60 protein-coding genes, 5 tRNA genes and 1 riboswitch (2 of these 66 running past the window's edge) are annotated in these 53,477 nt (G+C 66.4%); of the genes, 48 read left to right on the forward strand and 17 right to left on the reverse strand.

What is annotated here, in order from left to right:
* The 5 genes from PEM_RS20230 to PEM_RS05565 form a co-directional block, all read left to right on the forward strand.
* A tRNA-OTHER gene (locus tag PEM_RS20230) sits at nt 1-50 on the forward strand (it extends 81 nt beyond the left edge of the window).
* A gap of 360 nt (nt 51-410) precedes the next feature.
* Complete coding sequence (locus PEM_RS05550) at nt 411-1,874, forward strand: TolC family protein (protein WP_111127123.1); 1,464 nt, start codon at nt 411-413, stop codon at nt 1,872-1,874.
* Nucleotides 1,871-3,010: an ABC transporter permease gene (locus PEM_RS05555; protein ID WP_005415989.1), complete on the forward strand. Its 1,140-nt coding sequence runs from the start codon at nt 1,871-1,873 to the stop codon at nt 3,008-3,010. The genes PEM_RS05550 and PEM_RS05555 overlap by 4 nt, the downstream gene beginning before the upstream one ends.
* A 10-nt stretch (nt 3,011-3,020) precedes the next feature.
* The gene (locus PEM_RS05560) at nt 3,021-3,749 is read left to right on the forward strand and encodes an ABC transporter ATP-binding protein (protein ID WP_095378782.1); all 729 of its coding nucleotides are present in this window, start codon (nt 3,021-3,023) and stop codon (nt 3,747-3,749) included.
* Nucleotides 3,746-4,666, forward strand: a complete 921-nt coding sequence (locus PEM_RS05565; protein WP_049431501.1) for a biotin/lipoyl-binding protein — start codon at nt 3,746-3,748, stop codon at nt 4,664-4,666. The genes PEM_RS05560 and PEM_RS05565 overlap by 4 nt, the downstream gene beginning before the upstream one ends.
* Before the next feature lie 4 nt (nt 4,667-4,670).
* On the opposite strand, the gene PEM_RS05570 is transcribed toward PEM_RS05565, so the two are convergent.
* On the reverse strand, nt 4,671-5,120 hold the full coding sequence (locus PEM_RS05570; RefSeq protein WP_111127125.1) for a hypothetical protein: 450 nt from the start codon (nt 5,118-5,120) through the stop codon (nt 4,671-4,673).
* A gap of 133 nt (nt 5,121-5,253) precedes the next feature.
* Here PEM_RS05570 and PEM_RS05575 point away from each other — a divergent pair.
* From PEM_RS05575 to PEM_RS05595, 5 genes are all read left to right on the forward strand, one after another.
* Nucleotides 5,254-5,329: transfer RNA gene (locus PEM_RS05575), tRNA-Gly, on the forward strand.
* A gap of 142 nt (nt 5,330-5,471) precedes the next feature.
* Nucleotides 5,472-5,547 (forward strand) — tRNA-Gly (locus tag PEM_RS05580).
* A 66-nt stretch (nt 5,548-5,613) separates the two neighbouring features.
* Nucleotides 5,614-5,687 (forward strand) — tRNA-Cys (locus tag PEM_RS05585).
* A gap of 117 nt (nt 5,688-5,804) precedes the next feature.
* A complete protein-coding gene (locus PEM_RS05590; RefSeq protein WP_111127127.1) occupies nt 5,805-6,719 on the forward strand; it encodes an ADP-ribosylglycohydrolase family protein in 915 nt (304 codons plus the stop codon).
* A 218-nt stretch (nt 6,720-6,937) separates the two neighbouring features.
* Nucleotides 6,938-7,207 (forward strand): hypothetical protein, encoded by a 270-nt coding sequence (locus PEM_RS05595; protein WP_005415995.1) that lies wholly within the window; start codon nt 6,938-6,940, stop codon nt 7,205-7,207.
* A gap of 22 nt (nt 7,208-7,229) precedes the next feature.
* Here PEM_RS05595 and PEM_RS05600 read toward each other — a convergent pair whose 3' ends face one another.
* Nucleotides 7,230-8,306, reverse strand: coding sequence for a hypothetical protein (locus PEM_RS05600; RefSeq protein ID WP_065195793.1), 1,077 nt, complete (start codon nt 8,304-8,306; stop codon nt 7,230-7,232).
* Nucleotides 8,307-8,495: 189 nt separating this feature from the next.
* Between PEM_RS05600 and PEM_RS05605 the strand changes: the two genes are divergently transcribed.
* Nucleotides 8,496-9,329, forward strand: a complete 834-nt coding sequence (locus PEM_RS05605; RefSeq protein ID WP_095377482.1) for an AraC family transcriptional regulator — start codon at nt 8,496-8,498, stop codon at nt 9,327-9,329.
* Nucleotides 9,330-9,332: 3 nt separating this feature from the next.
* Here the strand turns inward: PEM_RS05605 and crcB are convergent, their stop codons facing one another.
* Both crcB and PEM_RS05615 read right to left on the reverse strand, forming a co-directional pair.
* Complete coding sequence (crcB, locus tag PEM_RS05610; protein ID WP_053500374.1) at nt 9,333-9,725, reverse strand: fluoride efflux transporter CrcB; 393 nt, start codon at nt 9,723-9,725, stop codon at nt 9,333-9,335.
* An 81-nt stretch (nt 9,726-9,806) separates the two neighbouring features.
* A riboswitch (Fluoride riboswitch) is annotated at nt 9,807-9,870 on the reverse strand.
* Between the two features lie 22 nt (nt 9,871-9,892).
* On the reverse strand, nt 9,893-10,294 hold the full coding sequence (locus PEM_RS05615) for a helix-turn-helix transcriptional regulator (protein WP_061478466.1): 402 nt from the start codon (nt 10,292-10,294) through the stop codon (nt 9,893-9,895).
* Between the two features lie 111 nt (nt 10,295-10,405).
* Between PEM_RS05615 and PEM_RS05620 the strand changes: the two genes are divergently transcribed.
* Both PEM_RS05620 and PEM_RS05625 read left to right on the forward strand, forming a co-directional pair.
* A complete protein-coding gene (locus PEM_RS05620) occupies nt 10,406-10,609 on the forward strand; it encodes a hypothetical protein (protein WP_005416000.1) in 204 nt (67 codons plus the stop codon).
* Nucleotides 10,610-10,968: 359 nt separating this feature from the next.
* Nucleotides 10,969-11,205 (forward strand): hypothetical protein, encoded by a 237-nt coding sequence (locus PEM_RS05625; RefSeq protein WP_005416001.1) that lies wholly within the window; start codon nt 10,969-10,971, stop codon nt 11,203-11,205.
* A gap of 9 nt (nt 11,206-11,214) precedes the next feature.
* Here PEM_RS05625 and PEM_RS05630 read toward each other — a convergent pair whose 3' ends face one another.
* The gene (locus PEM_RS05630; protein ID WP_111127129.1) at nt 11,215-12,264 is read right to left on the reverse strand and encodes a 4Fe-4S dicluster domain-containing protein; all 1,050 of its coding nucleotides are present in this window, start codon (nt 12,262-12,264) and stop codon (nt 11,215-11,217) included.
* Nucleotides 12,261-12,548 (reverse strand): hypothetical protein, encoded by a 288-nt coding sequence (locus tag PEM_RS05635; RefSeq protein WP_014036651.1) that lies wholly within the window; start codon nt 12,546-12,548, stop codon nt 12,261-12,263. Before PEM_RS05635 ends, PEM_RS05630 begins: the two co-directional genes overlap by 4 nt.
* A gap of 179 nt (nt 12,549-12,727) precedes the next feature.
* Between PEM_RS05635 and PEM_RS05640 the strand changes: the two genes are divergently transcribed.
* Both PEM_RS05640 and hemN read left to right on the forward strand, forming a co-directional pair.
* Entirely contained in the window at nt 12,728-13,123 is a 396-nt protein-coding gene (locus PEM_RS05640; protein WP_111127131.1) for a group III truncated hemoglobin, read from the forward strand.
* An 89-nt stretch (nt 13,124-13,212) separates the two neighbouring features.
* Nucleotides 13,213-14,622: an oxygen-independent coproporphyrinogen III oxidase gene (gene hemN, locus PEM_RS05645; RefSeq protein ID WP_032954102.1), complete on the forward strand. Its 1,410-nt coding sequence runs from the start codon at nt 13,213-13,215 to the stop codon at nt 14,620-14,622.
* Nucleotides 14,623-14,643: 21 nt separating this feature from the next.
* Here hemN and PEM_RS05650 read toward each other — a convergent pair.
* A tRNA-Leu gene (locus PEM_RS05650) sits at nt 14,644-14,730 on the reverse strand.
* 130 nt (nt 14,731-14,860) lie between these two features.
* Between PEM_RS05650 and PEM_RS05655 the strand changes: the two genes are divergently transcribed.
* From PEM_RS05655 to PEM_RS05670, 4 genes are all read left to right on the forward strand, one after another.
* Nucleotides 14,861-15,295 (forward strand): BLUF domain-containing protein, encoded by a 435-nt coding sequence (locus PEM_RS05655; protein ID WP_005416006.1) that lies wholly within the window; start codon nt 14,861-14,863, stop codon nt 15,293-15,295.
* 143 nt (nt 15,296-15,438) lie between these two features.
* Nucleotides 15,439-16,725, forward strand: coding sequence for a nucleotide sugar dehydrogenase (locus tag PEM_RS05660; RefSeq protein WP_005416007.1), 1,287 nt, complete (start codon nt 15,439-15,441; stop codon nt 16,723-16,725).
* 55 nt (nt 16,726-16,780) lie between these two features.
* Nucleotides 16,781-18,403 (forward strand): FMN-binding glutamate synthase family protein, encoded by a 1,623-nt coding sequence (locus PEM_RS05665; protein WP_111127133.1) that lies wholly within the window; start codon nt 16,781-16,783, stop codon nt 18,401-18,403.
* 137 nt (nt 18,404-18,540) lie between these two features.
* Nucleotides 18,541-19,002, forward strand: coding sequence for a GNAT family N-acetyltransferase (locus tag PEM_RS05670; RefSeq protein ID WP_053500365.1), 462 nt, complete (start codon nt 18,541-18,543; stop codon nt 19,000-19,002).
* Nucleotides 19,003-19,041: 39 nt separating this feature from the next.
* Here the strand turns inward: PEM_RS05670 and PEM_RS05675 are convergent, their stop codons facing one another.
* Together PEM_RS05675 and PEM_RS05680 are read right to left on the reverse strand one after the other, a co-directional pair.
* On the reverse strand, nt 19,042-20,289 hold the full coding sequence (locus PEM_RS05675; RefSeq protein WP_111127135.1) for a TIGR03862 family flavoprotein: 1,248 nt from the start codon (nt 20,287-20,289) through the stop codon (nt 19,042-19,044).
* Nucleotides 20,276-20,710: an FKBP-type peptidyl-prolyl cis-trans isomerase gene (locus PEM_RS05680; RefSeq protein WP_065179310.1), complete on the reverse strand. Its 435-nt coding sequence runs from the start codon at nt 20,708-20,710 to the stop codon at nt 20,276-20,278. Before PEM_RS05680 ends, PEM_RS05675 begins: the two co-directional genes overlap by 14 nt.
* Nucleotides 20,711-20,780: 70 nt before the next feature.
* Here PEM_RS05680 and PEM_RS05685 point away from each other — a divergent pair, with 70 nt between their 5' ends.
* From PEM_RS05685 to PEM_RS05700, 4 genes are all read left to right on the forward strand, one after another.
* Nucleotides 20,781-21,146, forward strand: coding sequence for a DUF6164 family protein (locus tag PEM_RS05685; protein ID WP_065179309.1), 366 nt, complete (start codon nt 20,781-20,783; stop codon nt 21,144-21,146).
* 436 nt (nt 21,147-21,582) lie between these two features.
* A complete protein-coding gene (locus PEM_RS05690; protein WP_111127137.1) occupies nt 21,583-22,350 on the forward strand; it encodes a sulfurtransferase in 768 nt (255 codons plus the stop codon).
* A 191-nt stretch (nt 22,351-22,541) separates the two neighbouring features.
* Nucleotides 22,542-23,537 carry an LLM class flavin-dependent oxidoreductase gene (locus PEM_RS05695; RefSeq protein ID WP_111127140.1) on the forward strand — a complete coding sequence of 332 codons (996 nt, stop codon included), beginning with the start codon at nt 22,542-22,544 and terminating at the stop codon, nt 23,535-23,537.
* A 70-nt stretch (nt 23,538-23,607) separates the two neighbouring features.
* On the forward strand, nt 23,608-24,105 hold the full coding sequence (locus tag PEM_RS05700) for a pyridoxamine 5'-phosphate oxidase family protein (RefSeq protein ID WP_065179307.1): 498 nt from the start codon (nt 23,608-23,610) through the stop codon (nt 24,103-24,105).
* Nucleotides 24,106-24,217: 112 nt separating this feature from the next.
* Here PEM_RS05700 and PEM_RS05705 read toward each other — a convergent pair whose 3' ends face one another.
* Both PEM_RS05705 and PEM_RS05710 read right to left on the reverse strand, forming a co-directional pair.
* Entirely contained in the window at nt 24,218-24,877 is a 660-nt protein-coding gene (locus tag PEM_RS05705) for an exopolysaccharide biosynthesis protein (protein ID WP_005416016.1), read from the reverse strand.
* Nucleotides 24,861-26,165, reverse strand: coding sequence for a hemolysin family protein (locus tag PEM_RS05710; RefSeq protein ID WP_005416017.1), 1,305 nt, complete (start codon nt 26,163-26,165; stop codon nt 24,861-24,863). The genes PEM_RS05705 and PEM_RS05710 overlap by 17 nt, the downstream gene beginning before the upstream one ends.
* A 292-nt stretch (nt 26,166-26,457) precedes the next feature.
* Between PEM_RS05710 and PEM_RS05715 the strand changes: the two genes are divergently transcribed.
* Together PEM_RS05715 and PEM_RS05720 are read left to right on the forward strand one after the other, a co-directional pair.
* Nucleotides 26,458-27,084, forward strand: a complete 627-nt coding sequence (locus PEM_RS05715) for a DUF47 family protein (protein ID WP_004152833.1) — start codon at nt 26,458-26,460, stop codon at nt 27,082-27,084.
* Between the two features lie 13 nt (nt 27,085-27,097).
* The gene (locus PEM_RS05720; protein WP_005416018.1) at nt 27,098-28,219 is read left to right on the forward strand and encodes an inorganic phosphate transporter; all 1,122 of its coding nucleotides are present in this window, start codon (nt 27,098-27,100) and stop codon (nt 28,217-28,219) included.
* A gap of 374 nt (nt 28,220-28,593) precedes the next feature.
* Here the strand turns inward: PEM_RS05720 and PEM_RS05725 are convergent, their stop codons facing one another.
* The 3 genes from PEM_RS05725 to parE form a co-directional block, all read right to left on the reverse strand.
* Nucleotides 28,594-30,090, reverse strand: a complete 1,497-nt coding sequence (locus PEM_RS05725) for a S10 family peptidase (RefSeq protein WP_032954081.1) — start codon at nt 30,088-30,090, stop codon at nt 28,594-28,596.
* A 110-nt stretch (nt 30,091-30,200) separates the two neighbouring features.
* Nucleotides 30,201-30,779: a GNAT family protein gene (locus PEM_RS05730; protein ID WP_065179306.1), complete on the reverse strand. Its 579-nt coding sequence runs from the start codon at nt 30,777-30,779 to the stop codon at nt 30,201-30,203.
* Nucleotides 30,780-30,904: 125 nt separating this feature from the next.
* Nucleotides 30,905-32,794, reverse strand: coding sequence for a DNA topoisomerase IV subunit B (parE, locus tag PEM_RS05735; protein WP_005416021.1), 1,890 nt, complete (start codon nt 32,792-32,794; stop codon nt 30,905-30,907).
* Between the two features lie 171 nt (nt 32,795-32,965).
* On the opposite strand from parE, the gene PEM_RS05740 reads away from it, so the two are divergent.
* The 10 genes from PEM_RS05740 to truD all read left to right on the forward strand — a co-directional run bounded on the left by PEM_RS05740 (nt 32,966) and on the right by truD (nt 40,859).
* Nucleotides 32,966-33,199 (forward strand): hypothetical protein, encoded by a 234-nt coding sequence (locus tag PEM_RS05740; RefSeq protein WP_005416022.1) that lies wholly within the window; start codon nt 32,966-32,968, stop codon nt 33,197-33,199.
* Between the two features lie 400 nt (nt 33,200-33,599).
* A complete protein-coding gene (locus tag PEM_RS05745; RefSeq protein WP_111127142.1) occupies nt 33,600-35,264 on the forward strand; it encodes a CTP synthase in 1,665 nt (554 codons plus the stop codon).
* A gap of 89 nt (nt 35,265-35,353) precedes the next feature.
* The gene (kdsA, locus tag PEM_RS05750) at nt 35,354-36,184 is read left to right on the forward strand and encodes a 3-deoxy-8-phosphooctulonate synthase (RefSeq protein ID WP_010485995.1); all 831 of its coding nucleotides are present in this window, start codon (nt 35,354-35,356) and stop codon (nt 36,182-36,184) included.
* Nucleotides 36,181-36,528, forward strand: coding sequence for a hypothetical protein (locus PEM_RS05755; RefSeq protein ID WP_111127144.1), 348 nt, complete (start codon nt 36,181-36,183; stop codon nt 36,526-36,528). The genes kdsA and PEM_RS05755 overlap by 4 nt, the downstream gene beginning before the upstream one ends.
* Complete coding sequence (locus PEM_RS05760) at nt 36,528-36,857, forward strand: hypothetical protein (protein ID WP_111127146.1); 330 nt, start codon at nt 36,528-36,530, stop codon at nt 36,855-36,857. The genes PEM_RS05755 and PEM_RS05760 overlap by 1 nt, the downstream gene beginning before the upstream one ends.
* A gap of 96 nt (nt 36,858-36,953) precedes the next feature.
* Complete coding sequence (gene eno / locus PEM_RS05765) at nt 36,954-38,246, forward strand: phosphopyruvate hydratase (RefSeq protein ID WP_053500065.1); 1,293 nt, start codon at nt 36,954-36,956, stop codon at nt 38,244-38,246.
* Between the two features lie 4 nt (nt 38,247-38,250).
* Complete coding sequence (gene ftsB / locus PEM_RS05770; protein WP_005416028.1) at nt 38,251-38,604, forward strand: cell division protein FtsB; 354 nt, start codon at nt 38,251-38,253, stop codon at nt 38,602-38,604.
* The gene (ispD, locus tag PEM_RS05775; protein WP_005416029.1) at nt 38,601-39,299 is read left to right on the forward strand and encodes a 2-C-methyl-D-erythritol 4-phosphate cytidylyltransferase; all 699 of its coding nucleotides are present in this window, start codon (nt 38,601-38,603) and stop codon (nt 39,297-39,299) included. The genes ftsB and ispD overlap by 4 nt, the downstream gene beginning before the upstream one ends.
* Before the next feature lie 34 nt (nt 39,300-39,333).
* Nucleotides 39,334-39,831 (forward strand): 2-C-methyl-D-erythritol 2,4-cyclodiphosphate synthase, encoded by a 498-nt coding sequence (ispF, locus tag PEM_RS05780; protein ID WP_005409005.1) that lies wholly within the window; start codon nt 39,334-39,336, stop codon nt 39,829-39,831.
* Entirely contained in the window at nt 39,828-40,859 is a 1,032-nt protein-coding gene (truD, locus tag PEM_RS05785) for a tRNA pseudouridine(13) synthase TruD (RefSeq protein WP_111127149.1), read from the forward strand. Before ispF ends, truD begins: the two co-directional genes overlap by 4 nt.
* A 71-nt stretch (nt 40,860-40,930) precedes the next feature.
* On the opposite strand, the gene PEM_RS05790 is transcribed toward truD, so the two are convergent.
* Nucleotides 40,931-41,470 (reverse strand): Smr/MutS family protein, encoded by a 540-nt coding sequence (locus PEM_RS05790; RefSeq protein WP_005409007.1) that lies wholly within the window; start codon nt 41,468-41,470, stop codon nt 40,931-40,933.
* A gap of 209 nt (nt 41,471-41,679) precedes the next feature.
* Here PEM_RS05790 and surE point away from each other — a divergent pair, with 209 nt between their 5' ends.
* The 5 genes from surE to PEM_RS05815 all read left to right on the forward strand — a co-directional run bounded on the left by surE (nt 41,680) and on the right by PEM_RS05815 (nt 45,205).
* The gene (gene surE, locus PEM_RS05795; protein WP_005416031.1) at nt 41,680-42,459 is read left to right on the forward strand and encodes a 5'/3'-nucleotidase SurE; all 780 of its coding nucleotides are present in this window, start codon (nt 41,680-41,682) and stop codon (nt 42,457-42,459) included.
* A complete protein-coding gene (locus PEM_RS05800) occupies nt 42,456-43,133 on the forward strand; it encodes a protein-L-isoaspartate(D-aspartate) O-methyltransferase (RefSeq protein ID WP_005416032.1) in 678 nt (225 codons plus the stop codon). Before surE ends, PEM_RS05800 begins: the two co-directional genes overlap by 4 nt.
* Nucleotides 43,134-43,151: 18 nt before the next feature.
* Entirely contained in the window at nt 43,152-43,766 is a 615-nt protein-coding gene (locus PEM_RS05805; protein WP_111127151.1) for a YqaA family protein, read from the forward strand.
* Nucleotides 43,763-44,545 carry a peptidoglycan DD-metalloendopeptidase family protein gene (locus PEM_RS05810; protein WP_005416034.1) on the forward strand — a complete coding sequence of 261 codons (783 nt, stop codon included), beginning with the start codon at nt 43,763-43,765 and terminating at the stop codon, nt 44,543-44,545. Before PEM_RS05805 ends, PEM_RS05810 begins: the two co-directional genes overlap by 4 nt.
* A gap of 171 nt (nt 44,546-44,716) precedes the next feature.
* Nucleotides 44,717-45,205, forward strand: a complete 489-nt coding sequence (locus PEM_RS05815) for a hypothetical protein (RefSeq protein ID WP_005416035.1) — start codon at nt 44,717-44,719, stop codon at nt 45,203-45,205.
* A 28-nt stretch (nt 45,206-45,233) separates the two neighbouring features.
* Here PEM_RS05815 and PEM_RS05820 read toward each other — a convergent pair whose 3' ends face one another.
* Entirely contained in the window at nt 45,234-45,608 is a 375-nt protein-coding gene (locus tag PEM_RS05820; RefSeq protein WP_005416036.1) for an Mth938-like domain-containing protein, read from the reverse strand.
* A 13-nt stretch (nt 45,609-45,621) separates the two neighbouring features.
* Nucleotides 45,622-45,927 carry a ribosome assembly RNA-binding protein YhbY gene (gene yhbY, locus PEM_RS05825; protein ID WP_005416037.1) on the reverse strand — a complete coding sequence of 102 codons (306 nt, stop codon included), beginning with the start codon at nt 45,925-45,927 and terminating at the stop codon, nt 45,622-45,624.
* Nucleotides 45,928-45,992: 65 nt separating this feature from the next.
* Here yhbY and rlmE point away from each other — a divergent pair, with 65 nt between their 5' ends.
* From rlmE to PEM_RS05875, 8 genes are all read left to right on the forward strand, one after another.
* Complete coding sequence (rlmE, locus tag PEM_RS05830; protein ID WP_005409014.1) at nt 45,993-46,625, forward strand: 23S rRNA (uridine(2552)-2'-O)-methyltransferase RlmE; 633 nt, start codon at nt 45,993-45,995, stop codon at nt 46,623-46,625.
* Nucleotides 46,626-46,694: 69 nt separating this feature from the next.
* Nucleotides 46,695-48,629 (forward strand): ATP-dependent zinc metalloprotease FtsH, encoded by a 1,935-nt coding sequence (ftsH, locus tag PEM_RS05835; RefSeq protein ID WP_005416038.1) that lies wholly within the window; start codon nt 46,695-46,697, stop codon nt 48,627-48,629.
* Nucleotides 48,630-48,731: 102 nt separating this feature from the next.
* On the forward strand, nt 48,732-48,917 hold the full coding sequence (locus tag PEM_RS05840; protein ID WP_005416039.1) for a hypothetical protein: 186 nt from the start codon (nt 48,732-48,734) through the stop codon (nt 48,915-48,917).
* Nucleotides 48,918-49,522: 605 nt separating this feature from the next.
* Nucleotides 49,523-50,419, forward strand: coding sequence for a dihydropteroate synthase (gene folP, locus PEM_RS05855; protein WP_111128159.1), 897 nt, complete (start codon nt 49,523-49,525; stop codon nt 50,417-50,419).
* On the forward strand, nt 50,419-51,372 hold the full coding sequence (miaA, locus tag PEM_RS05860) for a tRNA (adenosine(37)-N6)-dimethylallyltransferase MiaA (RefSeq protein WP_111128161.1): 954 nt from the start codon (nt 50,419-50,421) through the stop codon (nt 51,370-51,372). Before folP ends, miaA begins: the two co-directional genes overlap by 1 nt.
* A gap of 96 nt (nt 51,373-51,468) precedes the next feature.
* A complete protein-coding gene (gene hfq / locus PEM_RS05865) occupies nt 51,469-51,744 on the forward strand; it encodes an RNA chaperone Hfq (protein WP_004152891.1) in 276 nt (91 codons plus the stop codon).
* Nucleotides 51,745-51,758: 14 nt separating this feature from the next.
* Entirely contained in the window at nt 51,759-53,069 is a 1,311-nt protein-coding gene (gene hflX / locus PEM_RS05870) for a ribosome rescue GTPase HflX (protein WP_005416042.1), read from the forward strand.
* A gap of 125 nt (nt 53,070-53,194) precedes the next feature.
* A protein-coding gene (locus PEM_RS05875) for a nicotinamide-nucleotide amidohydrolase family protein (RefSeq protein ID WP_005416043.1) crosses the window boundary here: on the forward strand, nt 53,195-53,477 show its 5' portion. It continues 212 nt past the right edge of the window; 283 of the gene's 495 nt are visible here — the first part of the coding sequence; it begins with the start codon at nt 53,195-53,197; its stop codon lies beyond the right edge, outside the window.

Raw genomic sequence — 53,477 nt, forward strand, 5'->3', positions numbered from 1 at the left:
CAACCTTGCCAAGGTTGAGGTCGCGAGTTCGAGTCTCGTTTCCCGCTCCAGATTCAAGAAGAACGCTCCCGGAAGGGGGCGTTTTTCGTTTGTCGGACCGGATGCGCCCATGGGTCGCCAGCGAGCGTTCGAGGCCCGCGGAGTGGTCAGCGCGACCACGATGCACCGACAGCCACCGCCGTGATCGAAGCGATTGGCTGCCAGCGGCGAGGATGTTCACGCGTGTGGCACGTCGAGGCGGGGAGACGTCCCAATGTGCAATGCGCCGTGAAAAGCATCCAGTGTTCTGTCCCGGGAACACGTTGAAAGCGCAGTGAAAGGCTGGGTCGGCGTTGCCTGAACCGCACGCGTGTTGTGACCGTTTTCGGACCAATTCTCCATGTTCGCTCCACAATCGCACGGTAGCCTTCATGCTCCTTCTACACGTTGGCGGGCTGGTGGTCAGGCGTATCACTCCAGTGGCAGTGCCCAGGACCGGGCGCGGACTCTCCCTGCAGGCAGTGCTGCGCCCGGGCGCGCTGCTGACCAGCCTGGCGCTGGCGGGTTGCATGTCGGTGCCGGCTCCGGACCTGCCTGATCGCACACCCAGCACCTGGACCCAGGTGCCGCAGGGCCAGGGCGTGGCGGTGGATGCCAGGCAGTGGTGGAAGGTGCTGGCCGACCCGGCGCTGGACGGCCTGGTCGATCAAGCCATCGCCGGCAACCTTGATCTGCAGCAGGCCACGTTGCGCCTGCAAGCAGTGCGGATCGTCGCCGGCACCTCGGATTCGCGCTTCCTGCCGGAGATCTCGGCCAGCGCCAAGCAGGTACAGGACGCCGCCGCGGTCGACACCTATTTCCATGCAGGCATCGAAGCGATCTGGGACCTGGGCCTGTTCGGCGCCGCCGAGAGTGCCCATCTCAGCGCGCAGGCCTCGGCCGGCAATGCCGAGGCGTTGCGCAATGCCGCACAAGTGGCGGTGATTGCCGACGTGGTGCGCAGCTATCTGGACCTGACCGTAGCGCAGGCCCAGCAGGATCTGCTGGTCAGACAGCAGGCCGTGGATGATCGCGGCGAACAACTGGCACGGGTTCGCCTGCGCCTGCGCCTGGATGAGCCGGGCGAGCTGGAACGCCTGCGCGCGCGCCAGGCGGCGACCCGGGCAGCGACGGCGCAGGCCCGCGAAAATGCGGACAACGCGGCCCGCGCGCTGGCGCTGCTGCTGGGGCGTGACGGGCCGGATCCCGCCTGGCGCGCGTACCGCGCGCCGCCGAAGCTCGGTGCATTCTCGCTGCAGCAGGTCCCTGCGGATCTGCTGCGCTACCGCCCGCAGATCCTGCTGGCCGAATCAGAGGTGATGCAGGCAGCGGCCAGCAAGGGTTCGGCGCGCGCAGCGATGTATCCACGGGTCAGCCTTGGCGGCTCCATCCTGTACGCATACAACCTCACCCAGAACGCCCGCTCCAATTCCGATTCGAGCCCGTCGATCGGCCCGTACATCGATATTCCGCTATGGGACTGGGGCCAGCGTCGCGCGCGCTTCCATGCCAATGAAAAGCAGCTGGATGCCGCCTTGCTCGGATACCGCAAGGCGGTGCTGGAAGGCGTGAGCGAAGTGGAAGGCGCGCTGGGCAGCCTGGCGCGGCAGGACAGCGGCATCCAGTCGTTGCGCGCGGCCAACGACGCCGCCGGGCAGCAGGTCAAGCGCCAGGCGCGGCAGGTGCAGCTGGGTCTGTCCAGCGAGTTCGATGGACTCGACACGCAACGCGCCGCACTCGCCTCGCAGGCTGATCTGATCGCTGCGCAGGGTGCGCGCGTTCTGGCCTTTGCATCGCTGTACCGCGCCCTCGGCGGCGCCCCGCTGCCTGCCGAGGGTGAGGGCGAACCACAATGATCGCACTCGCCCGCAAGACCCTGGCCTATGAGTGGCGCCGGTTCCTGCCGGTGGTGCTGGCGATGTGTTTTGCCGGTGTGCTGTTGATCGTGCAGGCCGCACTGGTGCTGGGCATCTTCGGTACCGCTGCGATCTATGTGAAAGCGTCCTCGGCTGATATCTGGGCTGGTTTCCCCGGCACCCAGAGTGTGAATTACGGCCATGCAATCAGCGCGGATGTGGAAAGCCATCTACGCATGGACCCGGATGTCACCCGCGTCGAGCCCTACGAGTGGGTCGATGGCGAATGGCGATCCGGCGCGCAGGGCACCGGCAATGTGTCGGTGTACCTGTCCGGTATCTCCACCCGGGACGATGCGATGATGTTCGCGCGCATCCTCCCTGCCAACCTGCGCGCGCAGCTGCGCGAGCCGGGTGCGGTGATCGTCGACAGCGCCGATCTGGATACGCTGGGCGTGGACCTGCAGAACAACCGTGCCTGGATCAATGGCAAGGCGGTGCGCGTGGTCGCTGCACAACCGGGCCTGCGGGGCCTGGGCGGCGTCAACGTGCTGGCCTCGCTGGATACTGCGCGTGCCATCGCCGGTACCGACCCACATGAGGGCAGTACCTACTTCGTGGCGGGCCTGCGCTCGCCGGACCTGGCCGGTCGTGTGCGTGACCGCTTGTCCGCGTCGATGGGCCGGGCCACGCCGGTCGAGTTCTGGACCGCGCCGGAATTCGCCAGCCGCTCTCAGCAGTACTGGTTGTTCGATACCGGCGCGGGCATCGCGGTGTTGTTCATGGCCGTCATCGTCTGCTTCGTCGGCGCGGTGATCACCAACCAGTCGTTCGCGTCGGTGGTGGCTGGCTCAGTGCGCGAGTACGCCACGCTCAATGCGCTCGGTGCCGGTCGCTACGCGCTGGCGCGGGTGGTGTTCGAGCAGGCCTTGCTGATCGGCGGCGTGGGCATGTTGCTGGCGGCGGCGTTCAGTACCGTGGTGCTGCTGATCGCGCAGACCCAGCGCGTACCGGTGCAGCTGACGCCGATGGTGATCCTCGGCTGCGTGGCGCTGGTGGCGGTGATGGCCATGCTCTCCAGCATCATGGCGGTGCGCAGTGTCGTCCGCTCCGATCCATCGTTGCTGCTGCGTTGAGGACCGGCCGATGACTTCCGCACGCACCATCGCCCCGACCCTGCAGGCCGACGCATTGGAAAAAGGCTTCATGTCCGGTGATGTGCAGGTGCCGGTGCTGCGTGGCCTGTCGCTGGACATCTATCCCGGCGAGCTGACCCTGGTATCAGGCCCGTCCGGCTGCGGCAAGAGCACGCTGCTGTCGCTGCTGTCCGGCCTGTCCGCGCCCGATGGCGGTCGCGTGCACGCGCTGGGCCAGGATGTGGGCCACATGACCCGCAGTGAAGTGGAGCGTTTCCGCCTGCACCATGTCGGCTTCGTGTTCCAGGGCTTCAACCTGTTCCCGGCACTGACCGCGCTGGAGCAGGTGCAGCTGCCACTGGGCTACCGCGGCATGCGCAATCGCGAAAGCGAGCCGCTGGCCCGCAAGGCGCTGGAAGAAGTCGGCCTCGGCCATCGAAGCCACATGCGCCCGGCGCAGCTGTCCGGTGGCGAGAAACAGCGCGTGGCGGTTGCCCGCGCGTTTGCCAAGTCGCCGACCCTGATCTTCGCAGACGAACCCACCAGCGCGCTGGATGCCGAGAACGGCCAGCGCGTGATCGACATCCTGCATCGCTACGCACGTGCGCATGGCGCCACCGTGCTGTGCGTGAGCCACGATCCGCGCCTGATCCGGCATGCCGATCGGGTGATCGCCATGGAAGACGGCATGGTCCGTGATGACCGCCGCCAGAACGAAACCGTAGAGTCCGCCCCATGACCAAGACGTCGCATCTGCTTCCCCTCAGCCTGGCCCTGTCCGCGGCACTGCTGCTCGGCGCCTGTTCCAGGGAAGCGCCCACCGCTGCATCGGCCCCCTCAGGCAAGGAGGGTACTGCCGCCGCCGGCAAGGTCGCCGTGGCGCGGGGCATCATTGACGTCGAAGGTGGCCTGATCGCACTGGCGCCGCCGGTGGATGGCTCGATCACTGCAGCGCCGGTGAAGGAAGGCGCCACGGTGAAGAAGGGGCAGTTGCTGCTGTCGCTGGATGGCGCCCTGTTGCAGCAGGAAGTGGCAATGGCCACCGCCGATCTGGCCTTGGCCAATGACCGCCTGAAGGGCAGCCAGGCGCAGCTGCGCGAACTGGAACGCAACGCCACCCGCCTGTCCACGGGCGCCAGCGAAGGTGTGTCCTCGAACCAGCAGGCCGATGCGGCCAAACAGCAGTTGGCCGGTGTGCGTGCCGATGTCGACGTGGCCGGTGCGCAGGTCGACATGGCGCAGCACAAGCTGGAGCACGCGAAGCTGAGACTGCAGCAGATGTCGTTGAGCGCGCCGGAAGCCGGCACCGTGGTCGGCCAGGTGCCGGGCGTCGGCGCCTTCGTGCAGGCCGGCAAGCCGGCGATCTCGTTGTTGCCGGCGCGCCCGCTGCAGGTGCGCGCCGAACTCAGCGCCGCCTACGCCGATGCGGTGCAGGTAGGCATGAAAGCGGCGGTGGTACCGGACAGTGATGGTGCCGAGAACACCGGCACGCTGCCGACCGCACGCGTGGTACGCATCAGCCCTGTGTTCGCGCAGGCACGCCTGCCTGAAGATGCAGGGCGTGGCGTGGCCAAGGTGGTGGAGTGTGTGCTGGAGTTCGATGGCGAGGCCAAGGCGCGCTTCGGCCAGCATGTGCGGGTAGAGTTCCGGAAGTAGGCCTCTAGCGCTGCGGCGGGGGAGTCTGTGGTGACCCGCGCCGCCAGAGCGCCCGCCACGCGCTCACCGCCGACACCCCGCACAGCGCCAGCAGCAATCCCACGTCCAGCAGCAGCAACCACAGCAGGTGCATGCCTTGTACCGGCGGCTGGTGCATCGCCGACAGCATCCACGGTATCGACCACACCAGCAGCAGGGCGAAGGCGATAAGCAGGCGCAGCCACAGGCGTTTGAGTTTCCACGGGCGCACGATCAGTGCCGCCACCACCAGTTCAACCGTGCCCAGCAACGCGAACACGACGACGGTGCTGGTCGGATAGGGCAGCTGGGCGCCTTCCAGGCGATGCAGCAGCCAGTAGTCCGGAGTGAAGCCAGCATTGACAAGTGCGGCGATCAGCGCCAACCAGGTCAGCGCGACCAGCAACCAGAACAGGCGGACGTAGCGTCTCGGCATCGGGGGTGTCCGTGCTTGGGCGGGGCAGCGTAACCCAGTGCGGACGCCCGTGATCGCATGATGTGAAGACTGTTGACGGCGTGAAGGAATTTGGACACAATAGCGCTCCTTCGACGCAGGTCGAATGGAATCTGCGGGAATAGCTCAGTTGGTAGAGCGCAACCTTGCCAAGGTTGAGGTCGCGAGTTCGAGTCTCGTTTCCCGCTCCAGATTCTACAGGGCCCCGGTAGGGGCCTTGTTTTTCTCCCGCCACGGCAAGGCGGGGCACGTTGGGCCACAAGGCTTTACGCGCAGTCAGAAAAGTGAAATCGCTGGTGTGTTTTCCGGATTTCCGGTAGCATGTCGGCTTACGCGGGAATAGCTCAGTTGGTAGAGCGCAACCTTGCCAAGGTTGAGGTCGCGAGTTCGAGTCTCGTTTCCCGCTCCATGTTCCGACAGGCCCCATCTTGGGGTTTTGTCTTGTCAGGGCTAGGTTCCTGGCGCGCAGTACGTTGGCCTCATGGCAGAGTGGCTATGCACCGGATTGCAAATCCGTTTACAGCGGTTCGATTCCGCTTGAGGCCTCCAATTGAAAAGCCCTGACTCCGGTCAGGGTTTTTTTGTTTGGCTGCGATCAATTCCCCGCTCGCGCGATCACCGCCCGGCAGTCAGTCATGGCAGATGCGGCGGCGCTACACTTGCCTGATGAACCAGATTGATCACTTCCGCGGCGCCTTGCTCGGCCTGGCGTGCGGCGATGCCGTCGGTACCACGCTGGAGTTCAAGCCTCGTGGCAGCTTCACCCCGATCACCGACATGGTAGGTGGTGGGCCGTTCCAGCTGCAGCCGGGGCAATGGACCGACGATACCTCCATGGCGATGTGCCTGGCCGAGAGCCTGGTGCGTTGTGACACCTTGGATGTGCACGATCAGATGAACCGCTACGCCAACTGGTACCGGCATGGGTACTGGAGTGCGACCGGCGAGTGCTTCGATATCGGTATGGCAACGCGGGCTGCCATCGACCGGTTCCTGCAGGACGGCCAACCGCTGGCGGGTAGTGACGACCCACGCAGCGCTGGCAATGGCTCGATCATGCGTTTGGCGCCGGTGGCATTGCGCTACGCCGGGACTCCCGACCTGCAGGCAATGGCCGAGCTGAGTTCGCGAACGACGCACGCTGCGCAGGAGTGCCTGGAGGCGTGCCGCTTGCTGGCGGTCGCGCTGGAGCGGGCGTTGGCAGGTGGCACCCGTGACGCGGTGCTGGATCTCAGCAATGTCCCTGTCGAGAGCGCACGGCTGCAGCAGATCGCGGCGGGCGGCTACCGCGGTGCCGCGCGTGAGCAGATCCGTGGCAATGGCTATGTTGTCGACAGTCTGGAAGCTGCACTCTGGTGCTTTGATCGCCACGACACCTTTGAAGCCGTCGTACTCGAGGCGGCCAATCTTGGCGAGGACGCCGACACCACGGCCGCCATTGCGGGGCAGCTGGCGGGCGCATTCCATGGTGCGCGCGGAATCCCCGGGCGGTGGTTGCAGCGGCTGGCCCTGCGTGCCGAAATCCAGGCGCTGGCCGATGCGCTGCACGCCTTGAACCAGGGCAGCGACCGCGCTGCGTGAGTCGGGTTCCCTGCCTGTGAACTGCGCCGGCAGGATGCTCCCTGCCGCCGCCATTTCCGACGCCGCGCTGCATCACCTGCAGCAGTCCGCCGCGCCCCGGTCGCCAGTCTCAGCCGGCCACGACATGGAAAGGCGCTATGGTCGAGTTCCACGTCTCAGGGAGCCGCAATGGCGAGCAAGGACATCACGCGTCGTTCCAGCCACGGAGCGAAACGGAAATGAGCAAAGTCACGGCAGATGTGCGCTGGTTGACCTTCCGCTTGAAGAACGGGCAATCCATTGGCCCTGATCGGCTGAAGGACGGATGGGTCATCGCCTCGGAAACCGCCCGCTGCGGGGTGCGCCGCGAGCATATCGAAGGGTCGGGCCTGGTGTATGCCCTGTACGCGCCGGCCAACCTGGCCTCACCACGGCGCGCGGAAATGCGCATGCGCGAATTCCTGATGAGCTCGGGCTATACCTTCACGATGGGCACGCTGGGCGGCTGAGCTGCGCGCGGGCCGCGATTGCTCAACGCTGCGCGGCCTTCAACGCCTCGATGATCTGCGCGCCGGAGAAGCCACAATGGCCTTCACCAACGGGCGGCAGCACCTGTGGCAGCGGACGGGCGCCGGCCCGTGCGGCCGTCTGCGGATACACCGTCTGCATGCGCGGCACGATCGTCGGGTCGTTGTTGTTGAACTGGATCACCAGCGGTCGCCTCAACGCACCGCTCAATGCCAGCTCCCTGCGGACAGCGGCCTGCGCGGCAGGCACGGCGTCGACACGTTGCACGCCGGCATTGAACGCCATGTCGTCACCGAAGCCGCTGTAAGCCACACCTGTGTTGCCCACCGGCATGCCGCCACTGCGCGTGGCCAGTTCGTGCAGGACCAGAGCATGCAGGCTGATCGTGCCGGCCAGTGCATCAGCTGACACCTGCAGCCGCTGTGCCAGCAACGCGGCATGTGACGGGCTGCGTTGCAGCGCATTGGAGATGCCTTGGTACAGTTCGCCCTGTGGCAGCGCAGCCGCTTCGCGTGAGACCAGTCCCGCAGCAGGCAGGCCTTCGGCCTTGGCAAAGAAGTAATCGAAAGCGACCAGCGTGGTCAGCAGATCACTCGCGATCTGTTCGCCACTGAGATTGGCGCCGCATAGCGACACACCACCGGCGTAGTGTTGCGGGAACCGCTCGAGGCTGGCGACGGTCACGGCGCCGCCCATCGAAAATCCCAGCATCCAGACATGGCGCACATGCTTGAGTTCAGCCACTGCATGCCGGCGCAGGCGTTCCATGTCGGTGATCGCATCGGCCACCGCCCAGCCCTGGCTGGCATAGGCGCTCTGCGCGACGGCGTAGCCTGCAGCCAGCAGTGGCGCGGTGCCGTCATTGGCGGCCATCGGCGTAGCACGTGGCACGCCTACCGGCTCGTAGCCGTGCGCCAGCATCACCAGGTCACCGTTCCAGTCGGCCGGCACGTCCAGGCGCCACGGCGCGCCCTGCAGCTCGCCGCTCAGCGTGCGTGCCGCCGTTGGCGCTGACGCCAGCAAGGTCGTCGAAGGCAGCAGCAGGCCGAGGGCGAGGGCGCATCGAAGCAGGGCGGGCATCGGGGTCATTCCATGCGGGAATGACCCCGAGCATAGATGCCAGCGAAATGTTGCGCGCGCTGCACTGCCGCAGGAAGGGCGGGCTGGGGGGGGGGACACCCGCTCCCCGAGTTGATCACGTCCGCTACGGGGGTGATTCCGATACGATGTGTCGCCTTGATCTCTTTCTACTTTACCCAGGGTCTCGTCATGGTCGACCGTCTCGCCATTCTGCTTGAACGCTTTGCGGTTACCGCCTCGGTGTTCCATGCCGGCGCGCTGTGCGGCATCAACTCGCTGGCGGGCGAGGATGACGCTGGGCAGCTGCATCTGGTGCGACGTGGCCCGTTGCAGGTCAGCCATGGCCAGCAGACCGTCCAGGTCGAGGTGCCGAGCCTGCTGCTGTACCCACGGCCGATGCCGCATCGGTTCAGCACCGATCCGCAGCACGGCGCCGACATGGCCTGCGCTAATCTGAATTTCGAGGGCGGGCGGCTCAACCCGATCAGCGCGGCGTTGCCCGATTTCATCTGCCTGCCGCTGGCCGATCTGTACGGCGGCAACGCAGCGCTGGAGCTGCTGTTCGAAGAAGCCTTCGAGCAGCGCTGCGGGCGTGCGGCGATGGTCAACCGGCTGTTCGAGGTGGTGATGATCCAGGTGCTGCGGCAGCTGATGGAAGGGGGCGAGATGCGTGGTGGCCTGTTTGCCGGGCTGGGGCATCCGCGGCTGCGGCTGGCGCTGGTGGCGATGCATGAGGCGCCCGCACAGTCCTGGACCCTGGAAGACCTGGCCGAGGTGGCCGGCATGTCACGCAGCGTCTTTGCTGCCAGTTTCCGTGAGGCGATGGGCACTACCCCGGGCCAGTACCTGCAGGGTTGGCGGGTGGGCCTGGCACAGCAGGCGCTGCGCCAGGGGCGCCCATTGAAGCGGATCGCTGACGACGTCGGCTATGGCAGCGAAGCCGCACTGTCGCGTGCATTCAAGGCACATACCGGACAGTCGCCGCGGGAGTGGCGCGGACAGGCCCGCGCCGGCGCGGGCTGAGCCTCAGCCCAGCACCAGCCGGGCCAGTTTCATGCCACCGAACAGGCCAACCAGGCCCAGTGCCACCGAACCGCCGGCGTACAACGCTGCCAGGCCATGCTGGCCGCGCTGCAGCAGCAGTCCGATTTCCAGTGCGTAGGTAGAAAATGTGGTGTAGCCGCCGAGGACGCCGGTGGCCAGCAGAAGGCGCAGCTGCGGCGACGCGCCATTGCGCAGGGCGAAGGCTTCGACCAGCGCGCCCATCAGCAGTGCACCGCTGATGTTGATCAGGAAGGTCGACCACGGCCACGGGCTGCCGACCGCTACCCGCGTACCGATCAGGTTGCAGGCATGGCGAAGGCAGGCGCCGAGCCCGCCGCCGACGAAGACCAGCAGATAATTGTTCAATGCGTGCATCACATGCCTCGGTTGCGGGTTCGCTGATTTGATGGCGAACGCCGACGGCAGGCACGGCCCGCCATCGACGAAGACCGGTTCGTCCTGGCAGGAGCCATCAGCCCTTTCGGGCGGTTATCGGGGGAGCCCCATCCCCATCCGCGACCATGCTACCAGTGGTAGTGCATTCACGTCATCGAGGTCGTCAGCACCCGGATGACCTTGCTGCGGCTGAAGCCGTCCATCAGCAGTTCGAAGGCCAGCAGGTCCAGGGCCGCGTGGCGGCGATGGTCGATCTGCAATCCCTTCTCCTCCACCAGATGGCTGACCAGTTCGTAGGCGTCCTGCCAGACATCCAGGTGGGCCTGGCTGGGGATATAGGTATTGCCCCGCTCACCGACGCCAAGCCCGCTCACGCCGTACAGCAGTTCACGCGCGTCCAGTTTGGCCGCATCGGCGATGCGGAACAGCTGTTCGGCCTTCACATGGGCGGGGCTGACATGGTCGTTGAGCCAGTTGCTGATGGTTGCCGTCGTCGAATCGGCGGCGCGGGCCAGATCGGCCGGGCGAGGGTGCCCGGCTTTCTTCATGGCAATGGCGAGTCGTTGGCCGAGAGTATTCATCTATGCAAGCCAGCTTAACGCGTGGATCGCAAAGTTCCCTTGTTCCAAGAATAAGTCTGGTTAACAGAAGGACCGACCGTGACCGAATTCTGGAGCAAGGGGCAGGTACGCGCCCGGCTGGGTTTCCGGACCGATGCCGAACTGGCGCGCTTTTTTGGCATAAGCCGATCTGCCGTGTCGCAATGGCCCAAGAACTTCCCGATTCCTGCGCTACGCCAATACATCCTGCATCAGCGCTATCCCAACCTGTTCCCCGCGACTGAGGATACGCAGGGCGAGTAAGCCTCAACTGCGCCGCCTTTTGTCGCATATAGCACCCTAAGCGGCATTTGCTAAGTATGCTTAGCAATATTGGAAACTTCGATGAAACGGGGCTGGCCCATCGATGGCGCCTACCAGGGCGGGACCGGGGAAATCGGGGCAGTGTGTCGGGTCCGACCCATCCGGGCACCCCGTCTCCCCGTATGTGGTTTCGTGAACGATTAATAATTTCGATCACGAAAGTCGCGGTATGTAATTGACCTGTCGTGAAATCTATGACTAATTGGGATCAATCGGACGTGAAGCCCGGGAGTCTTTCAGTAGCTCGCAAGTGAGTCGGTAGACCGTCAACGATGCAGAACAAGTCCAACGGAGGTCGTATGGAATACGGCATGCATGGCTTGGCTGAACGGGTACGCCGCGAACTGGAAGCCAGTTATCACAAACACGGATGCGGTCCGGCGTTCTGGGATACCTACCAGCAGGTGCTGGACCGCCTGGTCCCGCAGGGGACCGAGCGTACCGAAGTCACCAATGAAATGGCGCTGATCATCGAGCAGCTGGGCATCGTGCGACGTGCGCAGCTGGTGCCGCCGCACGCCAACGGGCCGCGTTGATCCGTTGATTCAAAGCAGGCGCCAGGCGCCGCAGGCCAACAGCGTCAGCAGCATCGACAGCAGTGCCAGGGTCCGCGGTCGCCACCATTGCCGCGGTTGCCCGGCCATGGCCTGCGGACTGCAGTAGCGCACCAGCCCCGGGCCGAAACCGGCCTGGTGCTGCTGCCGCGAGCAGGCCTCCAGGCAGGCGCCGCAGGCCAGGCAATCGGCCTGAGGTCCCTGGCGGATATCCAGTTGCATTGGGCAGGCGCTGACACAGGCAGCGCAATCGGTGCAGTCGCCCAGGCGGTCGGCGCTGAAGGTGGGCATCGGTCCGGCCAGCAGCGGATGTGCAGCGCGGAACACGTAGTCCTGTGCGGTGGTCGGGTCGAGCAGGCCACGGCCGCGTCCGAGCACGCCCCCCAGCCCCGACGGACGCATGCCGCGCGGTTCGCCGCGGCGCGCGTCGTACAACATGCGGGGTGTATGCGGATCGGTCAGCAGCGGCTGCAGGCGCGCGAACGGGCACAGCGAACGGCACACCTGCTCGCGCAGGAAGCCGGCATTGCCCCAGGTGGCGGCGGCATAGAACAGCACCCAGAACGTTTCCCAGCCGCTCCAGCCGGCATGCGGCGCGGCGGCCACCAGTTCTTCGATCGGGCTGAACAGACCGACGAACGTGACGCCGGTCCACAGCGACAGCAGCCCCCATGCCACCTGGGTGGCAGGGCGCACGGCGGGCGCTGGCAAGGCCCGGGCCATGGCGCGCGCAATCCAGTCGAAGGCGCGGCGCCATAGCGTCTGTGGGCAGGCGTGGCCGCACCAGATGCGGCCGGCGAGGTGGGTGAGCAGCGCGAGGCCCACCGCCAGCACCGCCAGCAACCCTATCAGCACGCCAACATCGCCGGGCCACAATGTCCAGCCAAACAGGTCAAAGCGCCGTGCGTTGATGTCCAGCAGCAGGGCCTGCCGCCCATTCCAGCGCAGCCATGGCAGGGCATAGAACAAGGCCAGCAAGAGCATGCTGAGCGCGGCGCGCCAATGCCAGCGGCGTGGGATTCCGGTGCAGGCCGTACTCATCCCAGCGGCAGCTCGTCGTCGTCGTCGCTTGGCATCGGTCGCTGCAGGTACCAGGTGACCGCGCTGGACAGTGCGGTCACCGACCAGAACATGAAGAATCCTGCCGTATAGCCCAGTTCGCGGCTGATCGCCGTACCCGGAAAGCTGATCGCCTGCAGACGCAGCGGGTCGACAAAGGCGAAGAACACCACGCTGGCCAGGCCTGCAGCGATGAAGCTGGGCCAGAGGATGGCGCCCCAGTGCTGGATCAGCTGCTGGCGGCGGCTGGGAGAGGGTCTGTTCATGCTGTCCCGGGTCGGAATGAGGGCGGCGCGTATACTCCGCCGAGGCTGGCGCAGCATCCGCAGGGCATGCTTCCTGCAGGAATGCCAGACTAGGTGCAGCGGACTGCGCCGACATTGATCTGGATCAACGGCGGTGCCGGCCAGCTACGGCACACTGCCGGCAAGCTTTGGGTACCCCGATGAACGCAATATCGCCGCCTGTCCTGCCCGTCGCCTCGCCCGGGCTGTGCACTGAGCAGGAAGTGACCCGCCTGGTCCACGACTTCTATGCACGCGTGCGCGAGGAAGAGCGGTTGGGGCCTGTGTTCGAGGCACACGTCCACGACTGGCCGGAACATCTGGCGCAGCTGGTCGATTTCTGGTCGGCAATGCTGCGCGGCACGCGCCGCTTCAAGGGCTCGCCGATGTCCAAGCACATGGCCATCGAGCTGGACAAGGACCTGTTCGACCGCTGGCTGGTGCTGTTCCGGATCACCACCGCCGAGTGCGGCAACCCGCCCATGCAGGCGCTGGCCAACGACGTGGCCGCGCGCATCGGTGACACCTTCTGGAAGCGCTACCAGATGCTGCGCTGACCGCAGGTCGGCCTCCCGGTGCTGGAAATCCCCACCCGCGATTGATCTGGGTCAAGGCGGTGGCGTCCGCCCGGCGCGATGCTGGCGGCATGGACACGTTCTCACCCGCCGCCGGCGGTCTTGCCTGGACCTTCGACCCCGACCTGCTGCGCCGGCATGACCGGCCGGGGCCGCGCTACACCTCGTATCCGACCGCGCCTCACTTCCACGATGGCTTCGATGCGCCGGCACTGCGCCAGGCAATCGCCGACAGCAACCAGCTGGCCCGCGCGCTGTCGCTGTACGTGCATGTACCGTTCTGCTCCAGTCCCTGCTTCTACTGCGGCTGCAACCGGGTGATCACCCGCGACCGCGGCCGTGGCCACAGCTACGTCGCGCGCGTGCTGGCCGAGGCCGACCTGCTGGCGCCGCAGTTCGAGGACGGCCGTGAAGTCATTCAGCTTCACCTGGGCGGTGGCACGCCGAATTTCCTCGAGGCCGAGGCGATGACCACGCTGGTGGAAGGGCTGCGCCGGCGCTTCGATTTCAGTGATTCACCGCAGCGCGATTTCTCGATCGAACTCGATCCGCGCTTCATCGATACCCGCGATGTCGCCATGCTGGCGCGGCTGGGCTTCAACCGCGCCAGCCTGGGCGTGCAGGATTTCGACCCACAGGTACAGGAAGCGATCAACCGCGTGCAGGGCGTGCAGCAGACGCTGGACATCCTGCAGGCCTGCCGCGACAGCGGCATGCGTTCGGTCAACGTCGACCTGATCTACGGGCTGCCGGGACAGAGCCTGGAAGGATTTGGCCGCACCCTGGAACGGGTGCTGGCATTGCGCCCGGATCGCCTGGCGGTGTACGGCTACGCACACCTGCCGCATCTGTTCCGCGCACAGAAGCAGATCGACGAACGCCGCTTGCCTTCGCCGGAAGACAAGCTGGCGCTGCTGGGCCTGGCGGTGGAGAGGCTCTCCACTGCGGGCTACCAGTACATCGGCATGGATCACTTCGCACTGCCGGAAGAAGATCTGTCACGCGCGCAGCGCGCCGGCCAGCTGCATCGCAATTTCATGGGCTATACCACCCACGCCGATACCGATCTGCTCGGCCTGGGCGTGAGTGCGATCAGCCACATCGGTGCCACCTACAGCCAGAATCCGCGCGACCTGCCGTCATGGGAGGATGCCGTGGACCAGGGGCAGTTGCCGGTGTGGCGCGGCGTGGCGCTCAGCGCCGACGACCAGCTGCGCGCAGAACTGATCCAGCAGCTGATGTGCCAGGGCGAAGTGGACGGTGCGGTGCTGGGCCAGCGCCATGGCGTGGATTTCGAGCAGTACTTCGCCGAAGACCTGCGTTCGGTGCAGCGGCTGCAGGAGGACGGTCTGGCCGAGTACCGTGACGGTATAGTGCGCGCCAGCGAGCCTGGACGGCCGTTGCTGCGGCTGCTGGCGATGTGCTTCGACCCGTACCTGCGTGCGGCCTGCGAGCAGCCGCGCTACTCGCGTGCGATCTGACGTTCGTCGTGAAAAGTGCGATGGTGCCCGGAGCCGGAATCGAACCGGCATGGGGTTGCCCCCGGCGGATTTTAAGTCCGATGCGTCTACCAGTTTCGCCATCCGGGCCTGCAGCGCGGCGCCGATTGTAGCCCAGCTGCGGAATCCCGACTGGATTGCAGTGGAGCGGCGGTGTGCTTAACTGTCGCTCCCATTCATGTCATAGTCCAAAGCATCGTTCCCAGGGGGGAGCCACCCGATGTCGCTGCACGCGATTGCCTATGCCAGCGAGGCCCGCGCCGACCTGCAGACAACCGATCTTGACCGCCTGCTGGCCGATGCCACCGCATTCAACCGAGTAGCCGGTGTCACGGGTGTGCTGATGTTCGATGGCAGCCGTTTCCTGCAGTACCTGGAAGGCCCGGAGGATGGCATCGATTCGGTGTACCAGCGCATCGCCAATGCGCGTAGCCATGGACAACTGAAGGTGCTGTGCCGCGCGCCGGTGGCGCAGCGGGCATTCCCGCGCTGGTCGATGGGGACCCGGCGCATTGAGGCAGAACTGCTGGTACAGATCGTCGACGCCTCATGGCCGGGCTTCGTGCTTGGCTGCGGTGGCTTCGAGCGCCTGCTGCAGGCCTGGACCGGCGCCGATGGTGAACTGGAGCCGGCCGCGGTCGCACTGGGCTCCTGACCCCACCTTGGCGGCCGGGCACCCGGGCCGTTAGGCTGTAGCCTTTCTGGCATGGATCTTCCCGGAGTGGCAAAGCGAATGAGTAGGTCGGCCATGCCCATGGCAGTACGCATGCGATTTCAGCCGTTGCATGGGATGTGGCGTTGAGCGCGCCGCTTGCGGCAGCGGCGGCGCCGCGCTTCGCGGTGATCGGGCTGGGCTACGTGGGCCTGCCGCTGGCGGTGGCCTTCGGCCGGCACTGGCCCACGCTGGGCTTCGACATCGATGCTGATCGCATCGCCGAGCTCCGCGACGGCCAGGACCATACGCTGGAAATGGAGGCCGATGAGCTGGCCAGTGCACAGCAGTTGCAGTACGGCAGCGATCCGGCATTGCTCGATGCCTGCAATGTCTACATCGTTACCGTGCCGACCCCGATCGACGCCTATGAGCAGCCCGATCTGGAGCCGCTGCGTTCGGCAACGCGGCTGATCGCCAGCCACCTGCGTGCGGGTGACCTGGTGATCTACGAATCCACGGTGTACCCCGGCACCACCGAAGAGGTCTGCGTGCCGTTGCTGGAGCAGCTTTCCGGGCTGCGCTTCAACGAAGACTTCTACTGTGGTTACAGCCCGGAGCGGGTCAGCCCCGGCGACCGCCAGCGGCGCCTGGCCGATATCCGCAAGATCACCTCGGGGTCGACACCGGAAGTGGCTGCGGTGATTGATGGCCTGTACCAGCGCATCATCGCCGCCGGCACCTTCCCGGCGCCGTCAATGCGTGTGGCCGAAGCGGCCAAGGTGGTGGAGAACATCCAGCGTGACGTCAACATCGCGCTGGTCAATGAGTTGGCGCTGATCTTCGACCGGCTCGGCATCGACACCCAGGATGTGCTCGACGCCGCCGGCAGCAAGTGGAACTTCCTGCCATTCCGGCCGGGCCTGGTCGGCGGCCACTGCATCGGCGTGGACCCGTACTACCTGCTGCACAAGTCCGAGAGCGTGGGCTACCACCCGGACCTGATCCACACCGCGCGGCAGGTCAACAACCGCGTCGGCGAGCATGTGGCGTCGCGTGTGCTGGCAATGCTGGCCGAACGTGGCCGCGTACCTGCGCAGTCGCGTATCCTGGTGCTGGGCGTGACCTTCAAGGAGGATTGCCCGGACCTGCGCAACAGCCGCGCGCTGGAACTGGCGCAGCGCCTGCGTGATGCCGGCGCACAGGTGGAGGTCAGCGACCCGTGGGTCGGCCCGGCGGCATTGGCCGACGCGGGCGTGCACTGGCTGGCCGAGCCGGTGGCGGGGAGTTACGACGCCGTAGTCCTGGCAGTGGCCCATGCCCGATTCAAAGCCATGGATGACGCCGCAATCCAGGCGCTGCTGGCACCCGGCGGCATCGTCTACGACGTGAAATCGGCCTGGCCGCGCAATGTGGTTGACGGTCGCCTGTAAACGCCGGTGACGGCCGGCGCGGTAGACTCGCAGGCAGTTGCAACCAAGGAACGCCATGCACCGGTATATCGTCTACCTGCTCGCCATCCTGATGTTTCCCATCTGCCTGTGGTTGGCCACGATCTGGCCGGCCTGGTACTGGGGCGTCGGCCTGACTGCCGCGATGGTGGCGCTGGGGACCTGGGATCTGCTGCAGAAGCGCAGCACGCTGCGCCGCAACTATCCGGTGATGGCGCATTTCCGCTATGGCCTGGAATCAATCGGCCCGGAAATCCGCCAGTACTTCGTGCAGAGCGACCTGGAGGACGTGCCGTTCTCGCGCCAGCAGCGTGCGCTGATCTACCAGCGCGCAAAGAACGAAATGGACACGGTGCCCTTCGGTACCCTGCGCAGTACCTATGCGGTGGATTACGAGTGGATCAACCATTCGCTGGCTCCCACCTCCATTGCCAAGCATGATTTCCGCGTGCTGATTGGGCCGAACTGCGCCAAGCCTTATTCGGCCAGCGTGTTCAACATCTCGGCGATGAGCTTCGGTTCGCTCTCGGCCAACGCGATCCGCGCATTGAACGAAGGTGCGCGGCGCGGCGGCTTCTACCACGACACCGGCGAAGGTTCGATTTCGCCCTACCACCGCGAGATGGGCGGCGATCTGGTCTGGGAAATCGGCTCGGGCTACTTCGGCTGCCGTGACGAGAAGGGTGGTTTCAGCGAAGAGCGCTTCGTCGCCAACGCTACCGATGACCAGGTCAAGATGATCGAGATCAAGCTGTCGCAGGGTGCCAAGCCGGGCCACGGCGGCGTGCTGCCGGCACCAAAGGTGACCGCCGAAATATCGGTGACCCGTGGTGTTCCGATGGGCGTGGACTGCGTATCGCCGTCGCGTCACTCGGCATTCTCGACGCCGGTCGAACTGTTGCAGTTCGTGGCCCGGCTGCGCGAGCTGTCCGGTGGCAAGCCGGTCGGTTTCAAGCTGGCCATCGGCCACCCCTGGGAATGGTTCGGCATCGCCAAGGCGATGCAGGAAACCGGGCTGCTGCCGGACTTCATCGTGGTCGATGGTGCCGAGGGAGGCACCGGCGCGGCGCCGGCTGAATTCGTCGACCATGTCGGCGTACCGATGCATGAAGCACTGCTGCTGGTGCACAACACCCTGGTCGGCCTGGACCTGCGCGAGCGCATCCGCATCGGTGCCGCTGGCAAGATCACCAGTGCGTTCGACATCGCGCGCACCATCGCGCTGGGTGCCGACTGGTGCAATGCCGGCCGAGGCTTCATGTTCGCGCTGGGCTGCATCCAGTCGTTGAGCTGCCACACCGGCAAGTGCCCGACCGGCATCGCGACCCAGGACCCTGCGCGCTGGAAGCATCTGGATGCACCGGACAAGGCCACCCGTGTGTACAGCTATCACGAGCACACGCTGCATGCCTTGAAGGAACTGTTGTGCGCGGCGGGCCTGAACGATCCGGCCGAGCTGGGGCCGGAGCACATCCTGCGTCGCGTGTCGCCGGTGGAAATCCGTTCGCTGGCGTCGCTTTACCGCTACCTGGAACCGGGCGAGCTGCTGCACAAGGTGCCCGACCATGCGGTATTCCATGCCTTCTGGGCCGATGCGCGCAGCGACTCGTTCCAGCCGCCGCCGAAGATCCAGGCTCTGCGCGCCAGCAAGTCGCGGTAGCGTGATGTTGTAGAGCCGAGCCCATGCTCGGCTGTTCTTCGTTCCGACCTCGCGATGACTGATTGAAAAGCAGTCAAGCATGGCTTGACTCTGCAGAAAGGCAGCCGAGCATGGGCTCGGCGCTACAAGGAGGCGCCATGCAGTTCAGGACCGGTAGCATCGACGATGTCGCCACGCTGTGGGCGCTGCGCACGCGCTGTGTGCGCGAAACCTGCAGCAGCCATTACCCTCCCGAGGTCATTGCACCGTGGTCGGCCTCGCCGCCACCGTCGCAGTACGCGCGGCTGTTGTCGCAGGGCGGATGCGTGGTGGCCGAGGACGGGCAGGGTGGCCTGCTCGGCTTCGGCGTCTTTGATGTCGATGCCAATGAAGTCGACGCGTTGTTTGTCAATCCCGATCGTGGCGGCGAGGGGATCGGCCAGGCGCTGATGCAGCGCCTGTTGGCAATGGCCGATCGTGAGCGCGAGGTGGTGCTGTCGGCGTCGCTCAATGCCGTGCCGTTCTATCAACGGCAGGGCTTTGTCAGCGTGCGTGAGGAAGCCTATGCGCATCCCAGCGGTGTGGCGTTGGCCTCGGTGAGCATGCGCAGGCCGTGGTGATGTGGCGTCGAGCATGGGCTCGACGCTACGCCGCAGGCGTCACCGCTCCGCCAACCAACCGATCACGCCCTCGGCGGCACGCCGGCCACTGGCGTAGCACGCGGTCAGCAGGTAGCCGCCGGTGGGGGCTTCCCAGTCCAGCATTTCACCGGCGCAGAACACGCCGGGAACGGCCCGCAGCATCAGGCCGTCATCCAGCGCATCCAGGCGCACGCCACCGGCGGTGCTGATCACCTCGGCCATCGGCCTTGGGCGCAGCAGGCGCAGCGGCAGGCGCTTGAGCGTGGCAGCCACAGCCGGCAGGTCGTTGCCGGCCTCCCTGCCAAGAATCTCGAACACGAGTGCGGCCTTCACCGCATCCAGACCCGCCTGGCGGCGCAGGTGCTCGCCGAAGCTTCGGCCCTTGCGGGGACGTGACAGGTCGGCCAGCAGGCGCGCCTCGTCGCGACCGGGCACCAGGTCCAGCCACAGCATTGCGTGGCCATCGCGGTTGATGGTCTCGCGCAGGTCGGCGGCCAACGCGTAGACCAGACTGCCTTCAATGCCATATTCGCTGGCCACGCACTCGCCCTGCAGCGACCGCGGTTGTCCAGCCAGGTCGATCCAGTGCGCGATCACCGGCTTCAATGGTGCGCCGGCATTGCGCTGGGCAAAGAACGGCGTCCAGTCCACGTCGAAGCCACAGTTGGCTGACTGCAGCGGCGCGATGTCAACGCCACGCGCCTGCAGTGGCACGACCCAGGCGCCATCACTGCCCAGCTGCGGCCAGCTGCCCCCGCCCATCGCCAGCACGGTGGCATTGGCGCGGACATCGACTTCGCCCGCATCGGTGGCAAAGCGCAGGGCGCCGTCGTCGCTCCAGCCGATCCAACGGTGGTTGGCGTGCAGGCGCACGCCCTGTTCCTTCAACCGGCGCACCCAGCCGCGCAGCAGCGGCGCCGCCTTGCGGTCGACCGGGAACACGCGGCCGGAGCTGCCCACATAGGTTTCCACGCCCAGGCCGTTGGCCCAGTCACGCAGTGCCTGTGCGTCGAAGCCGTCCAGCCAGCTGCCGACCACGGCGGCCTGCTCGCGGTAGCGGCTGTCGAACAACGGCCGCGGATCGGAATGGGTGAGGTTGAGTCCGCCCTTGCCGGCGATCAGGAACTTGCGGCCAGGCGACCCCTTGGCCTCGTACAGGTCGACCTCCAGCCCAGCGGCACGCAGGCGTTCGGCGGCGAACAGGCCCGCCGGGCCGCCGCCAATGACGACCACCCGATGGGGCATGGCGGCATTACGGTTTGACATCGAGCAGCTCGACGTCGAACACCAGCGACGAGCCCGCCGGAATCGGGCCGACCTTGCGGTCCCCGTAACCGTAGTCCGGCGGAATCATCAGCGTACGCTTGCCACCGACCTTCATGCCGGCCACGCCCTCATCCCAGCCGCGGATGACCTGGCCGGCGCCGAGCGCGAAGGTGAACGGCTCGCCGTGCTTGAAGGAGCTGTCAAAGGTCTTGCCGTGCTTGGTTTCGGTACGGTTGTCGTAGATCCAGCCGGTGTAGTGCACCGTGACCTTGTTGCCGGCGATGGCTTCGGCGCCGGTGCCGGGCACGGTATCGATCCGCTCGAAGGTGGTCAGCGTGCCGCCGGGCGGCGGGCCGGATGGTTCGGTCGAGCAGCCAGCGGCGGCGAGGGACAGCAGCAGGGGAAGCAGCAGGCGGCGCATCGGGCGTCTCCAGAAGGGCGCGGGGCGAGGGCGGCAAGGGTAGCGCATCGGCGCCGGGTATCATGGGGCCATGGCAAAACTCCTGCTCAATCTGCGCAATGTCGGCGACGACGAATATGCCGATGTCTGCACGCTGCTCGATCAGCACGGCATCGCCTGGTATCGCACTGAACCCAGTCCGTGGGGCATTTCCAATGGAGGCCTGTGGCTGCGCGACGACGCTGATCATCCGCGTGCGAAGGCGCTGATGGCGGAGTACCAGGCAGCGCGCGGCGTGCGCGTGCGGGCTGAACGCGAGCAGGCATTGCGCGAGGGGACGGCGGAGACATTCGGCAGCCTGTTCCGGCGCCGGCCGGCCTATGTGGTGCTGGTGCTGCTGGCGATGGCCGGTGCGGCGGCACTGGTGTTGCTGCCGTTCGTGCTGTTGCGGGGGTAAGGGGGCGCGGCCGGGTTACACCCGGCACCCGCAGAGGCAACGGCAACGTCAAAAGCTGGTTTCCGTGGGATGGCGCGGCGGTGTGGGCAGGCGGGACACGCCGTAGACCCCGCTTCGCGGTCCGGCCCAGCCGCTGGCGGCTGTGCGTTCGGGCGCCTGCGAAGCAGTGCTTCGCAAGCAAAGCGCCTCACCCCTGGGGGCTCGATGGCGCCTTGCTCGTGTGCGCTGTCCTGCGCACACGGCAAGACCGGGGTTGGGCGTCCTGCCCAACCCGCCCGAGGCATGCCTCGGGCCCATGGCGCCAACGGTCCCGCCTGCCCACACCGCCCCGCCTCTGACAAGTTCTGGGTACCTGCCGGGGTCGGATCCCTCTGCCGCGCAGAGGGCTCTGACCCCTGAATCTGTCTGTGCGGGCGGGAGGCGCTAAAATGGCGGGATGATCGCCAATACCGCTGCCTATCATTTCGCCGTCATCGACGCCCCCAAGGCCCTGTGCGACCAGCTGCTGGCCCGTGCCGAGACGGCGCAGCTGCGCGGCACGATCCTGGTGGCGGGCGAGGGACTGAACCTGTTTCTGGCGGGGGCGCCGGAGGCGGTTGAGGGCTTCTATGCAGCGCTGCATGCCGATGCGCGTTTCGCCGACATGCGGGTCAAGACCAGCCTGAGCAAGCATCAGCCGTTCGCGCGGCTGAAGGCCAAGGTGAAGGACGAGATCATCAGCTTCCGCCGCGATGACGGCCAGCCGCTGGACTATCCGCGCGCACCGTCGGTCGATCCTGCCACCGTGCAGCGCTGGCTGCGGCAGGGCCATGACGATGCCGGCAAGCCGGTGGTGATGCTCGATACGCGAAATCTGCAGGAAGTGGAGTACGGCACCTTCAAGGATGCGCTGGTGTTGCCCATCCGCAAGTTCACCGACCTGCCCGAGGCGCTGGCGTCGCATCGCGATGCGCTGCGGGACAGCACCGTGGTCAGTTTCTGCACCGGCGGCATCCGCTGCGAGAAGGCCGCGCTGTGGATGGTCAATGACGGCATGGACAATGTGCTGCAGCTCGATGGCGGCATCCTCGGCTACTTCGAGGAGGTGGGCGGCGAAGGCTACGAAGGCCGCTGCTTCGTGTTCGATGAGCGTGTGGCGCTGGATGCCGAGCTGAAGCCGATGGTCGACCAGCCGCTGCCCGAGCCGCGCCCCAGCGCGTTCTGACGCTTGCCCGGTAGAGCCGGCCGCTGGCCGGCTGCCAGGGCACGTTGCCCGCCGGCCAGCGGCCGGCTCTACCGGACCAAGCGCGGTGGGCGCTGAACCTGCCCTACGGGAATCAGCATCCCGCCACCGTCACTGGCCGCTGCGCCCGGCCGCCCCCATGCAAGGGTGATCCTGTGACGGAAAACCGCCTGATGATCCCGTTGTCGATCCTTGACCTGGCCCCGGTCTGCGAGGGCAGTGACACCACTGCCGCCTTCGCCAACATGCTGGAACTGGCCCAGCACGCCGATGCGCTGGGCTACCGCCGCTACTGGCTGGCCGAACACCACAACATGCCCGGCATCGCCAGTGCCGCCACCGCCGTGCTGATCGGCCATGTTGCCGGTGGCACCCGGCGCATCCGGGTCGGCGCGGGCGGCATCATGCTGCCCAATCATGCCCCGCTGCAGGTGGCCGAGCAGTTCGGAACGCTGGCCTCGCTGTATCCGGACCGCATCGACCTTGGCCTGGGCCGTGCGCCGGGCACCGATCAGCCGACCGCACGTGCACTGCGCCGCTATTTCGACAGCGCCGACCAGTTCCCGCAGGACGTGCGCGAGCTGCTGCACTACTTCGAGCCGGTCCAGCCTGGACAGGCAGTGCAGGCCGTTCCGGGTGGTGGCCTGCGGGTGCCGACCTGGATCCTCGGTTCAAGCCTGTTTGGCGCACGCATGGCCGCCTCGATGGGCCTGCCGTATGCATTCGCCTCGCATTTCGCGCCGGACGTGATGGACGAAGCGCTGGCGGTGTACCGCCGCGAATTCCGCCCCTCGGCCACGTTGAAGCAGCCGCACGCGATGCTGGCCCTGAACGTTGTTGCCAGCGACAGCGAGGCCGAGTCGCGTCGCCTGTTCACCAGCCAGCAGCAGAGTTTCGTCAACCTGCGCCGCGGCCGGCCGGGCAAGATCCCGCCGCCCATCGACGACATTGAAGCCTTCTGGGAGCCGCACGAAAAGCTGGGCGTGGAACGGGCCCTGGCCTGCACCGTGCTGGGCGATCCTCAGCAGGTGGCCGAGGGTATCGCCGCTTTCGTTGAGCGGCACAAGCCTGACGAGCTGATGCTTACTGCCAACCTGTATGACCATCGTGCGCGCCTGCGTTCCTTCGAGCTGGCGATGAACGCCTGGCATGGCCGCCACGCGGGCTGAACAACCGCGTCACGGCCCGTTGCGGCCGATCCGCGTCTGATGGGGGCTCCCCACTTCTGGAGTCCCCACCATGGCCGAGACCCGCGCCGAACACATTGCCCAGCTGGCTGAACTGATCAAGGACGTGGAGGTGGCGATGTTCACCACCACCGGCGTCGACGGGCGACTCTACAGCCGGCCGTTGGCCACCCAGCAGGTCGCCTTCGACGGTGACCTGTGGTTCGTGATCACCGCCGACAGCCCGAAGGTGGCCGAGATCGCGCTCGACCCGCGCGTCAATGTGGCCTATGCCTCGCCATCGAAGAACACCTATGTGTCTGTGGCGGGGCGGGCGCGGGTTGTCGCTGATCGCGCGAAGATCGAAGAGCTGTGGTCGCCGGCGATGAAGCTGTTCTTCCCCGCCGGCAAGGAAGACCCCAACCTTCGCCTGATCCACGTGCGCGCCGATAGCGCCGAATACTGGGATGGCCCGGGCACCTTGCTGGGCAAGGCATTGAGCTTCGTGCTGTCGGCGGTGCAGGACGATCCGGCACCGCTGGCGGACAACGGATTCGTCGACCTTCGGTGATTGCTGCATCCATGCGTGGCGTGGATCTACCGGATGCGGGAAGTGCCAGCCGCTGGCCGGCAACCCTGGAAACGTGGCAGCCGGCCAGCGGCCGGCTCTACCGGATGCCACTTCAGAACCAGCGCTGGAACAGCTCCACTGTATAGCCCACCAGCTGCCCGGAACTGAAGCCGAAGAACGCGATCGCCACCAGCGCTGCGATCCAGTTGAACAGCATCAATGCACCATCGCGCTCCAGCAGCGCCAGCGAGAACAGCAGCAGCTGGAAGCCGAACAGGAAGTTGGTGAACGGAATCGGCAACGACAGCAGGATGCCCAGCAACACCAGCAGCAGGCCGCTGAAGGCGTGCGCGGGCAGCGGTGTCAGCAACTGCGGCAGGCGAGGCTTCAGCATCCTGTCCAGCCGCCGCAACGGGCGATCGATACGGTCCAGGAAGCGGTGCATGGTGCCGCGCTTCGGCCCGCGTCGGGCAATGAAACCGGGCAGCCAGGGCCGGCGCAGGCAACACAGCATCTGCAGGCCGATCAGGACCACCAGTGGGCCGCTGACCGCCCCCCCCATGCCCGGGATCGGGATGAACGAGGGCAGGATCGCCACGAACAGGAACACGCCGAACGCGCTCTGCTGCAGGTTGCTGAGGATCTGGCCGAGCGGCATGTGCTCGGCGGGATCGCCGGAGGCGAACATCTCCAGCAGGGTGCGGATGCCCTCGTTGCGGTAGGCCGCGCGCTGCGCGCCCTGGCCCTGGCCGGCCTCAGGCGGTGAGCTCATCGGCCTGCTCGTCGGACAACGTGCGCAGCAGCAGCTTGTCCACCCGCGCACCGTCCAGGTCGACCACCTCGAAGCGCCAGCCGGCCCAGTCGAAGTACTCGCCTGCGTGCGGGATGCGGCCGAAGTAATGGATGCACATGCCGGCCAGCGTGTAGTAGTCGCCATCCTCGGCATCGGGCAGGTCGTTGCTTCCGATCAGCTCGCGCAGGTCCTCGATCGGCAGCGAGCCGTCGACCAGCAGCGAGCCGTCCTCGCGGGTCACCACCAGCGCATCCTCGTCGGCATTTTCTACGGCCTGCAGGCGGCCGACCACGGCGCCCATCAGGTCGCTGATGGTCACCAGGCCCTGGATCTCGCCGTACTCGTCCACCACCAGCGCCATCGACTGCTGTTCCTCGCGGAAGATCTCCAGCAGCTTCATCGCGTGGGTCGATTCGGAGACGTACAGCGGTTCGCGCAGGGTCTGGAACAGCGCGTTGTCGCCGCGCGCCATGCGCGTGGCCAGCGATTTCAGCTCCAGCACGCCGACCACGTCCATGTCGTTGTCGCGGTACACCGGGTAACGGGAGAACTCGTGCTCGGCCATGATGTCCAGATTGCGCTCCAGCCCGGCCTGGGTGTCGAGCCAGGCGATGCGGTTGCGCGGCGTCATCAGGCTGTCGGCGGTGCGGTCGCCCAGGCGCATGACCCGGTTCATCATGTCGCGCTCGTGGGCGTCGATCACGCCGGCCTCGTGGCTCTCGGCCACCAGCATCCGGATCTCCTCTTCAGTCACCTGCGCGGCCTCGTCCTTGCCCAGGCCCAGCACCTTCAGCACCAGCTGGGTGGTCTTGGACAGGAGCCAGACGAAGGGCAGGGCGAGCCTGGCCAGCCAGCTCATCGGCATCGCGACCAGGCCGGCAATGGCCTCGGAACGTGTCAGGGCCAGGCGCTTGGGCACCAGTTCGCCGAAGATCAGCGTGATGAAGGTGATCAGCGAGACCGCCAGAGCGGTGCCTACTTCGCGCGCGTACGCAAAGCCGGGCATCAGGCCCTGCAGCCAGCCGGCGATCGCGTCGCCGATTGCATCACCACCGAGGTAGCCGGTCAGTACGCCGATCACGGTGATGCCGATCTGCACGGTGGACAGGAAACTCTCCGGCTTCTCCGAAAGCTCCAGCGCCTTGGCGGCGCGCTTGGAGGTGGCGGCCATCTGCTTCAGGCGGCTCTTGCGCGAGGTCATGACCGACATCTCGGACATGGCGAAGAAGCCGTTCAGTAGAACCAGCGCGAAGACAATCAGGATCATTTCAAACACGGGCGTCGTCCCCGGTTGGTGGCAGGGAGGGCGGGTGCTTGCGATGGCGGCTGGCGCTCAGGAACAGGGTCCGGCGCGGCGCAGGGGGATAAGGGTCGTCGTCCATAAGGTGCGCCCGGAGGCGCGCTGGCATCTTAGCAAAGGGGCGTGGCAGGGTGGCAACCGCCTGTTCAGGTTGGGGGTCCCAGAGCCCGGAAAGGGCGCGGGGATACCCGTGATGGTCATCTAGCCGTCATAATTCGCTCTGGTGCCGTCCTTCCCGCGACGGCTGACAGGTTTCTCAATGTTCTCTCTGCAGACCATTTTCGGTTCCGGCAAACAGTTCTACACCCTGCTCGATGAGGCTGCCGTCGCGGCTTCCGATGCCGCCAAGGCGCTGCATTCCATGCTGCGCGAGGCCGACCGCCAGCCCGCGCTGGACGCCTTCAAGCTGGCCCGCCTGCGCGAACGCGCGGCCTCGGACAAGATCAGCCAGGCGCTGGTCGACAGCTTCATGACCCCGATCGAGCGCGAAGACATCGAAGCGCTGGGTTCGGCCCTGTACAAGATTCCGAAGCAGATCGAGAAGTTCGCCGATCGCTATTCGCTGGCCACGACCCACCTGGAGCACATCGACTTCGCGCCGCGCGCGGCGATGCTGGAACAGGCCGCCGGCGTGGTGGTGGAGATGGTGGCTGACCTGCGCCACATGAACCTGGACCGGATGACCGCGCTGAACGAGAAGCTGCGCTCGCTGGAGAACGAGGCCGACCGCCTGATGCTCGAATTGTACCGCGACATCTACTCCGGTCGCCTGGACAACCTGCAGATGTTCCTGCTGAAGGAGTTCTTCGAGATCCTGGAAAAGGCCATCGACCGTTGCCGCGAGGCCGGCGTGGTGGCGTACCAGATCGTGTTGAAGAACAGCTGACGGACGCCGCCGCATGTTGACCCTTGTCCTGGTGGTGATCCTGGCCGCGCTCGTCTTCGAGTTCATCAACGGCTTCCACGACACTGCCAACTCCATTGCCACCGTAGTGGCGACCAAGGTGCTCTCGCCCGGCTGGGCGGTGATGCTGGCCGCCTTCATGAACCTCATCGGTGCGCTGACCGGTACGGCGGTGGCGCTGACCATCGCCTCGGGCCTGCTCAACACCAACGTGGTCGAGGTCACTCCGCAGGTGATCCTGTGCGCCCTGCTGGGCGGCATCATCTGGAACCTGATCACCTGGTGGAAGGGCCTGCCGTCCTCGTCCTCGCACGCCCTGATCGGTGGCCTCTGCGGTGCCGGTCTGGCCGCGGCCCACAACAACTGGGACGCGCTGATCTGGTCGGAGCGCCTGGGCAGCTGGGCGCAGAACAAGGGCCTGCTGTGGAAGGTGTTCGTGCCGATGATCACCTCGCCGATCGCCGGCTTCCTGCTCGGCATCGTGGTGATGGTGCTGCTGTGGGCGCTGATCGCCGGCCTGGCCAAGGTCGGTGGCGCCATCGGCCGCCTGGCCCGTCCGCGCATCGTCAATGCCTTCTTCGGCAAGGCGCAGATCGCCTCGGCGGCCTACATGGGCTTCGCCCACGGCCACAACGACGCGCAGAAGACCATGGGCATCATCGCGATGACCCTGATTGGTGCCGAAGCCACCGGCGCACTGAACGATCTGCCGTCCTGGCTGGCCTTCATGCACCCGGACGCGCACGCCGGTGACGGCATCGCCATGTGGATCGTACTGACCTGTGCAGTGGTGATGGCGGCCGGTACCGCCTCGGGTGGCTGGAAGATCATCAAGACCCTGGGCCACAAGATGGTCAAGCTGCACCCGATCCACGGCTTCGCCGCGGAGACCAGCTCGGCCACCATCCTGACCCTGGCGGCCCACTTCGGCATGCCGGTCTCGACCACGCACAGCATCTCCACCGCGATCATGGGCGTCGGTTTCGCCAAGAACCCGCGTTCGCTGAAGTTCGGCGTGATCGAGCGCATTGTCTGGGCCTGGATCCTGACCATCCCGGCCGCCGGCGGCTGTGCGTACCTGATCCTGAAGCTGTTCGAGATGTTCGGCTGGACCTGATGCCAACGGCCTTGGGATCAGAGCCCTTTCCCTGCGGGAAAAGGATCTGATCCCGGTAAACGAAAAAGCCCGCCGGATACCGGCGGGCTTTTTTCATGGCAGATCATTCCTCTGTATCCAAGCGTGCCGACCAACGGTCGGCACCCACCAACAGCAGCAGGAACCTGTCAGCGGCGGGGTGGGGTGGATATGCAGGACCGTTGGCGCCATGGATGGCGCCATCGAGCCCCCATGGACGGGTTTACGGCGTGTCCTGCATATCCACCCCACCTCGCCAGCCCTCAGGAAGCCCGCTTTTGCAGTTGATCTTGCCGTGGACCTTGCCGTTGCCGTTGATCCGGCGGGTGCCGGGCCGCAGTCCCGGCCGACCCTCCTCAATTGCGTTGGAACAGCGCCTGCACATCCCTGCGGAACGCCGCCTGGCTGTCGGCCCGGCTGTAGAACATGTGCCCGCCCGGATAACTGCGCACCTGCACCCGGTCCGGATTGCTGCCCATCGTCGGCATCTGGTCCACGGTCAGGATCGAACCCATGAACGGGCACGACAGGTCGTTCCAGCCATGCACGATCAGCACCTGCAGGTGCGGGTCGATCGCCACGGCCTGGCGCAGCTGGGTCACCGCGCCATCGCGCAGCTCGCCATTGCGGTCCCACAGCCGGTTCACGTCGTAGTTCAGCGCCTGGTACCGCGCATCCACCTTCCAGCCGACCACGCGCGTCACGAAGTCGACCATCGCCGTGGTGGTCGGCGCGATGATGCTGTCCAGCAGCGGATCGTTGGCGCGCTGCTCCGGATCGTTCGGGAATGGATCGAACGCGGTTACGTTGGAATCGTAGCGGCTGCCCAGCGTGCCCTTGTCGCGGAACACTTCACGCAGGTAGGCCTGGGTTTCCAGCCGACCACCGGCACGGCGCACGAACTGCGGGTCCAGCCCGGTCAGTTCGGTCACCCGGCGCAGCATTGCCTCGGTCGCCTGCGGATCGCTGCGGCCCTTCATCAACGCGGTGGCGTAGTCGCCACGGGTGTATTCCACTACTTCGCGCATCGCTGCATCGGTCAGCTTGCCCTGGCGCTCCAGGTGCGCGGCGGCGATCGACGGCAGGGTCTGCATCCACGCCATCGGCGAGACATCGGCGTTGTCTTCCAGGGTCGGGCTCAGGTACGGCGAGACCAGTACCAGGCCGTTCATCGCAACACCCAGCCGGGTCTGCAGGTAGTGGGTGATGCGTGGGCCGCGGTAGCCGCCGTAGCTCTCGCCGGTCAGGTACTTGCGCGACGCCATGCGCTGGTTGCGCAGCAGCCAGTCGTAGATCGAGCGTGACAGGTATTCGATGTCGGCGCTGGGGTTGTACAGCGCCTTCTTCGCTTCGTCGTCGCCGATGCGCGCGCGGCTGAAGCCGGTCCCGACCGGATCAATGAACACCAGATCGGTGAAGTCCAGCCAGGTGCCGGGGTTGTCGTGCAGCGTCGCCGGCGCCGACGCGCTGTCACCCTCGGAGCCGAAGGTCACCACCTTGGGCCCGATCGCGCCCATGTTGAGGTAGACCGACGATGCCCCGGGGCCGCCATTGAGCGCGAAGGTCACCGGCCGGTCCTTGCCCGGCATCGTGTAGGCGGTAAACACCACGTCGGCGATCACCTTGCCCTTGGCATCGCGTACCGGCAGGGTGCCGACGGTGGCGGTGTAGTCCAGGGTGCGGCCGGCCAGGCGCATGCTCTGGCGGGCCGAGGCGTCTGCGGGCAACGCAGGTGCCTCGGTCTTGTCGTCCTTCGGATCGGGCTTGGCGTCGGCATCAGGCGCGGCCAGCACGCTGGCTGGGGCGATGAGCAGGCCGACGCAGAGCGCGGCAGTGTGCAACAGGGACTTCATGGCACCGGGTGGGCAGCGGAAGGGGATTGCGATGCTAGGCCGGTGGCGGCCCATGTCGTATGTGTCCAAAGGCATGGCCGTGCGTTGCGGCCGCTATTGGCCAGCTTGGGTCAAGCGGACAGGGCGGTTGCCGCTTTGTCATCGGCAAGCAGGCCATAGACGGCCGAGTCGGCCAGTTCCCCCTGGATGCGCCAGCGCTGGCGCAGCACTCCCTCGCGGCGGAAGCCCAGGCGTTCGAGCACGTGCGCGGAGGGTGCGTTGCGCGGGTCGATCTCGGCTTCCACGCGATGCAGGTGGAGGGTGCCGAACAGGTAGGCCAGTACCTGCTGCAGGGCCTCGTGCATGTAGCCCTGGCCCTGGCGATCGGGTGCCAGCAGGTAGCCGATCTCGGCGCGGGCTGCAGTGCGGTCCACTGCAAACACCACGCAGATGCCCAGCAGTGGACCTTCCAGCGATTCGCGCACGGCCAGCTTCAGCTGGGTACCGATGGCATGGGCGGCGAGATCATCGTCGATCTGCTCGCGCGCCTCGGCCTGTCGCGTCCAGGCCGGATGATTCCACCAGCGCATCACGTCGGGATTGGACTGCAGCGCGAACAGCGCGGCGGCGTCGTCACGGCGGATCGGGCTCAGGACCAGCCGTGCACTGTGCAGCGGCAGGTCGGGGAACAGCAGCGAGTGGCTGGCCAATACGGTGGTCCACGCGGATGGACGCGCATTATGGCGCCGCCGGGTTTGCCGATGGGGGCGGCATGCCCGGGGCGGATGGGTCGGATCCCTTTCCCGGCGGGAAACGGATCCGACCCCGCGAGGGATCAGACTTCCAGCGAAGCCAGGTCGCCCTTGGACTCCAGCCAGCCCTTGCGGTCGGACGCGCGCTTCTTGGCCAGCAGCATGTCCATCAGCGAGCGGGTCTGCTCGCCATCGTCCACGGTCAGCTGGACCAGGCGGCGCGTATCCGGGTGGATGGTCGACTCGCGCAGCTGTGGCGGGTTCATCTCGCCCAGGCCCTTGAAGCGGGTGACGTTGATGGCGCCCTTGATCTTCTCGCGCTCGATCTTGTCCAGCATCGAGCGCTTTTCTTCCTCGTCCAGGGCATAGAACACCTGCTTGCCCACATCGATGCGGAACAGCGGCGGCATCGCCACGAACACATGGCCGGCATCGACCAGTGCCGGGAAGTGCTTCAGGAACAGCGCGGTCAGCAGCGTTGCGATGTGCAGGCCGTCGGAGTCCGCGTCGGCCAGGATGATCACCTTGCCGTAGCGCAGGCCGCTGATGTCGTCCTTGCCGGGGTCGCAGCCGATGGCGATGGCCAGGTTGTGTACTTCCTCCGAGGCCAGCACGCTGTTGGACGAGACTTCCCAGGTGTTCAGGATCTTGCCACGCAGCGGCATGATCGCCTGGAAATCCTTGTCGCGAGCCTGCTTGGCGCTGCCGCCTGCCGAGTCACCTTCCACCAGGAACAGCTCGGTGCGCGACAGGTCCTGGCTGATGCAGTCTGCCAACTTGCCGGGCAGGGCCGGGCCCTGGGTGATCTTCTTGCGGACGACCAGCTTCTCGGTCTTCAGGCGCGCGCTGGCACGCTCGATGGCGATCTGCGCGATCTTCTCGCCCAGTTCCACGTTCTGGTTCAGCAGCAGGCTGAACGCATCATGGGCGGCACCTTCGACGAAACCGGCGGCCTGGCGCGAGGACAGGCGCTCCTTCGTCTGGCCGCTGAACTGTGGGTCGGTCATCTTCAGCGACAGCACGAACGACACGCGGTCCCACACGTCTTCCGGGGCCAGCTTGACGCCACGCGGCAGCAGGTTGCGGAAGTCGCAGAACTCGCGCAGCGCTTCGGTCAGGCCGGTGCGCAGGCCGTTGACATGGGTGCCGTGCTGCGCGGTGGGAATCAGGTTGACGTAGCTTTCCTGCACCAGCTCGCCTTCCGGCAGCCAGGCCACGGCCCAGTCAACTACCTCGGTGTCCTTCTTCAGGTTGCCAACGAACAGGTCGGCCGGCAGCGATTCGCGCTCGCCCAGCTCCAGCTTCAGGTAATCGCGCAGGCCGTCTTCGTAGTACCAGGTATCGACTTCACCGGTGGCTTCATCGGTCAGCTTCACGGTCAGGCCCGGGCACAGCACGGCCTTGGCGCGCAGCAGGTGCTTGAGCGCGCGCACCGCGAACTTCGGCGTATCGAAGTACTTTGGGTCCGGCCAGAAGCGCACGCGGGTACCGGTGTTCTTCTTGCCGACGCTGCCGACCACTTCCAGCGGCGTGGCACGGTCGCCGTTGCGGAAAGTGATGCGGTGTTCGGCGCCGTCGCGCTTGATGTGCACTTCCACCAGGGTCGACAGCGCATTGACGACGCTGACGCCGACGCCGTGCAGGCCGCCGGAGAAGGTGTAGTTGTTGTTGCTGAACTTGCCGCCTGCGTGCAGGCGCGTGAGGATCAGCTCGACACCCGGGATCTTCTCCTCCGGATGAATGTCCACTGGCATGCCGCGGCCGTCATCGCTGACCTCCACGCTGCCGTCCTTGTACAGGGTGATCTCGATCGAACGGGCGTGGCCGGCGAGGGCCTCGTCCACCGAGTTGTCGATCACTTCCTGCGCCAGGTGGTTCGGGCGCGCGGTGTCGGTATACATGCCGGGACGGCGCTTGACCGGGTCAAGGCCGGACAGGACTTCAATATCGGCGGCGTTATAGCGGGCGTTCATCTGTCTTCGAAAGCTTGGAGCGACGGGCAAGTGTGGGGTCTGGCACGGGATTTTGCACGCCTGCGGTTCAGTCTCGGCGACGCAGAGGCGGTAAAATGGCAGCCGCTGGAATCTGAACGCCGGCGGCCCCGTTGGGTCTGAACGTCCAAGCCATACCGCGAGGAGGACCTCATGAAGAAGTTGCTGACCATTGCGATCCTGGCCGCTGCCGCCGTTGCAGTGCCGCTGGTGGTGGCGCAGAACGCCGGCCAGCCGGCCCCGCAGCAGGGTGACCAGGCCGACAAGGCGCAGGCCGAGGCCGATGCCAAGGCCAAGCGTCGGGCCCAGGCCAATGCCGAAATGAAGGCGCAGGGCCAGCCGGCCCCGCAGCAGGAAGAGGAAGAGGAAGCGCGTAAGAAGCGCTGATCCCGTGGCCTGCCAGGCGCCCTTGCGACAAGGGTTGCGCTCCGGAACGCCCCGCCCAGCGGGGCGTTTTTTGTTGGATCGGCCGCACAAGCCCCTTGGGTTGGCGGCCATCAATCTGTAAACTATGGCTTTCCGGGAGTAAGTGCGTGTCCACCCTTTGCGAATGGGCTGGAGCGGCCAAACGTGGCTTCCAGCAAGGCGGGTCGCAGGTGACGGTCGATTTGACCGGCACGGCCGCCCCGACCTCGCACGATGGTTCCCGTCCGGCGCCTGCCGCCGCACGGATCCGCACCTCCCTCGCTGCCACAGCGAGCCGGAAAACCCCCTCTGAGCACCATGCCCGCCCTCCGGGTGCGCGTGGTGCTGCCGTTTTCCATTTCCAGACAGGATGCTTGCAGCCATGACTCCCTTGATTTTCGTAACCGGCGGCGTGGTGTCCTCGCTCGGCAAAGGCATTGCCGCCGCGTCGCTGGCCGCCATTCTCGAAGCCCGTGGCCTGAAGGTCACGATGATGAAGCTCGACCCGTACATCAACGTCGACCCGGGCACCATGAGTCCGTTCCAGCACGGTGAGGTCTATGTCACCGACGACGGCGCCGAGACCGACCTCGACCTGGGCCACTACGAGCGCTTCGTGCGCACCCGCCTGGGCCGCAAGAACTCGGTCACCACCGGCCGCATCTACGAGAACGTGATCCGCAAGGAGCGCCGCGGCGACTACCTGGGCGCGACCGTGCAGGTCATTCCGCACATCACCGACGAGATCCGTCGCTGCATCGACGAAGCCACCGAAGGCTATGACGTGGCACTGGTCGAGATCGGCGGCACCGTCGGCGACATCGAGTCGCTGCCGTTCCTGGAGGCGATCCGCCAGGTGCGCACCGAGCGTGGCCCGGAGAAGGCGCTGTTCATGCACCTCACCCTGGTGCCGTACATCGGCGCCGCCGGCGAGCTGAAGACCAAGCCGACCCAGCACTCGGTGAAGGAACTGCGCTCGATCGGCATCCAGCCGGACGTGCTGCTGTGCCGCTCCGAGCAGGCGGTGCCGGATTCGGAGCGCCGCAAGATCGCCCAGTTCACCAACGTTTCCGAGCGTGCGGTGATCAGCGTGCCGGACGTGGACGTGCTGTACCGCATCCCGTCTGGCCTGCATGCACAGGGCCTGGACGAAATCGTGGTGAACCAGCTGAAGCTGGCAGACAAGGCCGGTCCGGTCGACCTGTCGATGTGGGAAGACGCGGTCGATGCGACCCTGCACCCGCTGGACGAAGTGACCATTGCCGTGGTCGGCAAGTACGTCGATCACCAGGATGCCTACAAGTCGGTCGGCGAAGCACTGAAGCACGGTGGCCTGCGCCAGCGCACCAAGGTCAACCTGAAGTGGCTGGAAGCACAGGACCTGGAAGGCACCGACATGGCCGCGCTGGCCGATGTCGACGGCATCCTGGTGCCGGGTGGCTTCGGTGACCGTGGTTTCGAAGGCAAGGTGCTGACCTCGAAGTTCGCCCGCGAGCAGCAGGTGCCGTACTTCGGCATCTGCTACGGCATGCAGGCGGCCGTGGTCGACTACGCGCGCAACGTGGTCGGCCTGGAAGGTGCCAACAGCACCGAGAACGACCGCCAGTCGCCGAACCCGGTGATCGGCCTGATCACCGAATGGCGCACCGCCAGCGGCGATGTCGAGAAGCGTGACGACAAGAGCGACCTGGGTGGCACCATGCGCCTGGGCCTGCAGGAGCAGCGCCTGAAGCCGGGCACGCTGGCCCGCGAGCTGTACGGCAAGGACGTGGTCGCCGAGCGCCACCGCCACCGCTACGAGTTCAACAACCGCTACCGCACCCAGTTGGAAGATGCGGGCCTGGTGATCGCCGGCAAGTCGATGGACGACACCCTGGTGGAAGTGGTCGAGCTGCCGCGCGACGCGCATCCGTGGTTCCTGGCCTGCCAGGCGCATCCGGAATTCCTGTCCACGCCGCGTGACGGACACCCGCTGTTCATTGGTTTCATCCGTGCCGCGCGCGAGCGCAAGGCCGGCGGCAAGCTGCTTTCCGAAGCGCGCGCCTGACTTGTGAATGGGGGCTTCGGCCCCCATCCTGCATGCTTCAACCCCCAGCGCACCGGCCCGTCCGGTGCTGCGGACAACAAGGAAACGCCATGAAACTGTGTGGATTCGAGGTCGGGCTGGACCAGCCCCTGTTCCTGATCGCCGGCCCCTGCGTGATCGAGTCGATGCAGCTGCAGCTCGATACCGCCGGCAAGCTGAAGGAGATCACCGACAAGCTCGGCGTCAACTTCATCTTCAAGTCCAGCTTCGACAAGGCCAACCGCACTTCGGGTACCGCATTCCGCGGCCCGGGCATGGAAGAGGGCCTGAAGGTCCTGGCCGAAGTGAAGAAGCAGATCGGCGTGCCGGTGCTGACCGACGTCCACGAATACACCCCGATGGACGAAGTGGCCTCGGTGGTGGACGTGCTGCAGACCCCGGCGTTCCTGGTCCGCCAGACCGACTTCATCCGCAAGGTGTGCTCGGCCGGCAAGCCGGTCAACATCAAGAAGGGCCAGTTCCTGGCGCCGTGGGACATGAAGCCGGTCGTGGAGAAGGCCAAGGCCACCGGCAACGAGCAGATCATGGTCTGCGAGCGCGGTGCCAGCTTCGGCTACAACAACCTGGTCAGCGACATGCGTTCGCTGGCGGTGATGCGCGAGACCGGTTGCCCGGTGGTGTTCGACGCCACCCACTCGGTGCAGTTGCCGGGCGGGCAGGGCACCAGCTCAGGCGGCCAGCGCGAGCACGTGCCGGTGCTGGCCCGTGCCGCGGTGGCGGTGGGCATCTCCGGCCTGTTCGCCGAAACCCATCCGGATCCGTCAAAGGCGCTGTCCGATGGTCCCAACGCGTGGCCGCTGGACCAGATGGAGGCCCTGCTCGAGACCCTGATGGAACTCGACGCGGTGACCAAGAAGCACGGCTTTTCGCGCTTCGCGTGAGTCGTGACCCGTGGGTGGCGCTGGAAACCCAGCGCCGCCGCCGGCACTGGAGACAGTGGCCGTGGGGCCTGATCGCGCTGGGGCTGTCCGCGGTGTTCACCGTGGGCTTGTTCGGTTTGGTGCTGATCGGCGCCGCGTCCGTGCGGCCACCGGGTGATGGCGGCAGCGCGCTCGATCTTCGGGCGTATTTCATTGCGCTTGTGGTCGGAGAGCTGCTGGCCAGCGCAGCGTGCGTCGCTTCGGCTGTGCTGGCCTGGCGATTGAACCGTGGCAAGGTACCGGCAGGGCTGGCGATCATCCTGCTTTCTCTGTGGATCGGCACCCTGTTCTACGGATGGTTTTGATGAATACGACCCCATCGGCGCGCGGCTGGCCCTGGGGCCTGATCGCGCTGGCGCTGTCCGTGTTGACCTGGATGGCCCTGGTGGTGGGCGTGCTGGCCTTCACCGCCGGCTTCCGGCCGCCCGGGGACGGAAACAATGGCGTGCAGGCCACGCAGTGGTGGCTGCTGGGCGCGCTGGTCACGATGGTGCTGTGCTTTCTCGGCAGCCCGGTGGCGATGGTGTTGGCCTGGCGACGGCGGCGTGGCCCCATCCCTGCGGCGATTGCCGGTGCATTGCTGGTGATGCTGGTCTCGCTGGTCCTTATCGTGATCGGGTCGAGCTGGGGCTGATGCAGGCCACGCCATTTGGCAAGTGGCGGGCAGCCGGGGATAATCACGCGGCATTCGTTTTGTCGCCCCCTCTCCAGACAGGTAACCGGCCCGACCATGAGTACGATCCGCAGCATCCACGCCCGTGAAATCCTCGACAGTCGTGGCAATCCCACGCTGGAAGCCGAAGTCATCCTGGAGGACGGTTCGTTCGGTCGCGCCGCGGTTCCCTCAGGCGCCTCGACCGGCACCAAGGAAGCGGTCGAGCTGCGTGACGGCGACAAGACCCGTTACCTGGGCAAGGGCGTGCGCAAGGCCGTTGATAACGTCAACACCACGATTGCCGCCGCGCTGAAGGGGTTTGAAGCCACCGACCAGGCCGGCCTCGACCGTCGCCTGATCGATCTGGACGGCACCGAGAACAAGGGTCGGCTGGGCGCCAACGCACTGCTGGGTGTTTCGATGGCCGCCGCGCACGCCGCCGCCGCATCCAGCAAGCAGGCGCTGTGGCAGTACCTGGCTGCCCGGACCGGCGTGACCCCGTCGCTGCCGGTGCCGATGATGAACATCATCAACGGCGGCGCGCATGCCGACAACAACGTCGACTTCCAGGAGTTCATGGTGCTGCCGGTCGGCTTCACCTCGTTCTCCGAAGCATTGCGCGCCGGTACCGAAATCTTCCATTCGCTGAAGTCGGTGCTGAAGGGCCACGGCCTGAGCACGGCGGTGGGCGATGAAGGCGGCTTCGCGCCGGACTTCCGCAGCAACGTCGAAGCGCTGGACACCATCCTCGAAGCGATCGGCAAGGCCGGCTACACCGCCGGTGAAGACGTGCTGCTGGGCCTGGACGTGGCCTCCAGCGAATTCTTCGAGAACGGCAAGTACAATCTGGTCGGCGAGAACAAGCGCCTGACTTCCGAGCAGTTCGTCGACTTCCTCGCCGACTGGGCCGCGCAGTACCCGATCATCACGATTGAAGACGGCCTGGCCGAGAACGACTGGGCGGGTTGGAAGCTGCTGACCGACCGCATCGGCAAGAAGGTGCAGCTGGTCGGTGACGACCTGTTCGTGACCAACCCGAAGATCTTCCAGGAAGGCATCGACTCGGGCACCGCCAACGCGATCCTGATCAAGGTCAACCAGATCGGCACGCTCAGCGAAACCCTGGAAGCGATCGCCATGGCCGACCGCGCCGGCTATGCCGCCGTGGTCTCGCACCGGTCGGGCGAAACCGAAGACACCACCATCGCCGACATCGCCGTGGCCACCACCGCCACCCAGATCAAGACCGGCTCGCTGTGCCGCAGCGATCGCGTGGCCAAGTACAACCAGCTGCTGCGCATCGAGGAAGCCCTCGGCGCCGGCGCGCGTTACGCCGGTCGTGACGCGTTCGTTTCGCTGAAGCGCTGAGCCGATGCGCGACTGGCGCTGGATGCTGCTGGTGCTGGCCCTGTTGCTGGGCTGGCTGCAGTACCGCTTCTGGTTCGGTCCGGGCAATTCGGGTGAAGTGATGATGCTCGAAGCCCAGGTCGCCAACCAGGAACGGGACAATGAGGGTCTGCAGCAGCGCAACGACGCGCTGGCCGCCGAAGTGAAGGACCTCAAGGAAGGCCAGTCCGCCATCGAGGAACGCGCGCGCAGCGAGCTGGGCATGATCAAGCCCGGTGAGAAGTTCTACCGCGTGGTCGAGGATGCGCCGGTCCGTCCGGCGCAGCCCGCTGCAGGCGTCACTGTCCAGGCCGGCGATCACCCGGCGGACGTGCCATGAGCGCGGCGATCTGGGTGGTGGTTCCGGCTGCCGGCCGTGGCGCCCGCTTTGGTGCGCCGCTGCCCAAGCAGTACCTGCAGGCGGGCGGGCAGATCCTGCTCGCTCATACCCTGGACGCGCTGCTGGCGCATCCGGCCGTGGCCGGCGCAATGGTGGTGATCGGCCAGGACGACGGCGACTGGCCGGGCTGGAGCGAATGGGCCGGCAAACCGGTGCTGACCTGCATCGGCGGCGCGACCCGTGCCGCCTCGGTGCTGGCTGGGCTGCAGGCGTTGCCGGACTCGGTGCGCGCTGATGAATTCGTGCTGGTCCACGATGCCGCGCGACCCAACCTGTCCCTGGCCGATCTTGGCCGCCTGCTTGAAGTCGGTCGTGCCGATCCGGTCGGGGCGATCCTGGCTGCACCGGTGCGCGACACCCTCAAGCGCGCGGGCGACGACGGTGGCATCGATGGCACCGAACCGCGCGAGCGGCTGTGGCGTGCACTGACACCACAGCTGTTCCGCCGCCACCAGCTCAGCCGCGCGCTGTCCGACGCCGCCGCTGCCGGTGTTGAAGTCACCGACGAGGCCATGGCCATGGAGCGCCAGGGCCAGCGCCCGCTGCTGGTGGAAGGCAGCGAGGACAACTTCAAGGTCACCACCCCGGCCGATCTGGACCGGTTCGAATTCGTACTTTCCCGCCGCGCCGGCTGACTGCCCGCGCGGCCCTGCTGCAAGGGCTGCATCCATGAGCACCGCACCGTTCCCGCCCGTCCGTATCGGCCAGGGCTACGACGTCCATGCCTTCGGTGAAGGCGATCACATCATGCTCGGCGGAGTGAACGTGCCGCACAGCTGCGGCGTGCTGGCGCACAGCGACGGCGACGTGATCCTGCACGCCCTGTGCGATGCCATGCTCGGTGCGCTGGCGCTGGGCGATATCGGCCAGCATTTCCCGCCGAGCGATGATCGCTGGAAGGGCGCCGACAGCAGCGATTTCGTGCGCCATTGCGACAGCCTGCTGCGCGAGCGTGGCTGGCGCGTTGGCAACACCGACATCACCGTGATCTGCGAGCGGCCGAAGGTTGGCCCGCATGCGCTGGCCATGCGTGAGCGCATTGGTGGGTTGCTGCAGCTGCCGCTGGACGCGGTCAGCGTCAAGGCGACCACCTCGGAGAAGCTGGGCTTCACCGGCCGCGGCGAAGGCATCGCCGCGCAGGCGGTCGTGTTGCTGGTGGCGGCATGATCCCGCTGCCGTTGGCGTTTGGTGCGCCGCTGTTGACGGCGCGCATCCGCACCACGCCGGACGATTTCCAGGTGGATGAACTGCCGGCCTTCGAGGCCACCGGTGAAGGCGAGCACCTGTTGCTGCACATCCGCAAGCGCGGCGCCAACACCGTGCATGTGGCCAAGCTGCTGGCCAAGTGGGCGGGCCTGCCGGAAATGGCGGTGAGCTACGCCGGCATGAAGGATCGGCATGCAGTCACCACCCAGCGTTTCAGCGTGCACCTGCCCAAGCGCGTCGCGCCGGATCTGGCCGAGCTGGCCAGTGATGAGATCGAAGTGCTCGAAGCGACCTGGCACAACCGCAAGCTGCAGCGTGGTGCACTGGCCGGCAACCGCTTCAGGCTGGTGCTGCGCGAGGTGCAGGGCGATGCTGCGGCGATCAGCGAGCGCCTGCAGCAGGTCGCCGGGCGCGGCCTGCCGAACTGGTTTGGCGAGCAGCGCTTCGGCCGCGACGGCGGCAACGTGCCTGCCGCATTGGCGATGTTCGGTGGCCGCCGCATGCGCAAGGACCAGCGTTCGCTGCTGCTGTCAGCCGCCCGCTCGGCGCTGTTCAATCGTGTGCTCGCCGCGCGCGTGGAGCAGGGCAACTGGGATCAACCGCTGGACGGTGAAGTGTGGATGCTCGACGGCAGCCGCAGCGTGTTCGGCCCCGAACCCTACACCGACGTGCTGGCCGAGCGCCTGGCCCGTTTCGACATCCATCCCAGCGCGCCGCTGTGGGGCGAAGGCGAGCTGCGCAGCGCCGACGCTGCACGTGAGCTGGAGCTGGCCGCGCTGGACGACGAGGAATCGAAGGCGCTGCGCGCTGGCCTGGAATACGCACGGCTGAAGCAGGAGCGCCGCGCGCTGCGCCTGCGCCCGGCGTTGCTGCAGCATCAGTGGTTGGCCAGTGATGTACTGGAACTCTCGTTCGCGTTGCCGCCGGGCTGCTACGCCACCGCCGTGCTGCACGAACTCGGCCCCGTCGAAGACGCCGCGCAGGCCTGACAGAAAAAGGGGACGGAGGGAATTAAGTCGTTTGTGGCACAAACGACTTAATTCCCTCCGTCCCCTTTTTGTCAACGCCGCGCCAGCAACACCAGCACCGCGCCGGTGCCGCCTTGCCCGGTCGGCGCCGAATGAAACGCCAGCACGTCGTTGCGAAGCCGCAGCAGGCGATCAACCAGGTTCTTCAGCACCGGTGCACCGCCATCGGACTGCAGGCCCTTGCCGTGGATGATGCGCACGCAGCCATACTCGTGTGCATGCGCTTCCAGCAGGAACTGGCGCAGCAGGGTTTCCGCCTGCGCGGCGGTGGCGCCGTGCAGGTCGAGCTCATCCTGTACCGAATACTGGCCGCGCTTGAGACGCTGGAACAGGCGCGGTGGCAGGTTGTCGCGGCGGTAGCTGGCCACGTCGCCCGCTTCCAGCGGCGTACTGTCGCGCAGCAGCCGCGCAAACTCGCCCGCGGCTTCGGCCTCGTCGCGTTCGGCCATGCGTGCGCGCGGCTTCGGCCGGGGCGCAGCAGGCGCCGGTTCGGCATCCTTGCGCAGCGGCGTCACTTCACCGATGGCCGCACGGAACAACGCGGCCGGATCTTCGTCTTCAGGGTGCGACATGCGCACAGGGTAAACCGCCGGCGCGGGTCTGCCTATGACGGTTCGATGTCGGCCGTGACCGCCGGCAGGGTAGGACCGGCGGCTCGCATGCGGCACAATAGACGATGCCCTTGCAGGGTCGACGGCTTCCGCAGGGGAGTACGACGGTCCCGCCCACACTGCACGGTGACGGAATCGAATTCTTGGAAAATCAAGCGGTTAAATCGAAGATGCGAATCCTGGTCAGTAATGACGATGGTGTCGACGCCGCAGGCATCCGGATGCTTGCTTCGGTCCTGCGCGAGGCCGGACACGAAGTCACGGTGGTCGCGCCCGACCGCGATCGCTCCGGTGCCAGCAACTCGCTGACCCTGGACCTGCCGATCCGGCTCAAGCGCATCGACCATTACACCGTTTCGGTGGCTGGCACGCCGACCGACTGCGTGCACCTAGCGCTGACCGGCCTGCTTGAATTCGAGCCGGACATCGTCGTGTCAGGCATCAACAACGCCGCCAACCTCGGCGACGACGTGATCTATTCCGGCACCGTCTCGGCGGCGATGGAAGGCCGCTTCCTCGGCCTGCCGGCGGTGGCGGTCTCGCTGGTTACCCGCAACCACGATCCGAAGCACTTCGACACCGCCGCGCGCGCCGCAGTGGAGATCGTGGCCCGGCTCAAGGCCGATCCGCTGCCGGCCGACACCATCCTCAACGTCAACGTGCCGGATCTGCCGTGGAGCGAGGTCAAGGGCTTCGAGGTCACCCGCCTTGGCAACCGCCATCGTGCCGAAGGCTGCATCGCGCAGAAGGATCCGCGCGGCAACGAGGTGTACTGGATCGGCCCGGCCGGGCGCGAGCAGGACTCCGGCCCGGGCACCGACTTCCACGCGGTGCGCACCGGCCACATCTCGATCACCCCGATCCAGGTGGACCTGACCCGCTACCAGGCGCTGGAGAAAGTGGCCAGCTGGGTGGGTGGCCTCAGCGCCGCGCTGGACCGGCCGGCATGAGTCCACGCCTGCGACTGCAGCCGGAAGCTGTCGGCATCGGCATGACCTCGCAGCGCGTGCGTGACCGTCTGGTCGATCGCCTGCGCGAAGCTGGCATCGTCGACGAGTCCACCTTGAACGCAATCCGGGTTGTGCCGCGCCATCTGTTCATTGATGAAGCACTGGCCTCGCGTGCCTATGAGGACACCGCGCTGCCGATCGGCCATGGCCAGACCATCTCGCAGCCCTGGGTGGTCGCCCGGATGACCGAGGCGGTGCTCCAGGTCGCGCCGAAGCGCGTGCTGGAAGTCGGCACCGGCTCGGGCTACCAGGCCGCCATCCTGGGCGCGCTGGGCCTGGAGGTCTACACCGTGGAGCGTATCGGTGACCTGTTGCGGCAGGCACGCAAGCGCTTCCGCGCACTGGGCATGAACATCCGCACCAAGCATGACGACGGTCGCGCCGGATGGGCCGAGCACGGTCCGTTCGATGCCATCGTGGTCACCGCCGCCGCGCCTGCACTGGTCGATGAACTGGTCGGGCAGCTGGCTGAAGGGGGGCGCCTGGTGGCGCCGGTGGGTGGCCCGGGCGGACAGTCGCTGGTGCAGCTGGACCGCAAGCCCGATGGCAGCATCGAACAACGCGTGCTGGCACCGGTCACGTTCGTGCCGCTGCTGTCTGGCATGCTCGACTAATCCACGGAGCAGGGTTGCATGAAGATTTTCGGGCCGCTGTACGAGCGGGCGATGAAGTGGGCGGCGCACGAACGCGCGCCGACCTACCTGACGGTACTGAGTTTCTTTGAAGCGATCATCTTCCCGGTGATGCCGGAAGTGATGCTGGCACCGATGTGCGTGGCCCAGCCCAAGCGTGGCTGGTGGTTCGCCACCCTCAGCCTGGCGGGCTCGATGGTCGGCGCGCTGGTTGGTTACGCGCTGGGTCATTACGCTTTCGAGGCGATCAAGCCGGTGTTCGAGGCGCTGGGCATGCTTCCGGCGATCGAGCAGGGCATCACCACCGTGCAGGCGAAGATGGCCGAATCGCCGTGGGCGGTGTTCACCTTCCTGGTGCTGGGCGGCTTCATGCCGATCCCGATGAAGGTCTTCACGTGGGCATCGGGTATCGTCGGCGTACCGATGCCGCAGTACCTGTTGAGCATGTTGATCGGTCGTGGCAAGCGCGTGTTCGTGCTGGCCGCGGTCATCCGTATCGGTGGTGCGCGTGCCGAAGCGTCGCTGCGTCGCTGGATTGAACCGCTGGGCTGGATCGCCACCGTGCTGGTGGTGGTGCTGATCGCCTGGCTTGTATGGAGGTCGAAGTTCGCATGAATCCTGATCGTCTGAGCAAGGGAGTGCGCATCGGCGCGCTGGCGTTGCTGGTTTCCACACTGGCCGCCTGCGGTACCGCCACCGTGGTCCGCCCGGGCGGCGGCAACGCTGGCGGCGTGACCACGCCGAAGACCTCGGTACCCAAGCCCGGGCAGACCGTGGTGGTGCGCAAGGGCGACACCATCTATGCGCTGGCCCGCATCCATGACATCACCCCGGCCGACCTGATTGCCTGGAATCGTCTGGACAACCCGTCGACCATCTACCCCGGCCAGGTGATCCGCCTGTATCCGCAGGGGGCCACCAGCGGCCGTGCGCCGACCACGGTGGTCACCCCGCCGCGTTCGGCTGGCAGCAGTGGCGGCAGCACCGCGCCGGCCCCGGCGCCGGTCGGGCCGGTGAAGAGCAACATCGCCTGGCGCTGGCCAGCCGATGGCGCGATCGTCGGCCGCTACGTTGCCGGTGACGCGACCAAGCAGGGCGTCGACATCGCCGGCACCAGCGGCCAGCCGGTCAAGGCAACCGCCAACGGTGTGGTGGTGTACTCCGGTGCCGGCCTGGTCGGCTACGGCGAACTGATCATCATCAAGCACAGCGACCAGTGGCTGTCCGCCTATGGTCACAACCGCAAGCGCCTGGTCAATGAAGGGCAGAGCGTGAAGGCTGGCGAGCAGATCGCCGAAATGGGCCGCACCGGTGCGAACCGCGACATGGTCCACTTCGAGATTCGCTACAACGGCAAGCCGGTCGATCCGCAGCAGTACCTGCCGGCACGTTGACGCGGTTGGAACAGGGAGTGCCGGGCCATGCCTGGCGTTCCTGACCTGTAGAGCCGTGCTCGACTCAGCGACTGCGGAGCGGTCGTTTGCGATCCTGTGTGCCGCAGGCTCACCTTCACGGCGGACCGGATACCCGGCATTCTTGAGCGGTCCCAGTCGACCCGGTACCCCATGCTGCGTCCTGCTTCCGTTCTCGCCTTGCTGATCGTCGCGCCGCTGGTCACCGCGGCCAGCGATCCGCGCGACGTGGTCACCCGTCTTTACGCCGTAGTCCAGGCGCCGGCTTCAGATGAAGCAGCCATCCCGCCGTTGCTGGGCGATGCCCTGCGCTCGGCGGTCGATGCGCAGCATGCTTACGAGCGGGCCTGCACCGCGCTGGCCGCGCGCGACGAGAAGCCGCACATGCTCGACCAGAGCCTGTATCTGCTGGCGCCGGACCGACCGGACACGGTCGCGGTGGGAATGCCCGAATCGAGGGGTGACGCGACCTGGATCCGCGTCGACATGGCAGTGGGCGACTATCGATGGACCGACCGGGTCCTGCTGCAGCGGCAGGACCGGGACTGGAAGGTCATGGATATCCGCTGGGGGCAGGGCGGCCACCTGATCGGCCGGCTCCAGGAGTTCTCGGCATTCCGCTGCGCGCCTTCAGGCCGCTAGGGGCCGGAGGCACCGGTGACTCGAGAACTCAGCCTTCCAGAATGAAAGCAGCCGCGACCTTGCGGCCTTCGCCTGCCAGGATGTTGAAGGTGCGTGCGGCGGCTGGATTGTTCATCACTTCCAGGCCGATGCCGCGTGACAGGCAGGCGGCCATCACCACCGCCGATGGGAACACCTGGCGGTCACCGGTACCCAGCACGATCAGCGCCGGGTTCAGCGCCAGGATCGGCTCCAGGTCCGCCAGCTGCAACGCAGCGGCGCTCGCCACCGGCCAATGCGCGACCAGCTGGTCCGGGGTCAGGAAGAAGCTCCCGTCCAGCACCTGGTCATTGACCTTGGCCGAGCGGCCATCGGCGGCGCGCAGGCTGTAGGCGTAGTCGGGCGGTTCGTGGTTCAGCTGCATGACGGTAGGGCGATCAGCCGCGCGGCAGCACGATCTGGCGCTGTTCCCTGCTCGGGCGGTACAGCACGGCGACGTGGCCGATGCGCTGCACCAGAGCGCTCTCGGTGGCTTCGACGATCTCGCCGATCATCACGTCACGGGCGTCGCGATCCTCGGCAGCGACCTTCACCTTGACCAGTTCGTGGCGCTCCAGCACTTCGTTCAGCTCAGCGATGAAGGCCGGGGTCACACCCTTGCCGCCGGTCTGCAGCAGGGCCTTCAGGTCGTGGGCTTGGCCGCGCAGGAAACGGGTCTGGGAAGCGGTCAGGGCGATGGACATGCAGGAAAACACGGTTGAATGGGGCGATCAGGGTATCATGAGGACCCCATCAGCCCCTATTTTCAATGGCTACCCGCAGCAAAAGCAGCCAGCGCTGGCTCAAGGAACACTTCTCCGACCCCTTCGTGAAGAAGGCGCAGGCCGAAGGCATGCGCTCGCGCGCCGCCTACAAGCTCGAAGAGCTGCTTGAACGTGACCGGCTGCTGAAGCCGCACATGGTGGTGGTCGACCTCGGCGCGGCGCCGGGTGGCTGGTCTCAGCAGGTTAGGAGACAGATCGGCGACACCGGCCGCGTGCTGGCCCTGGACATCCTGGACATGCCGCCGCTGGCCGGCGTGGAGTTCCTTCATGGTGACTTCAGGGAAGAAGCGGTCCTATCGCAGTTTGAAGCCATGCTCGGGGATCAGCCGGTAGACCTTGTGCTGTCGGACATGGCCCCCAATAAGAGTGGTGTGGGCGCGGTCGACCAGCCGCGGATGATGCACCTGGCGGAGCTGGCCCTGGATTTTGCCGACAACCACCTGAAGACCGGTGGGGCATTCCTGATCAAGCTGTTCCAGGGCGAGGGCTTTGACGACTACGTGCGCGACATGCGCCGCCGGTACGACAAGGTCTCCATCCGCAAGCCGGAAGCCTCGCGCAAGCGCTCTCCCGAGGTGTACGCCTTGGGTCAGGGAAAACGCGCCCACATGAAGTAAGCTCGCAATGTACGCAAGTTCGACCCCCACGCAACGCCAGCACTGAGAGGAACACCGGAGCCAATGAGGATGAACGACTTGACCAAGAACCTCCTGCTATGGGTGGTCGTCGCCGTCGTGCTGATGGTGGTCTTCCAGAGCTTCTCGCCGAAGTCCTCCGGAGCCGGCGCGCAGGGTGCGTCGTACTCGCAGTTCCTGGACCAGGTGGACAGCGGCAACGTGCAGAAGGTCGCCTTTGGCGGCGACATGCGCGGCGGCACCAGCCAGCTGACCTACACCACCCGCGGCGGGCAGACATCCACCATCACCGCACCGTTCGATCGCGACCTGATCAACGTGCTGCGCACCAAGAACGTGGAGATTGTGCAGGAGGAGCCGTCCAGCGGCATCTCCCTCGGCGCGATCCTGATGAATTTCCTGCCGGTCATCCTGATCATCGGCTTCTGGTTGTTCATCATGCGCCAGATGCAAGGCGGTGGCGGCGGTGCCAAGGGCGCGATGTCCTTCGGCAAGTCGCGCGCCAAGCTGCAGGGCGAGGACCAGATCAAGGTCACCTTCGCCGACGTCGCCGGCTGCGACGAGGCCAAGGAAGAAGTGGGCGAGCTGGTCGACTTCCTGCGCGACCCGTCCAAGTTCACCAAGCTGGGTGGCAAGATTCCGCGCGGCGTGCTGATGGTGGGCCCGCCGGGTACCGGCAAGACGCTGCTGGCCAAGGCCATCGCCGGCGAAGCCAAGGTGCCGTTCTTCTCGATCTCCGGTTCGGACTTCGTGGAAATGTTCGTCGGCGTCGGCGCCAGCCGCGTGCGCGACATGTTCGAGCAGGCCAAGAAGCATGCCCCGTGCATCATCTTCATCGACGAAATCGACGCCGTCGGTCGTCACCGTGGCGCCGGCCTGGGCGGTGGCCATGACGAGCGCGAGCAGACCCTGAACCAGCTGCTGGTCGAAATGGATGGTTTCGAGGGCGGTGAAGGCGTGATCGTGATCGCCGCCACCAACCGTCCGGACGTGCTGGACCCGGCGCTGCTGCGTCCGGGTCGCTTCGACCGCCAGGTCGTGGTTGGCCTGCCGGACGTGAAGGGTCGCGAGCACATCCTGAAGGTGCACATGCGCAAGCTGCCGCTCGCCGACGATGTCGAGCCGATGGTGATCGCGCGGGGTACCCCGGGCTTCTCCGGTGCTGATCTGGCCAACCTGTGCAACGAGGCGGCCCTGTTCGCCGCGCGTGGCAACGAGAAGGAAGTCCGCATGGACCACTTCGACCGTGCCCGCGACAAGATCCTGATGGGTGCCGAGCGCCGCTCGATGGCCATGAGCGAAGAAGAGAAGACCCTGACCGCCTACCACGAAGCCGGCCACGCCATTGTCGGCCGCCTGGTGCCCGAGCACGACCCGGTCTACAAGGTCACGATCATCCCGCGCGGCCGTGCGCTGGGCGTGACCATGTACCTGCCGGAGGGCGACAAGTATTCGATGAACCGCGTGGCGATCAAGTCGCAGCTGTGCTCGCTGTACGGTGGTCGTGTGGCCGAGGAGCTGATCTTCGGTGCCGACAAGGTCACCACGGGCGCTTCCAACGACATCGAACGCGCCACCAAGATGGCCCGCAACATGGTCACCAAGTGGGGCCTGTCCGACCAGCTCGGCCCGATCGCCTATGGCGAAGAGGATGACGAGGTGTTCCTGGGCCGTTCGGTCACCCAGCACAAGAGCGTGTCCAACGACACCGCGCGTCGCATCGATGAGGAGGTGCGCAAGATCCTCGACGAAGCCTACGCGCGCACTACCGAGCTGATGACGGCCAACCTGGACAAGTTGCACGCGATGTCCCAGCTGCTGCTGCAGTACGAGACGATCGACGCGCCGCAGATCGACGCCATCATGGAAGGCCGCGATCCGCCGCCGCCGGCTGGCTGGAGCAAGTCGAACAAGGATGGTGGCAACGACAAGGGCGGCGACGCCCGCCCGCTGCCGCCGATCGCGGGCCCGGCCGAATCGCACTGACGGCCCGCTGCGCGTGACACCAGACGAGGCCGGGGCAACCCGGCTTCGTCGTTTCCGGGCTACCGGCCCATTCCGAAGAACCGAACTGACGCTGGAGCCCGCATGTCTGCCCCGAAGCCCGAACCGATTTCCCACACCGCCGAAATGGTCATCGCCACCGTGGTCGGCGTGGGTGTGGGCCTCGGAGCCGACAATCTGCTGTTGGGCTGCGTGGTGGGTATCGCGGTCGGCATCGTGCTGAGCATCGCCAGGACCCTGTACGTGGACCGCAAGCGTCGCCGCCGTTGAGGGGTATCGGCAGGGCTGCGCCCTGCACCCGTGGTAGTGCCGGCCGCTGGCCGGCAACCTCAGCAGCAACAGCAACAGCAACAGCAACAGCAACAGCAACAGCAACATTCCGTGGTTTGGCGGGGCGGTGTCGGAGGGCGGGGACGCCGTGAACCCGTCCATGGGGGCTTGGCAGCCGCATCCATGCGGCTGACACCCCGCCCTCCGACACCGCCCCACCTCTGACAGATTTCTGCTGCTGTTGGTGGGTGTCGACCTTGGTCGACACGGTAGATCCACGCCATGCGTTGATCAATCTCCATCGAATTCGAATTTCTCGAGAATTGAACGAAGAGCATCCACGCATGGCGTGGATCTACTGAAGATCGCGGAAGACTGTCGAAGGCGGGGTGGGTCCGGTTGCGGGAGTGTCCGCGGCATGGATGCCGCGGCCAAGCCCCCATGGACGGGTTCACGGCGTCTCCCGCAGCCGGACCCACCCCGCCTACCCTCAGGAAACCAGCTTCTGCTGTTGCTTGGGCTTTTGCTGTGGCCGTTGCCTCGGCGGGTGCAGGGCGCCGCCCTGCCGAACTAAACTACCCGCCGTTGTTCCAGCAGGATTACCGATGTTCGATACCTCGTCCCAGCTCGATTGCGCCGGCCGCATCCTGCGCCTCGACCGTGCCCAGGTCATGGGCATCGTCAACGTCACCCCGGACTCGTTTTCCGATGGCGGCGCGCACGACACCACCGAGGCCGCAATCGCTCATGGCCTGAAGCTGGTCGAGGAGGGCGCGGACCTTCTCGATATCGGCGGCGAATCGACCCGCCCGGGCGCCACGCCGGTATCGGTCGAGGAGGAGCTGGGCCGGGTGATTCCGGTGATCGAGCAGCTGGCGGCCCGGACCCATGTGCCGATCAGCATCGACACCTTCAAGCCGGAAGTGATGCGCGCGGCCGTGGCCGCTGGCGCCGGCATGATCAACGACATCTTCGGCCTGCGTCAGGAGGGTGCGCTCGAGGCCGCTGCGGAAACCGGCGTGCCGGTGGTGCTGATGCACATGCAGGGCGAACCGGGCCACATGCAGGCCGATCCGCACTACGACGATGTGGTCGGCGAGGTGCACGGCTTCCTGGTGCAGCGCCTGTTCGCTGCCGAGATGGCAGGCATCGCGAAGAAGAACCTGCTGATCGACCTCGGTTTCGGCTTCGGCAAGACCACCGGCCACAACATGACCCTGCTGGCGCGTTCGGAGCGCTTTCTGGAACTGGGCGTGCCGATGCTGGCCGGCCTGTCGCGCAAGCGCAGTCTCGGTGAACTGACAGGTCGCGATACGCCGTCCGAGCGGGTAGCGGCCTCGGTGGCCGCGCACCTGATCGCGGTCCAGCGTGGCGCGCGCATCGTACGCGTGCATGACGTGGCGGCCACAGTTGATGCGCTGAAGATCTGGCAGGCGGTGCAAGCCGTACCGACGCCGCGCGCCGACGCTGCGCCGACGATCCGCTGGCCGGACGAAGACTGATGGGTATCGATCGGCGGCCACTGGCGATCGCCGTGATGGGGCCGACCGCCAGTGGCAAGACCGCCACTGCGATCGCCCTGGCACGGCAGCTGGATGGGGAAATCGTCAGCGTCGACTCGGCACTGGTGTACCGCCACCTGGACATCGGTTCGGCCAAGCCCGATGCGACGGAGCGCGCGCAGGCGCCGCACCATCTGCTGGACCTGCGTGACCCCTGGCAGACCTACTCGGCGGCCGAGTTCGCCGCCGATGCCGGGCGGGTCGTGGCCGACATCGTGGCGCGTGGCAGGACGCCGATCCTGGCCGGTGGCACTGGCCTGTACTTCCGGGCGCTACTGCAGGGCCTGTCGCCGATGCCGGAGGCCGACCCGGCAATGCGCGAAGCGCTCAGCGCCGAGGCGGCCGAGCGTGGCTGGGCGGCACTGCACTCCGAGCTGGCCAAGGTCGACCCGGCCGCCGCCGCACGCATCCATGCGACCGATCCGCAACGCATCCAGCGGGCGCTGGAGGTCTATCGCCTGACCGGTATCCCCATTACTGAATGGCAGCGCCGGCCGGGCGTAGCGCCATTGCCGGTGCGCACCCTCAAGCTGATCCTCGCTCCACGCGACCGTGCGGTTCTGCACCAGCGCATCGAGGCGCGCTTCGACGCCATGCTGGGGCAGGGGTTCCTCGACGAGGTGCGGGCATTGCGCGCGATGCCGGAAATGGCAGCCGTGGAGGCGCCGTTGGACCTGCCGGCAGTGCGTGCGGTCGGCTATCGGCAGGCCTGGGAGTACCTGGACGGGGAGGGTGATGCCGCCCGTTTCCGTGACAAGGCGATCTTCGCCACCCGGCAACTGGCCAAGCGCCAGCTGACCTGGCTGCGCGGCGAGCTTGATGCGCGCTGGTTCGACCCCCATGTTGATGGGGAGCGCCTTGCCAGCGCGGTGTCGACCTTCGTCGCACGCTGAATCCCCGCCAGCCGTGTAACATCATCGGTCGGCGGGCGGCTCGGGGGCCGCGGCAACCGTCGGCAACCCAATAAGAACAATAATCAGGAGTGTGCAATGTCCAAGGGGCAATCGCTGCAGGATCCATTCTTGAACGCACTGCGGCGCGAACGCGTGCCGGTTTCGGTGTACCTGGTGAACGGCATCAAGCTGCAGGGCACGATCGAGTCGTTCGACCAGTTCGTGGTCCTGCTGCGCAACACGGTCAGTCAGATGGTCTACAAGCACGCCATTTCCACCGTCGTTCCGGCACGCAACGTGAAGGTCGGTCCGGGCGGTGGTTACGTGCAGTCGGGTGAAGGCGGTCAGGCAGGTGATGAAGCAGACGAGTAATACCGGAGCGGTGAATGTTTGACCGCTCGAAAAAGGGTGAACACGCCCTGTTGATCCAGCCCCATTTCGGCAAGCTGGAAGACGATGTGCTCGAAGAATTCGGTGATCTGGCCCGCTCGGCCGGGGCCAGCATCGCCGCGACGATCACTGCGCGCCTGGACCGTCCGAATCCGTCGACCCTGATCGGCAGCGGCAAGCTGGACGAGATCAAGGCTGCGGCCGACGCCAGCGGGGCCGACCTGATCCTGGTCAATCATGCATTGAGCCCGGGCCAGGAACGCAACCTGGAACGTTTCCTCGAGCGCCGGGTGATCGACCGCACCGGCCTGATCCTGGACATCTTCGCCCAGCGTGCGCACAGCCACGAAGGCAAGCTGCAGGTCGAACTGGCACAGCTGCGCCACCTGGCTACGCGGCTGGTGCGCGGCTGGACCCATCTGGAGCGCCAGCGCGGCGGTTCGATCGGCCTGCGCGGCCCGGGTGAAACCCAGCTGGAAACTGACCGCCGTCTGCTGCAGAAGCGGGTGGAGCAGCTGCAGAAGCGCCTGGAAAAGGTCGAAGTGCAGCGCACCCAGATGCGCCGTGCGCGTGTGCGCAGCGAGCTGCCGCGCGTTGCCCTCGTGGGCTACACCAACGCCGGCAAGTCGACCCTGTTCAACGCCATGACCGGCGCTGAGGCCTATGCCGCCGACCAGCTGTTCGCAACGCTGGATCCGACCGTGCGCCGCATCGCGGTGCCGGGGGGCAACGTGGTGCTGGCCGATACCGTCGGTTTCGTCCGCGATCTGCCGCATGATCTGGTCGCGGCGTTCCGCTCGACCCTGTCCGAGGCGCGCGAGGCCGACTTCCTGCTGCATGTGGTCGACGCTGCCGATCCGCACCGCGAGGAGCGCATCGCCCAGGTCGACGAGGTGCTGACCGCAGTCGGTGCCGGTGACCTGCCGCAATTGCTGGTGTTCAACAAGATCGACCGCATCGACGGTGCCGACGTGCGCCACGATGGCCAGGACGGTATCCCGGATGAGTCGCGTCGTGAGCGGGTGTGGATTTCCGCGCGTGACGGGCGGGGGCTGGAGTTGCTGCAGGCGGTGCTGGGCAAGCGCCTGGGCCTGCAGCATGTCACCGGCGAACTGCGCCTGCCGCCGGATGCCGGCCGCCTGCGCGCGCGCCTGCACCAGCTGGAAGTGATCCGCAGCGAGCAGGCTGATGAGGAAGGCTGGCTGCTGCATGTCGACTTGCCGATTGCCGAAGCCGAGAAGCTGGCCGCCAGTGCCGACGGCGCACCGATCCGGGCGCTGCTGCCGGAGAAACTGCCGGAGTGGTGAGGTAGCACCTGGCAGGGCCGGCGAGTGGCGGCCGCCGGCCGGCAGCGCAACCGTCCCGGATGGGCGCGACATCTGCCTGTCATCTGCGGTACAACGTGCAGGTTCTTCACCCCACCGTCATGCCGATGTCCATCCCCACCGACGCTGAACTCAATATCCAGTCCGCCGCGCTTGGGCAGCGCCTCGAGCAGGCCTCGCTGCAGCTGGTGACCGCTGAAAGCTGCAGTGGTGGCTGGATTGCAAAGTGCATGACCGACATCGCAGGTTCGTCGGCATTCTTCGACTGCGGCATGGTGGTCTACAGCTACGAAGCCAAGCAGCGCCTGCTCGGCGTGCGCGCACAGACGCTGGAGCAGTTTGGCGCAGTCAGCCGCGAAACCGTGCTGGAAATGGTTTCCGGTGCGCTGG

It is taken from the genome of Stenotrophomonas sp. Pemsol, assembly GCF_003586545.1.
Taxonomy (GTDB): Bacteria; Pseudomonadota; Gammaproteobacteria; order Xanthomonadales; family Xanthomonadaceae; genus Stenotrophomonas; species Stenotrophomonas sepilia.

Coding starts and splice junctions, on each gene's coding strand:
- PEM_RS05550 (WP_111127123.1), top strand. CDS start 411: ATGCTCCTTCTACACGTTGGCGGGCTGGTGGTCAGGCGTATCACTCCA.
- PEM_RS05555 (WP_005415989.1), top strand. CDS start 1,871: ATGATCGCACTCGCCCGCAAGACCCTGGCCTATGAGTGGCGCCGGTTC.
- PEM_RS05560 (WP_095378782.1), top strand. CDS start 3,021: ATGACTTCCGCACGCACCATCGCCCCGACCCTGCAGGCCGACGCATTG.
- PEM_RS05565 (WP_049431501.1), top strand. CDS start 3,746: ATGACCAAGACGTCGCATCTGCTTCCCCTCAGCCTGGCCCTGTCCGCG.
- PEM_RS05570 (WP_111127125.1), bottom strand. CDS start 5,120: ATGCCGAGACGCTACGTCCGCCTGTTCTGGTTGCTGGTCGCGCTGACC.
- PEM_RS05590 (WP_111127127.1), top strand. CDS start 5,805: ATGAACCAGATTGATCACTTCCGCGGCGCCTTGCTCGGCCTGGCGTGC.
- PEM_RS05595 (WP_005415995.1), top strand. CDS start 6,938: ATGAGCAAAGTCACGGCAGATGTGCGCTGGTTGACCTTCCGCTTGAAG.
- PEM_RS05600 (WP_065195793.1), bottom strand. CDS start 8,306: ATGCCCGCCCTGCTTCGATGCGCCCTCGCCCTCGGCCTGCTGCTGCCT.
- PEM_RS05605 (WP_095377482.1), top strand. CDS start 8,496: ATGGTCGACCGTCTCGCCATTCTGCTTGAACGCTTTGCGGTTACCGCC.
- crcB (WP_053500374.1), bottom strand. CDS start 9,725: ATGCACGCATTGAACAATTATCTGCTGGTCTTCGTCGGCGGCGGGCTC.
- PEM_RS05615 (WP_061478466.1), bottom strand. CDS start 10,294: ATGAAGAAAGCCGGGCACCCTCGCCCGGCCGATCTGGCCCGCGCCGCC.
- PEM_RS05625 (WP_005416001.1), top strand. CDS start 10,969: ATGGAATACGGCATGCATGGCTTGGCTGAACGGGTACGCCGCGAACTG.
- PEM_RS05630 (WP_111127129.1), bottom strand. CDS start 12,264: ATGAGTACGGCCTGCACCGGAATCCCACGCCGCTGGCATTGGCGCGCC.
- PEM_RS05635 (WP_014036651.1), bottom strand. CDS start 12,548: ATGAACAGACCCTCTCCCAGCCGCCGCCAGCAGCTGATCCAGCACTGG.
- PEM_RS05640 (WP_111127131.1), top strand. CDS start 12,728: ATGAACGCAATATCGCCGCCTGTCCTGCCCGTCGCCTCGCCCGGGCTG.
- hemN (WP_032954102.1), top strand. CDS start 13,213: ATGGACACGTTCTCACCCGCCGCCGGCGGTCTTGCCTGGACCTTCGAC.
- PEM_RS05655 (WP_005416006.1), top strand. CDS start 14,861: ATGTCGCTGCACGCGATTGCCTATGCCAGCGAGGCCCGCGCCGACCTG.
- PEM_RS05665 (WP_111127133.1), top strand. CDS start 16,781: ATGCACCGGTATATCGTCTACCTGCTCGCCATCCTGATGTTTCCCATC.
- PEM_RS05670 (WP_053500365.1), top strand. CDS start 18,541: ATGCAGTTCAGGACCGGTAGCATCGACGATGTCGCCACGCTGTGGGCG.
- PEM_RS05675 (WP_111127135.1), bottom strand. CDS start 20,289: ATGTCAAACCGTAATGCCGCCATGCCCCATCGGGTGGTCGTCATTGGC.
- PEM_RS05680 (WP_065179310.1), bottom strand. CDS start 20,710: ATGCGCCGCCTGCTGCTTCCCCTGCTGCTGTCCCTCGCCGCCGCTGGC.
- PEM_RS05685 (WP_065179309.1), top strand. CDS start 20,781: ATGGCAAAACTCCTGCTCAATCTGCGCAATGTCGGCGACGACGAATAT.
- PEM_RS05690 (WP_111127137.1), top strand. CDS start 21,583: ATGATCGCCAATACCGCTGCCTATCATTTCGCCGTCATCGACGCCCCC.
- PEM_RS05695 (WP_111127140.1), top strand. CDS start 22,542: ATGATCCCGTTGTCGATCCTTGACCTGGCCCCGGTCTGCGAGGGCAGT.
- PEM_RS05700 (WP_065179307.1), top strand. CDS start 23,608: ATGGCCGAGACCCGCGCCGAACACATTGCCCAGCTGGCTGAACTGATC.
- PEM_RS05705 (WP_005416016.1), bottom strand. CDS start 24,877: ATGAGCTCACCGCCTGAGGCCGGCCAGGGCCAGGGCGCGCAGCGCGCG.
- PEM_RS05710 (WP_005416017.1), bottom strand. CDS start 26,165: ATGATCCTGATTGTCTTCGCGCTGGTTCTACTGAACGGCTTCTTCGCC.
- PEM_RS05715 (WP_004152833.1), top strand. CDS start 26,458: ATGTTCTCTCTGCAGACCATTTTCGGTTCCGGCAAACAGTTCTACACC.
- PEM_RS05720 (WP_005416018.1), top strand. CDS start 27,098: ATGTTGACCCTTGTCCTGGTGGTGATCCTGGCCGCGCTCGTCTTCGAG.
- PEM_RS05725 (WP_032954081.1), bottom strand. CDS start 30,090: ATGAAGTCCCTGTTGCACACTGCCGCGCTCTGCGTCGGCCTGCTCATC.
- parE (WP_005416021.1), bottom strand. CDS start 32,794: ATGAACGCCCGCTATAACGCCGCCGATATTGAAGTCCTGTCCGGCCTT.
- PEM_RS05740 (WP_005416022.1), top strand. CDS start 32,966: ATGAAGAAGTTGCTGACCATTGCGATCCTGGCCGCTGCCGCCGTTGCA.
- PEM_RS05745 (WP_111127142.1), top strand. CDS start 33,600: ATGACTCCCTTGATTTTCGTAACCGGCGGCGTGGTGTCCTCGCTCGGC.
- kdsA (WP_010485995.1), top strand. CDS start 35,354: ATGAAACTGTGTGGATTCGAGGTCGGGCTGGACCAGCCCCTGTTCCTG.
- PEM_RS05760 (WP_111127146.1), top strand. CDS start 36,528: ATGAATACGACCCCATCGGCGCGCGGCTGGCCCTGGGGCCTGATCGCG.
- eno (WP_053500065.1), top strand. CDS start 36,954: ATGAGTACGATCCGCAGCATCCACGCCCGTGAAATCCTCGACAGTCGT.
- ftsB (WP_005416028.1), top strand. CDS start 38,251: ATGCGCGACTGGCGCTGGATGCTGCTGGTGCTGGCCCTGTTGCTGGGC.
- ispD (WP_005416029.1), top strand. CDS start 38,601: ATGAGCGCGGCGATCTGGGTGGTGGTTCCGGCTGCCGGCCGTGGCGCC.
- ispF (WP_005409005.1), top strand. CDS start 39,334: ATGAGCACCGCACCGTTCCCGCCCGTCCGTATCGGCCAGGGCTACGAC.
- truD (WP_111127149.1), top strand. CDS start 39,828: ATGATCCCGCTGCCGTTGGCGTTTGGTGCGCCGCTGTTGACGGCGCGC.
- PEM_RS05790 (WP_005409007.1), bottom strand. CDS start 41,470: ATGTCGCACCCTGAAGACGAAGATCCGGCCGCGTTGTTCCGTGCGGCC.
- surE (WP_005416031.1), top strand. CDS start 41,680: ATGCGAATCCTGGTCAGTAATGACGATGGTGTCGACGCCGCAGGCATC.
- PEM_RS05800 (WP_005416032.1), top strand. CDS start 42,456: ATGAGTCCACGCCTGCGACTGCAGCCGGAAGCTGTCGGCATCGGCATG.
- PEM_RS05805 (WP_111127151.1), top strand. CDS start 43,152: ATGAAGATTTTCGGGCCGCTGTACGAGCGGGCGATGAAGTGGGCGGCG.
- PEM_RS05810 (WP_005416034.1), top strand. CDS start 43,763: ATGAATCCTGATCGTCTGAGCAAGGGAGTGCGCATCGGCGCGCTGGCG.
- PEM_RS05815 (WP_005416035.1), top strand. CDS start 44,717: ATGCTGCGTCCTGCTTCCGTTCTCGCCTTGCTGATCGTCGCGCCGCTG.
- PEM_RS05820 (WP_005416036.1), bottom strand. CDS start 45,608: ATGCAGCTGAACCACGAACCGCCCGACTACGCCTACAGCCTGCGCGCC.
- yhbY (WP_005416037.1), bottom strand. CDS start 45,927: ATGTCCATCGCCCTGACCGCTTCCCAGACCCGTTTCCTGCGCGGCCAA.
- rlmE (WP_005409014.1), top strand. CDS start 45,993: ATGGCTACCCGCAGCAAAAGCAGCCAGCGCTGGCTCAAGGAACACTTC.
- ftsH (WP_005416038.1), top strand. CDS start 46,695: ATGAACGACTTGACCAAGAACCTCCTGCTATGGGTGGTCGTCGCCGTC.
- PEM_RS05840 (WP_005416039.1), top strand. CDS start 48,732: ATGTCTGCCCCGAAGCCCGAACCGATTTCCCACACCGCCGAAATGGTC.
- folP (WP_111128159.1), top strand. CDS start 49,523: ATGTTCGATACCTCGTCCCAGCTCGATTGCGCCGGCCGCATCCTGCGC.
- miaA (WP_111128161.1), top strand. CDS start 50,419: ATGGGTATCGATCGGCGGCCACTGGCGATCGCCGTGATGGGGCCGACC.
- hfq (WP_004152891.1), top strand. CDS start 51,469: ATGTCCAAGGGGCAATCGCTGCAGGATCCATTCTTGAACGCACTGCGG.
- hflX (WP_005416042.1), top strand. CDS start 51,759: ATGTTTGACCGCTCGAAAAAGGGTGAACACGCCCTGTTGATCCAGCCC.